This window comes from Hymenobacter aranciens (assembly GCF_030580865.1).
GTDB classification, from domain to species: domain Bacteria; phylum Bacteroidota; class Bacteroidia; order Cytophagales; family Hymenobacteraceae; genus Hymenobacter; species Hymenobacter aranciens.
The window spans coordinates 516,293-566,970 of sequence record NZ_JAUQSY010000002.1; the positions used below are offsets into that span (position 1 = coordinate 516,293).

Sequence of the window (50,678 nt, forward strand, 5' to 3'; positions counted from 1 at the left end):
CTCGACGGCACCAGCGTCGATATAACCCGGGAAGTATTCGAAAGCTGGGCCAATGCCAAGCCACTCCCAGAAGAAGAATAAACTCAAAGCCCCGCCCACTAGCGGGGCTTTTTTTACCCCCTCGCATAATAATTTCAAAACTTCTTCGTAAATATGCCGCCAAATCTCATCATTCAAACTCCTTACTACCATGGCTAAAGCCACCAACGCCCTCACCCAGGGCATCTCCGGCAAAGTGTCCGGCCTCGTGTTCCGCCAGAACGCCAACGGCAGCGTCACCGTCGGCGATGCGCCCCGCCCCTCCACCAAGGCCCCCTCGGCCGGTACCCTGGCCACCCGCCAGCGCTTCCAGCAAGCCGCCTTCTACGGGCGCGCCACCCAGCAAGACCCCGCCCAGAAAGCCGCCTACGCCACCGGCACCGATACCACCATCCAGTCCGGCTACGCCGTCGCCGTAGCCGATTTCCTCAACGCCCCCAATATCACCAGCGTCGACTTCACCGCCTACAGCGGCCAAATCGGCGACCGCATCACCATCCAGGCCACCGACGATTTCGCCATCTCTCACATCCACGTCCTCATCCAGAACCCCGACGGCTCCATCGTCGAACAAGGCGACGCCCTCGCCGACCCCGACGGCTACACCTTCCGCTACACCGCCACCGCCAAAAACGTCAGCCTCACCGGCGACAAAATCACCGTCACCGCCCACGACAACCCCGGCAACGTCACCACCGAGCAGCGCACCCTATAGCCTACTGCCCCGGTTTTATCCAATTTCGCCAAAGCCCTTCCCCGCACCGACATTGGACCTACATGGGAGCTCCCCGCCACCTTCCCAATCTGGAGCCCCGGAGAAATACAATTCCCCTCAACAAGCCCTCTCTCACCGGAGAGGGCTTTTTTTGTGCTTGCGAGGGCATCTCCCCCCCAGCCCCCTCTCCCGCGGAGCGGGGGAGCCTGACGCCAGCGCAAAACCGGTGCCCCCTCTTTTTTGGAGAGGGGGTCAGGGGGTGAGGTTTACCCCGGCAGATACACCGCAAACGTCGAGCCCTCGCCCACGGTGCTGCGCACCGTGATGCGCCCGCCAGCGTTTTCCACCAGGCGCTTCACCATATAGAGGCCCACGCCGGAGCCGGGCACGTGGCTGTGCAGGCGCTGAAACATGGCGAAGAGCTGGTTTTCGCGGCTCAGGTCGAGGCCCAGGCCGTTGTCCTGCACTTCGAGCACCACGTAGGCGCCCTCGGGGAGGGCGCGCAGCTGCACCACGGGTGAGCGGTCGGGGTGGCGGTATTTGAGGGCGTTGCTGAGCAGGTTGAAGACTACCGAGCGCAGGTTTTTCTCGGAGAACGTGACGGTGGGCACGGCCTGCACGTCCACCAGGAGGCGGCCGCCGGTGTCGCGCAGCAGCGGGGCCAGGTCGAGGCGCACGTCTTCCACGACGGCCGCCAGCGGCACGGGGTAGCTGGGCTCGTCGAAGGCCTTGTGCAGCTTGCTCACGTCGGTGAGGTGCTCGATGGTGCGGGCGAAGCGCTCCACCGAGTCCTGCATGAGGCTCAGGATGAAGGGCACTTCGCTGGCGGGGTCGAGGATGGGCAGCTCGGTGAGCAGGGTTTGCACCAGGCCCTCGATGTTGGTGATGGGAGCCTTGAGGTCGTGGCTGGCGGTGTAGATGAACGTGTCGAGGTCCACATTCACGCGAGTGAGCTGCTGGTTGGTGGCCGAAAGCTGCTCGGCCAGGGCCTGGGCCTGCCGGGCGCTGGCGGCCACCGCCTCGCGGGTGCGCACCTGCTCGGTAATGTCGTGGGCAAACACGCGCACGCCGTCGATGACGCCGTGCGCATCGCGGCGGGCCTGGTAAGTGAAGGTCCAGTAGATTTCCTCCAGCGGCTGGCCCTCGTGGCGGGCCATCATGAGCGTCATTTCCTGCATCACTACCGGCTCGCCGGTTTCGTACACCCGGCGGAAAAACCCCGGGATGGGCGTGTCGGCCAGCTCCGGCAGGGCCTCCAGTAAGGGCTTATTGAGCAGCTCGCGGCCCGGGAAAATGCGCTGGTAGGCCGGGTTCACCAGCTGAAACACCAGCTCGGGGCCGTCGAGAATGACGATAGGCGCGGGGGCCTGCATAAACAGCTGCTCCAGCTCCAGCCGCTCGCGCTCCTAGCGCTGGCGGGCCAGCACCGGCGCGGTCACGTCGAAGGCGAAGATGGAAACGCCCGCGATTTCGCCCGCCTCCCGGTAGGCTTGGTAAGTGAAGTTGAAGTAGTACGTGCGCGGCGGCTCGCCCTCGACGGGCGCCCAGCTAAAGGCCTGCTCGGCACCGTAGTACGTGTCGCCGGTCTGGTACACTTGGTCGAGCAGCGCCACGAAGCCCTGGGCGGCCAGCTCGGGTACGGCGTCGGCCGCATCGAGGCCCCGCAGCCGGCGGCCGGGAAACAGCGCCTGGTAGGCCGGGTTGACGTACTCGTAGCGGTGCCCCGGCTCCCGCAGCAGGGCAATGAGGGCGGGGGTTTGCTCGAATATCTGGTAGAAGGCTTCGCGCTCGTGTGCCTGGCGCTGGGCCGTGGCCACCAGCTCGGCGCTGCGCTCGGCCACACGGGCCTCCAGGTCCTGGTTGAGCTGCTCCACCTGCTGGCGGGCGCGCACCAGGTCGGTCACGTCGTAGGAGAAGTTCAGCACCCCGTTTATCTGCCCTTCCGCGTCGCGCAAGGCCAGGAAAAAGAAGTTGTAATACACCTGCTCCAGCCGACCGGTGCGGGTGAAGTCGGCCCGCACCGGCAGGGCATTGGCCACGAAGGGCTCGCCGGTTTCATATACGCGGTCGAGCACGTCGAGAATGCCCTGGTCGACCAGCTCGGGCCAGGCCTCCCGGATGGGCTGCCCCACCAGATTGCGCCCCGGGGCCAGGCGCTGGTAGTGCGGGTTGACGAGCGTAAACCGCTGCTCGGGCCCCTCGTGCAGCGCTACGTGGGCGGGCAGCTGCATCAGCACCTCGTAGAAGCGCTGGCGCTGGCCTTCGGCATCGGCGCGGGCGGCTTTTTCGGCGGCCTGGCTGGCGCGCAAAGCCAGCTCCACGGGCGAGCGGGGCTGGTCGGCGGTGTCGGTGAAGCTCACCAGCAGGGCATCGCCCACCCGGCGGGCAGCCAGGCAGTAGTAGTTGTCGTAGCCGTCGGCCTGGTAGTTGATGTTGTAAGCGCGGGGCTCGCCCGTCACGTAGGCATCGACGTGAAAGTCGAAGGTGCCGTGCTCGCGGCTGTGCGGCCACTGCCCGTGGTGGGTGAGCGTGGGCCGCTCCGGCATCCGCATCATGCGCTGGGCCGCCGGGTTGAGGTACTCAAATTTGAAGTCGATTATCTCCTCCCCCGCCGCGTCACACATCGGCGTGTAAAGAATCACGCCGGTGAGCGACACGGCCAGCAGCTCCCGAAACAGGTCGTCGATGGGAGCAAAAGCGGTGAAATCAACGGTAGCAGACATGGCAGCAGGATTCGGGAAGGAAGGGCTCGGTAAAGCTACGGAATCCGATGGGGAGGGGCGACGGTGACGCTGCCTCGTAGCGTGGGCCAAAGGCCGGTGTCAGCCAACGTTACGAAAAAGCCCCGCCGAATCAGGCGAGGCTTTTTGATTATATTCTGCCAGCAACTCAGTGCTGCTTCTGCAGCCAGGCCGAAGCTTCAGGCTCGTTATCAAACAAGTGGTAGGTGAGGGCGGAGGCCTGCGCATCCTGCATCAGCTGGCTGACGCTCAGGCGGGCAAACACGTCTTCGGCCAGCAGAATGGCCGAGTAGATGCCCTGCGGGCGCTGGTTGGCGGGGTCGAGCCAGTACTCCAGTATCCACTTGCTTTCTTCCTCCGTGAGGGGCGTCATGTGGCGCTGGTCGGCCAGGATGCGGGACCAGTTGCGGCGGTTCAGCAGTTGGGCCGTGTGGGTGAGCAGAGCCTGCAATTCGGTGAGCACCCGCTTGCCGGGCGCGTACACAAACACGGCGTAGCCATTAGGGTGCTCGAGCACGCGCCCGGCGGGGTTTTCAAAGTAAATGGGAAGCCCGGTAGCGAACGGCATTGGATAAAGACAGGAAGAAATAGTGTTCGCACCTACGCCAACGAGCCGGCCGGGGTTGTGGCAACCCGCCTACATTCCGGCAACTACCTGACCCGCCGACGTAGTTTCGAGTGTCCCCCTCGCCCCTACCCACCGATGCTGCCGCCGCCGCGCGACAGCGGCGCCCGGCGCTGCTGCTCGTTGCCGAAGCGGTAGTTGAAGCCCAGCCAGGCCACCCGCGTCTCGCGCTTCGAGTCGAAGTCGGCCTCGTAGCCCACGGCGTAGGAGCGGAACAGCAGGCGGTTGGTGTTGAACACGTCGGACACCCGGGCCGTGATGGTGCCGCGCTCGTGCAGCACGCGCAGGCTGGCCGCCACGTCGGTGAAGTAGATGGGGCGGATGCGGCCCTGCGGCGTCACGGCGGCCGAGTTGAAGGTGCTGGTGAGCTGGATGTCGAGCTTTTTGTGGGGGCTGAGGGTGGTGTTGAGGCGGGCCGTGTAGGCAAAGTTTTGCAGGTCGGCCTCGGTGCCGGTAGTGGCGCTCACGCGGTTGCGGTAGGCCGAAGCGTTGGCCAGCAGGCGCCACCACTTGGTGAGGGGCTGGCTGAGGTTCAGCTCCAGGCCGTAAGTTTCGTTGTGGCCGATGTTGACGAGCGTGTTGCGCGTGACGACGTAGCCGGTGCCCACCGAGGCCGAGTCGTCGATGGAGCGGTAGCGCTGAATCTGGTTCTGGATGAGGCGGTAGAAGGCCGTGCTGGTGAGCGAGGCCCGGCCCCAGCTGAGTTGGTAGGTCAGCTCCAGGGCATTCACGTTTTCGGGACGCAGACGCACGTTACCCACCCGGTAGTTGCGGGGGTCCGAGTAGTTGGCGAAGGGCAGCAGCAGCGGCACGTCGGGCCGGTTGATGCGCCGCGAGAAGCTCAGCTGCAATTCCTGGTCGTGGGGCAGCACTTGGCTGAGCGTGGCCGAGGGAAAGAAGTTGACGTAATCCTGCGGAAACTGCTCGCCGGTGGTGCGCAGCAGGCCGCGCAAGGTGGTGGTTTCCACCCGCAGCCCGGCCTGCACCGAGAGCTTGCGGGCCGTCTCGTTCTGGTACTGCACGTAGCCTGCCTGCACGTACTCATCAAACAGGTAGCTGTTCGAGCGGCTAGCATCGCGCACCGTCACGCCGTCCTCTTCGCGGGTGAAATCAAAGGTGCCATCGGTGTGGCGGTAGGTGCTTTTCAGGCCCGCGTCGAGGCGGCCCTTCTCCCCCAGCGGATAGACGTGGTCGAGCTGCGCCGCGCCCTGGTTGATGGTGAAATGGATATCCTGCTGCTGGAGCAGCTCCCGCGGCTGGCCCTCGTTTTGGCGTTGACGCAGCACCTGCTGGCCGGTCAGCGGCGAGTACACGGCCCCGAAGGTCAGCTCGCGGCGCGGCTTGTCGGCCCAGGTGCGGCGGTAGTCGAGGGTGTAGTCGATGGCCGGGTACTTCGAGGCCACCAGGTTGGTGGCCCGCAGCGGGGCGGCGCTCACCGAGTCGGCGCGGCCGGGCTCGCGGTAGGCGTAGGTAGTGGTGAGATTGGTGCGCAGGTCTTCGGGGTTGCGGTTCCGGTTGTAGCTGGGCTGCAGGGCCACGGTCAGGCTGTGCTGGTCCGAGAAAGCGTAGTCGAAGCCCAGGCGGCCGGCATGGGTGGTGTTGCCGTTGGAGCCGTCGGCCAGTTGGTCCGTCAGCGTACTGATGCGGGCGAAGCGCGGGCCAGTACTCTCGGCGCTGGTGGCCGTCTGGCGCACCAGGGTGCGGCGGTCATAGGTTTCCTCCAGCCAATCGTAGCTCAGAAAGACGTTGAGCTTGCCCTTGCGGCGGTTGAGGCTCAGGGAAGTGTTGTACTTGTCGCCGGTGCCGGCGTTGGCACTCACGCTGCCGTTCACGCCGTCGTCGCGCTGCTTTTTGAGCACGATGTTGATGATGCCCCCGCCGCCCTCGGCGTCGTACTTGGCCGAGGGGTTGGTCATCACCTCCACCGTTTCGATGCGCGAGGCCGGAATCTGGTCGAGGCGGGTGGCGCGGCCGCCGCCGGCCGCGCCGGTCGGCTTGCCGTCGATGTAAATGGTGACGTTGGAAGTGCCGCGCAAGCTCACCTGCCCGCCCTGGTCCACCGTCACGGAGGGGATGTTCTGGAGCACGTTCACCGCGGTGCCGCCCACGCTGGTGAGGTCCTTGGCCACGTTGATAACCTTCTTGTCCAGCCCGTTCACCACCGGGTCGCGCTGGCCCTGCACGGTTACTTCGGCCAGGTCGGTAGCGGCCGGGGCCAGCAGCAGCGGCCCCAGCGCGGCCGTTGGCGCGGCCGCCGTGAGCGTGAAAGGCCGCCGCAGCGGCGCGTGGCCCAGCGCCGAGGCCCGCAAGGTATAGGAGCCCAAGCCCAGCTTATCGAACGTGAAGGTGCCATTTTCCAGCGTCTGGCCGCCGGTGGCGAGGCTACTGTCGGTGGCCCCGGCATGGTAGAGGGCCACGGTGGCAAAGGGCAGCGGCTCGCGGGTTTTCCCGTCGAGCAAGGTGCCGCGCACGGCGCCGGTCTGGGCCACGCTGGCCGTGGGCAATAAGCAGCCGCCCAGCCCCCAGAGGGCCGGTAATAATAGTCCGAAGTGTTTCATTAGGTTGCAGAGAAAAAAGGCTGCCTGGCCGGTTGCGCACCCAGGCTGTTCGCAGCAGTTCGGGCCAACGACACGGCGCTGTGCTGACCGTTGCAAGGCCGGCGGCGGAGGCTAAAACGACTTCGCTCTCCAGACCGGCGGGCGCTCCGGCAACTGCCGCGCCGCCCGCCGCGTACTGCTCCCTCACTCCTTCCCCACCCTATGGCTTCCAAAACCCTGAAAGACATCGCCGCCAAAATGGCGAAGCTCGACCTGACCATGCTCACCACCCACACCAGCCGCGGCCAGCTCAGCACCCGCCCCATGAGCAACAACGGCGACGTGGAATACGACGGCAACTCCTATTATTTCACCTTCGAGGAATCGCGCACTGTGCGCGACATCAGCGAGAACCCGCACGTCAGCCTCAGCTTTCAGGGCGCGAAGCAACTCTTCCTATCCGTTAATGGTACGGCCACGCTCATCCGTCACAAGGCCACCCTGGCCCGGCACTGGCTGCCCGAGCTCAAGCAGTGGTTTCCGGACGGCATCAACACGCCGGGCATCGTGCTGGTACGGGTGCAGGCCCTGCGCATCAAGTACTGGCAGGGCGAGGACGAAGGCGAGTGGCACCAGGGCGAATAGCAGCACTACAGCGCACTTGAGCTTAGCTAAGCAGTAACAACAACGGCCCGCGACAATGTCGCGGGCCGTTGTTGTTACTGCTTAGCTGCTTCTTACGGCGCCACCACCAGCCGCAGGGTCTGGCGGTAGCCCCCGGCCTCCACGGTGCAGAGGTACACCCCGGCGGCCAGCGTCCGCAGGTCAAGCGTCTGCTCCTGCAGGCCAGCGGCCTGCCGCCGCTCGGCCGCCAGGCCGGGCACGGGGCGGCCCATCTGGTCGTGCACCGTGTAGCGCACGGCGGCGGCGCGGGGCAGCGAGTAGTGCAGCTGCACGAGGCCGTGGCTGGGCACCGGCGAGGCCTGCAGGCCCAGCACCGAGCTGGCAGCGCGGGTAGCCGTGGGAATAGCCGGCACGCTGGCCACGTAGCGGGCCAGGCGCATCACTCCGGTCAGCGTTGAGGGGTCGTTGGTTTCAAAGCCGCCCAGAGTCACTACCTTACCTGTCTGCAATACCAGGGAGCTGGCCACCCCAACGGCACTGGGCATGCCCTGCATGTATAGCTTATCTGCGGCGTTGGTAAAGGTGGAGTCGAGCCGGCCGGCAGCGGTGTAGCGGGCCAGCAGCAGCTGATGCTCGCGCGAAGGCCAGGCCTCTTTTCCGCCACCTACCACGATGGCGCCATCGGGCTGCACGGCCACCGCCCGCAAGCCGCCCACCACGGAAATGCTTTGCGCAGCGGCCGTGTTAAAAGCCGTATCGGGCGTGCCATCCGCATTCAGGCGTAGCAGCACGGGCTGGTCACCCCGGTTGTTCACCCACACCCGGCCGGCCAGCACAATCTTGCCATCAGCGGGCTGCACGGCCACACCGTAGCCTTCGGTGAAGCCTGGGCCCGTCACCCCCTGGAAGGTTTTGATACCGTTGATAACCGTATTGCCATTGGTGCCGAAGCTGGTATCGGGGTTGCCGGTAGCAGTATAGCGGCGCACGCTGATGCCGGGAGTGGCATTAGGCGTGGTGCCAAACGTGCAGCCGATAACGATAATCTGTCCGTCGGCCTGCACGGCGATATCATCCAGCCAGGCATCCGCTACCGATACCAGTTGGCCCACCGGCTGCCCCGTGGCGCTCAGCCGGAGCACCCGCGAACCGTAGCCCGAGCCCGTAGCCGGCACCCCAAAAGCCAGGTACTCGCCCGAGGCCAGCTGCACCACGCGGCGCAGCTCCACATACGGGCCATTGTTGGGGTCGGCCACTACGCCGGCCGTGCCAAACGTGGGGTCGAGCACGCCCGCAGCCGTGTAGCGCGCCAGGGCGCGGCTATTGTAAAACCCACCCGTGATGTACCCCACTACCAGCACCTTGCCATCGGCCTGCACCGTCAGGCCACTGGCCACAAATGGGACTGTAACCGTGCCATTGGTCCCGAAAGCGGCATCGGCCACCCCATCCAGCGAATACCGCTGCAGCTGACTGCCATTGCACACCCAGAGGTAGCCCTGGGCCTGCACCAGCTGCCCCATGCGGCTCCAATCATCATGCTGGGCGGTGCTCACATCCGAGAAGCGGCCACCCCGGCCCGATACGCCGGTATTGACGCTGCCATTGGTGCCAAAGCTGGCGTCGGGGCCCACGTAAACGGGCGTTTGAGTTTGGGCCTGAGTAAGCTGGCTGCTAAGTACCAGAGCGGCCACTGCCAGACCGTAGCGGCCACTGCGGCCAAGCGTAGAGGGTGAAAGCATACAAAATGGTAATGAGGTGAGAGAATATGGCTTAGACTGCAAATGTAGCAGCATTTTTCACACTACGAAATAACGTTCTGATTAGGCTAATGTCCCTGCCAACGGCAAGGTAAAATAGAACGTGCTGCCGCTACCCAGCTCACTTTCCACCCACAGCCGCCCGCCCTGCGTGCTGATAAACTCCCGCGCAATGCTCAGTCCCAGGCCCGAGCCGCCGCGGTAGCCGCTCTTGTCGGGCAATTGCGCAAAGCGCTGGAAGATGCGCTCGTGGTGCTCGGCGGCGATGCCGGGGCCGTGGTCGCGCACACTCACCTGCACGAAGCGGCCCGCCACGGCGGCCTGCACTTCCAGCGCCGCCCCCACCGGCGAGTAGCGGATGGCATTGGCCAGCAGGTTGATGAGCACCCAGGTGGTTTTCTCCACGTCGGCGCGGGCAGCGGGCAGGTTGGCGGGCACCTGGGTGCTGAGCTGCAATTGCTTGTCGGCCAGCTGGGGCTGCACGGTGGCCGTGGCGTAGCCAATAACCTCGGCCAGGCTGGTGGCCTGCAAATCAAGCTGAATGCCGGCCCCGGCGTCGAGGCGCGACACGTCGAGCAGCTCGGCCACCATGCGCTGCAGGCGTTGGGTTTCCTGGCGGATGTGGGCGGCCACGCGCTGGCGCTCGTCGGCAGGCAGCCGCTCATCCTGCAGCAATTTGGCATTGAGGCCGATGCTGGAGAGTGGCGTTTTCAACTCGTGCGACACGGTAGCCAGAAAATTGGATTTCAGCTGGTCGAGCTTCTTGAACTCCGACACGTTGCGCAAGGTCAGAATTTGCCCTACGAACTCCAGCTTGCCCAGCTCCTCATTAAAGGCCACCAGCTCCTGCACCGCCAGCCGGTAGAAGGCCTCCTCGCCCTGCTGGGCAATGCGCAGCAGCGGGGCCTCGGCCACGGCCTGCGCCCGGCGGCCGGGCTCGGCCTCCAGCGGCTGCAGCAGCTCGCGCAGCAGGTCGTTGGCCTCGGCCACAGCGGCGGCGGGCTGCCCGATGAGCTCCTCCGCCGGCTGGCTCAATAACGCGCAGGCCACCGGGTTGGCTAGGATGATGCGGCGGTTTTCGTCCAGCAGCAGCAGGCCCTCATCCAGCCCGTTCACAATGCTGGCGGTGCGGTTGCGCTCGGTGATGAGCCCGGCGAGCGTGGAGCTGCGAAACTCCCGCAACTGCCCCAGCATGCGGTTGAAAGCCCGGGCTACGCGACCAAACTCGCTGCCGCTCTCCACCGGGATGCTGGCCGTGAAGTTGCGGTCGGTGGCGTGCTCCAGGGCATTGGTGAGCTGCTGCAGGGGCTGCACGGCGGCTTCGGGCACGCTCATTACCAGCAGCGAAGCCAGCAGCACGGCCACCACCACGCACACCACGAGGTTGCGCTCGGCGGCGGCCGTGGTGCGGGCAATCTGGTCGTTTTTGCGCGTCAGGGCGGCCGTGTTCAGGCGAATCATGCGGTGCGTCTGGGCCCGCAGCTGGCTCAGCGTGGCCGGGGCGGGCTGGCGCTGGTAGGTGGCCAGGCCCCGCGTCAGGCTGTCGACCACCTGCTGCTCGCCGGGCTCGGTCACGTTGCCGGCCTCACGGCGCAGTGCGGCGCCGAAGCGGGTCAGGCCAGTGGTGGGCTGGTCGAGGCCCTGCAGCATTTGTTGGCCTAATTCCACGGAATAAAAGTTGGCCTGCAATACATTGCGGGCGCGGTGGTCAATCTGGCGGATGCTGTAGAAAGCGTAGCCGCCGATGGCCAGCAGCAGGGTCAGCAACCCCAAAAGGCCCAGGGTGATGGTGGTGCGTAAGCTCATGGATAATGAATGTAGCGCGGACTGTGTAGTCCGCGAGTGCGAACGTTCAGACTCGCGGACTGCAAAGTCCGCGCTACTGTGCGTTACTTAATAAGTTACCAGATACACGTCGGTTTCCGGCGCATCCCGCGCCACGGCCCGCAACAAATCATTCGTGACACCCCGCCGGAACAGCCGCGCCCACCAGCCCCTGGCGCGGGTGATGCCGCAGACTAGCAGCGTGGCGTTTTTCTCGGCCGCTACTTGCCTGATGGCTGCCACCACGTCGTCGTTTTTCACCCGCAGAATCTGCGCGCCCAGCTCCACGGCCAGCTGCAGGTTATTAAGCAAATGGCGCTGCGTAGCCAGCCCGATGCGCTCGGCAGTTTCGCGGCCCGTCTGCACGTAGAGCACGTACCAGGCGGCCGCGCCGAGCTGGTCGGCCAGGCGCGAGGCTTTGCGGATGATTTCGCGGGCGGCGGCCTCGTTGGTGTTGATGCAGGCCAGCAGCCGGTCGTCGTTGCGGCGCGGGGCGGGCGTGTCGTCGCTCACCTGGCGGTTGAGCAGTTGGGCCACCTCCCGCACAGCCAGCCGGCGCAGCTGCAGCAGGTTGTCGGCGCGGAAGAAGTTATTCAGCGCGGTGGGCACCTTGGCGGGGTCGTAGATTTTGCCTTCCTGGAGCCGGGCGCGCAGCTCGGCCACGGTCAGGTCCACGTTCACTACCTCGTCGGCCTGCCTGAGCAGTTGGTCGGGGATGCGCTCGGTTACGTCGGTGCCGGTTATTTTGAGCACCTGGTCGTGCAGGCTTTCGAGGTGCTGCACGTTCACGGCCGTAATCACGGCGATTCCTTGCTGCAACAAGTACTCTACGTCCTGCCAGCGCTTGTCGTGGCGCGAGCCGGGCACGTTGGAGTGGGCCAGCTCGTCGACAATTACCACCTGCGGGCGGCGCTGCACGATGCCGTCGAGGTCCATTTCCTCCAGCGCCCGGCCCTTGTAGAAGACGTGCTTGCGGGGCAGCAGCGGCAAATCCGGCAGCCCGGCCACGGTGCCGGGGCGGCCGTGGGTTTCGATGTAACCTAGCAGCACGTCCACGCCGTGGCGGCGCAGCTCGTGAGCTTCCTGCAGCAGGCGGTAGGTTTTGCCCACCCCGGCGGCCAGCCCCAGGTACACCTTGAGCGTGCCGCGCCGCCGCGCCTGCACCAAACGCAGGAATCGCTCGGCGGATTGGTCGCGGGAATCAGGCATTGGGAAGGTAAAATTGGTTGATTGAACTGGCGCGAGTTTAGGCGCAGCCGTAACTCGTGCCTACTATCATGGGAGGCTGTGCCTCCCCCGCCCGCGCCGATTGAACGTTCTGCTGCGAGGCGCAGCCTCGCCCGAATGGTCGGCACGAGTTACGGCTGCGCCTAAACTCGCGCCAGTGCTAAAACGAAAACGCCACGCTGCCCGTCACATTCCCGTAGCTGCGGTTGTCCACGTTATCGGCCCGCCCAAACACGCCGTTGATGCCGTCCAGATACCGCCCTTCCAGCCGCGCCAGCACCCGGGGCGTGGGCGCATAATCGAGGTTAAGCGAGCCGCCCGCCACCCGAAAATCAGCATCCGACGCCGCCGGCATACTACTGCTGATAATGACGCCGCGCTCGGCGTAGTAATACTCGCCCCGCACGGTGGCCGAGAGCTTGTCGGCCAGCTGCTGCTTCACGAACACCGCCCCGCTGTGCCAGGTATCGTGGCCGCGCCGGCCAGCGCTCTGCTGCTTGCCCACGTCGAACACCAGCGCCAGACTGGTGCGGGCGCTGGCCGCGTACGTGATGTAAAAATCATGGAAATAGCGCCGCCGAATGATGGAATCCTGCGGCTGTTCGTTGCCATAAAACGTGCTGCTATTGATGAGAATCTTACCCGTCGGCCTCCACTGCAGCTGCGTGCCCAGGGCCTTGGCCTGGTTGGTTTCACGGATGTTCTGCCAGCCGTTCAGCACCAGCCCGGTCAGGGTCAGCTTGGGGCTCACCTCATAAGTGAGGCGGGCACCAGACTCGTAGTACGGCGAGTTCTCGGCCATCAGCGAGCGGGTCAGCGTCCAGTTATCTTTAGAAATGGCCGACTCAAACCCGATGTGCGAGCCGAAAATCCCCACGTCGAGCCAGGCCTTCTGGAAGGGCCGAAAGCCCGCGTACGCCTCATACACGTGCCGCAACACGGGGTCTTCGGCGGCGTAGTTGGCGCTCACGTAGGTGCCGGCGTGCAAACCCAGCGCCCCGCGCACGCGGCCGTCGTCGTAGCGCAGCCCCACCACGCCCTGGTTGATGGCAAACTCGTTCTGGCGCCCGTGCGAGTACAGGAAATACTGCCGGTTGTTGCCGTTGGCATGGTCAAAATCGTAGCCGAAATAGGCATCCACGAAGCCGTAGTAGCTGAGTGGCGCGGTGACCGCGGCCGAGTCGGGCGCGGCCGAAGATTGGGCGGAAGCGGCCAGCGGCAGCGCCGTCAGCAGTCCGAAAACAAAGGATTTCATAAGCGGTAAGGGGAACAAAACTACTGACCGGCCAGCTCGTCGAGGGCCAGATTGAGCGATAAAACATCTACGACGTCGGGGCCGAAAAGCACGGCCGTGGTGTAGCGCGGAATCAGGTTGCGCACTTCCTGGGCACTCAGGCGGCGCACGCGGGCAATGCGCGCCACCTGCACCAGCGCGCCCTGCGGCGAGAGGTGCGGGTCGAGCCCCGAGCCGCTGGCGGTGAGCAGCTCAGCGGGCACGTCGGCCGCTTTCACCCCCGGGTTTTCAAGTAAAAAAGTATCCAGCCGGGCCTGCACCAGGGCCAGGTATTCCGGGTTCGACGGCCCCTTATTCGAGCCGCTGCTGGCGTCGGCGTGGTAGTCGGCCGCCGAGGGCCGGGAGTTGAAATACTCCGGCCGGTCGAATTTCTGCCCCACGCGGGCAAAGCCCACCACCCGCCCGTGGCGGCTGACGGTAACGCCCGCCCCCTGGCCGGGGGCCAGCTGGGCGGCGGCCCACACCAGGGCCGGGTATAGCCCGCAGCACAGCAGCATCATGGCTAGGGTGAGGCGCAGGGCGGGAAGGAGTTGGGTTTTCATGAGAAGTTGTTAAAAAGGAATGAAGAGGAGGGCGAAACTCCCCTCCTTGGAAAGGAGGGGATGTTGCGGCGCAGCCGCAACGGGGGTGGTTCGCCCGGTCGCGCCGTTCGCGCCGCTTAGAAAAAGGTAGTTGTACAGTCGGGTCGTTCAGGTATCGTTCTGACGGGCGAACCACCCCCGCTCGCTGCTCAGCGCAGCTCGCGTCCCCTCCTTTTCCAAGGAGGGGAGTTTTGTTCTGTTGCTCACCATACCTTGTCGTTCTATCACATACACCACCCCACCACCACGTCAATCAGCTTGATGCCCACGAACGGCACCGCCACCCCGCCCAGCCCGTAAATCAGCAGATTGCGCCGCAGCAGGGCCGAGGCCCCAATGGGCTTATAAGCCACCCCGTTCAAAGCCAGCGGCACCAGCGCCGGGATGATGATGGCATTGAATATCACGGCCGAGAGAATGGCCGACTGCGGCGACTGCAGCCCCATCACATTCAGCGCCCCCAGCGCCGGAATGCCCGCCATGAACAGCGCCGGCACGATGGCGAAGTACTTGGCCACGTCGTTGGCAATCGAAAACGTCGTCAAAGTCCCGCGCGTCATCAGCAACTGCTTGCCGATTTCCACCACTTCGATGAGCTTAGTGGGGTCGTTGTCGAGGTCCACCATGTTGCCGGCTTCCTTGGCCGCCGGCGTGCCCGAGTTCATGGCCACGCCCACGTCAGCCTGGGCCAGGGCGGGCGCGTCGTTGGTGCCGTCGCCCATCATGGCCACCAGGCGGCCCAGGCGCTGCTCGGCCCTTATGTACTGCATTTTATCCTCCGGCTTGGCTTCGGCGATGAAGTCGTCCACCCCGGCTTTCTCGGCGATGAATTTTGCCGTCAGCGGGTTGTCGCCGGTCACCATCACCGTTTTGATGCCCATGCTGCGCAGCCGCCCAAACCGCTCCCGGATGCCGGGCTTTATCACGTCCTGTAATTCCACCACGCCCAGTACCCGGTCGTTTTCGCTCAGCACCAGCGGGGTGCCGCCGTTGCCGGCCACCGTGGCCACCCGCTCAGCCACCTCGGCCGGGTAGGCCTGCCCGGCGCGCTCGGCCAGCTGCCGGATGGCATCGGCGGCGCCCTTGCGCAGGCGGCGGCCGTCGGCCAGCGTCACGCCCGAGCTACGGGTTTCGGCGGTGAACTTGATGAGCTCGGCCCCGGTCAGCTGGGGCTGCAGGGCCAGGGCTTCCACCTTGTGGTCGCGGGCCAGCTCCACGATGCTCTTGCCCTCGGGCGTTTCGTCGGTGAGCGAGCTGAGCGTGGCCTGCTCCACGAACCGCCCCATCGGCACGCCCGGCGCGGGCCAGAAGTGCGTGGCCCGGCGGTTGCCGATGGTGATGGTGCCGGTTTTATCCAGCAGCAGCACGTCCACGTCGCCGGCCGTTTCCACGGCCTTGCCGCTCTTGGTGATGACGTTGGCCCGCAGTGCCCGGTCCATGCCCGCAATGCCGATGGCCGACAGCAGCCCGCCAATCGTGGTCGGAATCAAGCACACAAACAGCGCGATAAACGCCGCCACCGAAATCGGCGTGCGGGCATAATCGGCAAACGGTGCCAGCGTCACGCACACAATCACGAACACCAGCGTGAAGCCCGCCAGCAGAATCGTGAGGGCAATTTCGTTCGGCGTTTTCTGCCGCGAGGCGCCCTCCACCAGCGCAATCATCTTGTCCAGAAACGACTCGCCCGGCTCGGTGCTCACCCGCGCCACGATGCGGTCGCTCAGCACTTTGGTGCCGCCCGTCACCGACGATTTATCGCCGCCCGCCTCGCGAATTACCGGCGCCGACTCGCCCGTAATGGCCGACTCGTCAATCGTGGCCAGGCCCTCGATAATCTCCCCGTCGGTCGGGATAACCTCGCCCGCTTCCACCACAAACACCTGCCCTTTGCGCAGCCCCGCCGAGCTCACTGCCTCCAGCGTGCCGTCGTCCAGGCGCAGCGTGGCAGGGGTATCCTGCCGCGTCTTCCGCAGCGAATCGGCTTGCGCCTTGCCCCGTGCCTCGGCAATGGCCTCGGCAAAATTGGCGAATAAGAGCGTGAGCAGCAGCACCACGAACACCGTGAAGTTGTAGCCGAAGCTGCCCTGCGCCGCGTCGGGCCGCGCCAGCAGCCCCAGCGTCACCACCAGCATCACCGCTGTGCCCAGCTCCACGGTGAACATCACCGGGTTGCGCACCAGCGTGCGCGGGTCGAGCTTCACAAAGGCCTGCCCGATGGCCTCGCGCACCAGCGCCGGTTGAAATAAAGAAGGAGATTGAGTTGCCATGTTAAAAAATAATCAAGAGAGAAAAAAGCCCGTCCATCCGTCGAGCAGCCCCGTGGCACCGTCCAGCATGTCCGAGGGGCAGTCCAGCATGCACTTTGCGTCGTCCAGCACCTTCGAGGGCCAGTCGAGCAAGCCCGAGACATCGTCCAGCACGTCCGAGGCATCGTCCAGCACACCCGAGATGCAGTCGAGCACACCCGAGATGCAGTCGAGCACACCCGAGATGCAGTCGAGCACACCCGAGATGCAGTCGAGCATACCCGAGATGCAGTCGAGCCCCGACTGGCGCGAGTTTAGCGCAGCGTAACTCGTGCCTTTCATTCGGGCGAGGCTGAGCCTCGCATCAGAACGATTTGCGTAGCTAGCCGCTATGACCACTAGACGGGGCAGTGCGGGGGAGGCACAGCCTCCCGTGATAGTCGGCACGAGTTACGCTGCGCTAAACTCGCGCCAGTAATAGCCCCGAGAGAATGTTAATACAGCGTAAAATGCTCGGCCAGCGGCCCCAGCGCCAGCGCCGGGAAGAAGGCCAGCGCCGCGATAATCCAAATCACGAACAGCACCAGCACCCCGAAGGTGGCCGTATCGGTGCGCAGCGTGCCCGCGCTTTCGGGCACCGGCTGCTTGCGCGCCAGCAGCCCCGCAATGGCCACCGGCCCGATAATCGGCAGGTAGCGCGCCAGCAGCATCACCACGCCGGTGCTGATGTTCCACCACGGCGTATTATCCCCCAGCCCCTCGAAGCCCGAGCCATTATTGGCCGCCGACGAGGTAAACTCATACAGCATCTCGGAGAAGCCGTGGTACCCCGGGTTGGCCAGCCAGCCCGCGTATTCGGTGGGGTTGCCGGTGTAGAGGTGCGCCGATAAAGCCGTGCCCACCAGGATGAGCAACGGGTGCAGCAAGGCCACCAGCACGGCAATTTTCATCTCCCGCGCCTCGATTTTGCGCCCCAGAAATTCCGGCGTGCGCCCCACCATCAGCCCGGCGATGAACACGGCAATAATCACGAAAACAAAGAAGTTGAGAAAGCCCACCCCCACCCCGCCGTAAAAGGCGTTGGTCATCATGCCCAGCAGCTCGGCCATGCCCGAGATGGGCATGTGCGAGTCGTGCATCGAATTCACCGAGCCGCAGGAAATCACCGTGTTGGTAATGCCCCAGTAGGCCGAAGCCGCCGCGCCGAAACGCATTTCCTTGCCCTCGAGCGCCCCCAGCTGCTGGTCCACCCCCATGCGGGCGATGGCCGGGTTGCCGTGCAGCTCATAGTACACCGTGGGCGCCAGCAGCAGCAGAAAGCCCACCGTCATCACCCCAAACACCATGTACGACAGCCGCGGCCGCCGCAAATAATAGCCCAGGGCAAACACCAGCGCAAAGGGAATCAGCACCAGCGCCACGTTCTCCACCGCATTCGTGAGGTACGTGGGGTTCTCCAGCGGGTGCGCCGAGTTGGCTCCGAAGAAGCCCCCCCCGTTGGTCCCCAGCTCCTTGATGGCAATCATGGCCGCCGCCGGCCCCCGGCTCACGCTGACGGAGTCGCCCTGCACGGTCACGATGCTGGCTTTGCCGGCCCAGTTCATGGGCGTGCCCTGCCCCACCAGCACCAGCGCCACCCCCAGCGCGATGGGCAGCAGCACCCGGGTAATGCTCTTGACGAAGTAGTTGTAGAAGTTGCCGAGCTTGTCCCCCGCCCCGTCGCGCAGGGCATTAAACACCACCACGCAGGCCGCCATGCCCGTGGCCGCCGTCACAAACTGCAGAAACGTGATGGCAAAGAGCTGCGAGAAATACGTGGCTCCGCTCTCGCCCGAGTAGTGCTGCAAGTTGCAGTTTACCAGAAACGAGATGGCCGTATTAAACGCCTGGTCGGGCGTCATCGAGGGGTTATGGTCGGGGTTGAGCGGCAGGCTGCCCTGGGTGCACAGCACCAGCATGGCCCAGCCAAACCACGCTACGTTGATAGTGAGCAGCGCCACCAGATGCTGCGGCCAGGTCATGTCTTTGGCGGGGTTCACGCCCCCGAAACGAAACAGCAGCCGCTCCAGCGGCGCCAGGAAATCGGACCAGCTTTTGTCGCCCCGATAAATTGTGGCCAGGTAGCGGCCCAGCGGCACCGCCAGCAGCAGCGTGCTGCCGAAAATGACGAGGATGCCGAGAAGTTCTTGGGTCATGTTCAAGTTGGAAATACTGTCATGCTTGGCTACACCGACCTTCGGTTCGCTGCGCTCAGCATGACGGGCGGTTAAAATTTCTCCGGTTTCAGCAGCACGTAGCACAGGTAGCCGAAGGTGGCCAGCGAGAGCAGCAGCAGGGCGAGCATCATAGCTTTGTGAGGATTGAAGCGGGAAAATCAGATGCGCTCGCAGAAATCGACGGCGCGGTAGAACAGCCAGAAGCCGGCTAGGCCAGAGGCCGTGAGCAGCGGGATGAACAGGGAGGGAGGCATAAGCAAGGGTTCGTTTTGGTTGCTCAAGGCCCATTGCCAAATGCGGCCCACAAGCGCAGCCCACCATTTATTTCCCGGCTGGCACAACTGATAATCAATGCGCAATTTTTATTCAGCTCGAATATTCGTTAGGCCTAAACGCAAAAAACCGGGTCATTCTGACCCGGTGCGTCGGTCAGAATAACCCGGTTTTGATGGTCCGGTAGCAGCTGGCAATAGCTACTTCAGATACTTCGCCAGCGTGGTGTTCAACTCCTCAAGTCGCGGCCAGCAGGGCTGGCTTTCAATTCGGGGCTTAGGGCTTCGTAGAGCGGGGCCACGGTGGCGTACTGCGGCGGGTCCCACATGCGCATACCGTGCAGGGCATCCAGGCTAACCCAGGAATGGGGATTGGCCCGCACGAAGGCGTAGTTTGCTTGCAGCATGTCCTTGTCAAGGGCCGCCAGCTGCGCCTGTATCCGCTGGCTGAAGGCAGGGTCGTTGCGCTGGGCCTCGGTGGCCTTCTGCGCTTGGGCAGTGGTGGCCACCATGCGGGCACCGATGGGGGCCACTGCGGCTTGCAGGCGCAGGTGGTCGGTCATCACCGGGCCGCCTTTGAAAGCAGCGTTTTCCAGCGAGTCGGGGCTGGTAACCAGCAGCGTGCCGGGTTCTACGAATATGCTGGCGCGGTTGGAAATACGGCCAAACATGCTGCCCAGCCGGCCCTGCCGCCGCACTACCAATTGGGCCGCTACGGGTGCTTCGGCAGTGCCTCGTATTGTAAACTCCCCGTTTTTCAGCGTCGCTGAATCCAGCGGCTGCAGGCCGCGTACCAGGTAGATTTTAGCTGGTGCGCTCAGCCGGCCCACCTTGCCTTTGATGGTGTAAGTGAAGGGAGTTTGCGCGGCGGCCAGCACCGGCAGGGCCAGCAAGGCGGCAAGTAGCTGCTTTTTCATAAGCGGAAGTAAAAAGAGGTGATACTGGCCTTAACGCAGGCCCGCGCGCCACAGTATGCAAACCAAGCAGATTACAACCTCCTACAGTCCGTACTCCTGAATCTTGCGGTACAAAGTCTTGGTGCCGATGCCCAGCTGGCGGGCGGCCTCCATCTTGTTGCCCCCCGTGTCGAGCAGTACCTGCCGAATCTGGCGCTTCTCCAGGGCGCGCAAACTGCGGTCATGGGCCTCATCGAGACTGGGGGCGGGCGGCAGGTGGTGGAATTCGGGCGGCAGGTCGTCGAGGGTCAGCAGGTCGCCGTCGGCCAGGATGGCGGCGCGCTCCAGCACATTCTTGAGCTCGCGCACATTGCCGCGCCAGTCGTGGGCCCGCAGTTGGGCCAGCACCTCCGGCTCGAAGCCGCGCAGGCGGCGGCGCAGCTGGCTGCTGAAGAGTTGCAGGAAGTGCTGGGCCAGCACGGGCACGTCGTCGCGGCGCTCATTGAGCCCCGGCACCGGCACCGTGAACACGGCTAGCCGGTAGTATAAATCGGGGCGGAAATGGCCCGCTTCGGCCTCCTGGCGCAGGTTGCGATTGGTGGCGGCCACGATGCGCACGTCGATGCTCGTCGGCTTGGTGTCGCCGAGCTTCACAAACTGCCGCGTTTCCAGCACCCGCAGGAATTTGGCCTGCACATTCAGCTCCAGCTCCCCTATCTCATCCAGAAACAGGGTGCCGCCATTAGCCTCTTCCAGCAGCCCTTTCTTGTCGGCCAGCGCCCCCGTGAAGGCCCCTTTTTTGTAGCCAAACAGCTCCGATTCCAGCAAATCCTTTGGGAAAGCCGAGCAATTGACGGCCACGAACGGCCGGCTGCGACGCAGACTGGCCTGATGAATGGCTTGGGCAAACAGCTCCTTGCCCGCGCCGGTGGGGCCTTCCAGTAGCACGGTGCTATCGGTGGGCGCGGCGCGCTGGGCCAGGCGCTTAGCCTGCTCCAGGGCCGGCGCGTGGCCAATCATCGAGTCGAAGCTGTGCTGAGTGCCCACTTGCCGCTCCAGCTCGGCCACGCGGCGCTGCAGGCGGGCCTTGTCGGCGGCGCGGTCCACGGTCACCACCAGCTGCTCGTCGGCGTCGCCCTTGGTGAGGTAGTCGAAAGCGCCTTCCTTCATGGCCCGCACGCCGTCGGCAATGGTGCCGTAGGCCGTCATCAGCACCACCTCGGCCAGGGGGGCCAAGGCTTTGTAGCGGGGCAGTAGGTCGAGGCCGCGGCCGTCGGGCAGCTTCACGTCGCTCAGCACCACCAGCACCTCGCTGGCGTGTTCGCGCAGGGCCTGCAGGCCGCGGTGGGCGTCGGGGGCCTGGTGCACGGTGTAGCCCTCCAGCTCCAGCGTGCGGGCGATGGCATGACGCAGCACGGCTTCGTCGTCGATGAGCAGAATGGTTCCGGTGGACATGGGGCGAAAGTACGGCCGGGGGAAGAGTTATGAGTTTTGAGTTATGAGTTATGAATTGAAAAAAGGCTGTCATGCTGAACGCAGTGAAGCATCTTGCCCATGGTAGTAAATCCAATCGAAAGGGGTTAGCAATGCAGGCGAGATGCTTCGCTGCGTTCAGCATGACAGCCTTTTTTCACACTGTAATTTTCAATCCCAAACCCGTAATTTATAACTCAAAACTCCCCCCTGTTTCGTATCTTCGCACGCATGAAACACCTTGTAGTTCTGACCGGCGCCGGCGTATCGGCCGAGTCCGGTATCCGCACTTTCCGCGACTCCAACGGGCTCTGGGAAGAGCACCGCATCGAAGACGTAGCCTCGCCCGAAGGCTTTGCCCGCAACCCCGCCCTGGTGCTCGATTTCTACAACCAGCGCCGCGCCCAGGCCCGCACCGTGCAGCCCAACGCCGCCCACCTGGCCCTGGCCGGCTTCGAGGAGCAGCTTGGCTGGAAGGTCAGTATCATTACCCAGAACGTGGATGATTTGCACGAGCGCGCCGGCTCCACCCACGTGCTGCACCTGCACGGCATGCTCAACGAAATGCGCTCCGTGGCCGACGAAGCCACCGTGTACTACTGCGACGGCGACATCAATGTGGGCGACTTCGCCCCCGACGGCTCGCAGCTGCGCCCGCACATCGTGTGGTTTGGCGAGATGGTGCCCGCCATCGAGGAAGCCGCCGAAATCGTGGCCGAAGCCGACGCGCTGCTCATCGTGGGCACCTCGCTGCAGGTGTACCCGGCGGCCGGGCTGCTGCACTACGCCCCCGCCACCTGCCCCGTGTTCGTCATCGACCCGCACCAGCCCGAGGCCGGCCGCCGCAGCGTGCGCTACGTGGTGGAGCCCGCCAGCGTGGGCGTGCCGCAGGTGCTGAAGGATTTAATTAATAATGAGTAATTAATTAAAAGCCTGACTCCAAGCGTGCATTGCTAATTATTCATTATTAATTGTTAATTGCCTTATGGCTTCCGTTTTTGGTCACGTTGCCGTTGGTTTCACCCTGGCGCGCCTGCACTTTCGCGAGCGCGAATACTGGCCCTACTGGCTACTGGCCAGTGCCCTGGCCTTTCTGCCCGACGCCGACGTAATTGGGTTCAAATTTCACGTGCCCTATGCCAGCCTGTGGGGGCATCGGGGGCTGACGCACTCGCTGCTGGCGGCGGCCGTAATTGCGTTGGCAGTAACAATATTGGTGCGCTTATTTACAAAGCCCGGCCCTTGGCGGCCGGGCTTCGGGCGACTGCTGTCGCTGCTGTTTCTGGCCACAGCCTCGCATGGTGTGCTTGATGCCATGACCAGCGGCGGGCTGGGCGTGGCGTTCCTGAGCCCCTGGGAGCAGGAGCGGTATTTCTTTGATTTCCGCCCGATTAAGGTTTCCCCAATTGGCGTGAAGAATTTTATTGGTGAGCGCGCCTGGCTGGTGTTGCGCAGTGAGCTCATCTGGGTGGGCGTGCCGTGTTTGCTGGTGCTGCTGCTGCGCACCATTTTCACCTACCCGGCTACGGCAACATTGCGACAGTCGTAGCGCTACATTTTAACTACTTTTTAACCGCCCGACCGTATGAGAGCAGACATTTTGCTCTTATGCGTTTACTCTACATTTGCCTGCTGGCGGCCAGCACGCTGACTTTCCAGCCGGTAGCCGCTCAATCGGCGCCACCGGCCCACACGGTTTTCCTGCTCGGCAATACGGCCCAGCACGAGGTTTCGCCTGCCCGCCTGCAGCAGCTGCGCCGCACCCTGGAGCAGCAAACCAGGCCTTTCACCGTCGTTCACCTGGGTGATATCGTGGCCAACGAAGGCTTAGCGAAGGGCGACACCGCCCTCGCCCAAACCGCCCGTAGCCGCGCCGATGCCCTCATTACGCTGGTCAAAGGCCTGCCGCAGGGCAAGATATACTTTCTGCCCGGCGATAAGGACTGGGCCAACTCTGGCCCCGGTGGCCTGAAAGCCGTGCGCCGCCTCGAAAAGTACATCGAGCAACAGCTACCCGGCCAGAATGCCTTCGTGCCCAGCAATGGCTGCCCCGGCCCCGAAGTGGTGGACGTGGCCCCTCTGGTGCGGCTGGTGGCTATCAACTCGCCCTGGTTTACCCACCCCTACGACCGCCCCGAAGCGCCCGACACCGACTGCAAAACACTGACCAAAGAGGAATTCCGTGAGCAGCTGCAGGACATCATGGACGACACGAAAGGCAAAAACCTGCTGCTGGCCGGCCACCACCCCGTGGTGAGCAACGGCGCGTATGGCGGGCACCAGCCGCTGTCGCGCCACCTGCTGCCGCCGGTGCTCGGCACCGTGTATGCCGCTTATCGTCAGAATGTAGGCTCGCCCCGCGACCTGGCCAATCCGCGCTACCAGGAGCTGAGTAAGGAGCTGCTGAATACGCTGTTTACGCACTCCGGCGTGGTGTATGCGGCGGCGCACGATTTCTCCTTGCAGCTGACGCCTTTGCAGGGCAATTACCATCTGGTGAGCGGCAGCTTTGCCGAAAGCCAGCACATGGGCGCCAAAGGCAAGTCGCTCTATAGCAAAAGCGAAGAAGGATATTCGACCCTCGAATACTTCGCCGACGGCACGGTGAAAACCCGATTTTTTACCTTTGAAAACGGCGACGCCCAGTCTGCGAAGGAAGCCTACGCGGGCACCCTGTTTCGCTCGCCCTGCGCGGGTGGCGATGACAAAGCTCCCGTTAACGTATTTATCACCGACTGCCCGGGTGCCGCTAAAACGCTTGCCGAAAGCAAGCCCGATGCACCCTTCCAAGCGACCAGCACCGTGGTGCCGGGGCCGGAATACAAACCAACCGGCAGCCGTAACTTCTTCATTGGCAAAATATACCGCTCGTCGTGGCTGGAGCCGGTGACGGTGCCCACCCTCGACTTGCGCACCGACAAGGGCGGGCTGCGCCCCACCGGCCGCGGCGGTGGACGCCAAACCACCTCGCTCAAGCTTATTGCCGCCGATAGCGCCGAGTACGTCTTCCGCTCCGTGGATAAGGACGTGACGACCATCCTGCCGCCGGAGCTGCGCAACTCGTTTGCGGCTGATATTCTGCGCGACATCACGGCCACGGCCAACCCCTACTCGGCGCTGCCCATCAGTTCGATGCTCGACCGGACGGATATTCTGCACGCCCGGCCCCGCCTCTACCGGCTGCCGGATAATCAGCAGCTTGGCCCCTACCGCGAGAAGTACGCCAACTTGCTCGGCACCCTCGAAGACTCGCCCAAAGACCCGAAGCCCAACCTGCCCGGCTTCGGTGGCTCGGATGAGGTGACGCGTAGCTTCGGCCTCTTCCGTAAGCTGTATAAGGACCACGACAACCGTGTGGATGCCCCGGCCCTGGCCCGCGCCCGTGCCTTCGACATGCTGGTGGCCGACTTCGGCAAGCACGAAGACAACTGGAAATGGGCCGGTTACAAACAGCCGAACGGCGGCACGCTCTACCGCCCCATCCCCCGCGACCGCGACCAGAGCTTCACCCTCTGGAACGGCCTGCTCACCTACCTCGCCAACCGCGAGTGGGCCGTGCCCAGCATCGAGAACTTCGATGATGAGTTTCACGATATGAAGAGCTTGAACTGGCCCGCGCGCCACCTCGACCGCTTCCTGCTGCAAAGCTTGAGCCGCAACGACTGGCAGGCCGCAGCCAGGTACCTCCAGGAAAAGCTGCCGCCCAGCGCCATCGACGAAGCCACGGCCACCTTCCCGCCCGAAATCCAAAAGAAGTCGGGGCTGGAAATCAACCGCAAGCTCAAAGCCCGGATTCAGGGATTACCGAATGCCATTGACGAATATTACCTGTTGCTGGCCAAGCGGGTAGATGTAGTGGGCTCCAACAAGGGCGAGGTTTTCCTGGTGGACCGCCAGGCCGACGGCAACGTGCGGGTGCAGATGTTTGACCGCGCTGGCGATACTGAAGACTCCAAGGGCCCGGCCCTGTTCGACCGAACCTTTAAGCCTAACGAAACCGACGAAGTGGGTCTCTACGGGCTCGATGGCAAGGACGTATTTCGCGTGACCGGTCAGGCGAAGAAAAGCGTGCTGGTGCGCATCATCGGCGGCGACGGCAAGGACCATATCGTGGACGAGTCGCACGTCGGCGGCCTGCGCGACCTCACCAAGGTGTATGACCTGCCCGATACCGATATGCAGCTCAGCGCGGAGGCCGACAACCACACCTCGACCCGCCCTACGGTGAATGAGTACGACCGCGAGCAGTTCGAATTCAACAGCTACCGCCCCGGCATCGGCCTGGGTTACAACCGCAACGATGGTTTCACGGCCAGCGCGGGCGTGACCTTCACGCGTCAGGGATTTCGCAAGCCGGGCTACAAAAACCAGTACAGCTTCCTACTCGAAGGCAGCACCGGCGGGCAGCGGCAGGTGACCGTGGGCACCCGCCACCGCTACGCCATCGGCAAGATTGACGCGGGCGCCTCGGTGAGCTACGGCAGCTACTTCCCGTTTTATAACTTCTTCGGCCTGGGCAACAATACCCAGCTCGACCAGGATGCCTACGACGACAAATTCTACCGCGCCCGCTACAAAGGCGTTATCCTGAATGCCTTCCTGGAACGCACTTTCTTCCAGCGCAGCGTTATCCGCGTTGGGCCTACCTACGAGAACTACACCACCGACTTCAGCACCAACAGCTACCTCGGCCAGCTGGGCAGCAGCGACATTCGCCCGAATACCAGTGACCAGAGTCTGGTGGGACTCAACGGCTTGTTCGACCTTGACCTGCGCGACCGGCAGGCCTTCGCCCGGCGCGGGGTGCGTATCCGGGTGCAGCACGACAGCTACTACCAGCTCAGCGACAACCCGGACAGCATCCAGACCAAAAAGAACCTTTTTGGCCTCACCCAGGCCTTTGCCGAGTACTACAGCACGGCCCGCCTGGGCATCCCCGTCACGCTGGTGCTGAAAGGCGGCGGCGGACAGAACTACGGCCCCAACTCCATCATTCCCTTCTATAAATTCACTAGCCTGGGGTTGCGTGAAAACCTGCGCGGCTACTACCGCAACCGTTTCACTGGCGACGCCAGCCTGTATTTCAACTCGGAGCTGCGCCTCGCCCTGGGACAAGTTCGTAACGGTTTTCTGCCCTTCTACTACGGTGTTTTCGGCTTCTACGACCAGGGCCGCGTGTACTACGACGGTGCCTCGCCCGGCGGCTGGCACCGCGGCTACGGCGGCGGTTTCTACATCGCGCCGGTGGTGGAAACGCTGGCTTTCAGCATTTCCTACCAGCAATCGGAGGAAAGCACGCTGCTGCAGTTCGGGCTGGGCTTCCGGATTGACAAGTAGTTACTGGCTGTCCGGATATTCCGGACTACTGCCGCAGTTGTCAAGTTTTACTTGACAACTGCGGCTTTTTTTGTAATTACTATGGTCAATATTGTCAACGGCGAAAATTAACCAACCAGCCGCAAGCGCCGCCGTACCTTTACGGGTATGAATTTTCCGCTCCGCAAGCTCGCCGCCATTGATATTGGCTCGAACGCCGTGCGCTGCCAGATTTCGGCCGTGCTGTTTTACGAAGGACGTTACCGCCTCAAGCGCGTCGAATATGTGCGCTACCCCATGCGGCTGGGCGAAGACGTGTTTGCCACCGGCCGCATTTCGGAGGCCAAGGCCGAGAAGTTTGTCAAGTTTCTGCACTCGCTGCGCCTGCTGATGGAGGTGCACGATGTAGCCCACTACCTCATCTGCGCCACCTCGGCCATGCGTTCGGCGGCCAACGGCGCGGCCCTGGCCAACCGCATCCGGGAGGAGCTGGGCATGTCTATCAAAATTATTGACGGGCAGGACGAAGCATTCTACATCAACCGCGTTATCGAGCATGTGCTGGAAGACAAGCGCCACTACCTGCACATCGACGTGGGCGGCGGCAGCACCGAGTTCAACATCTACCACGACCGCCGCAAGGTAGCCTCCGAGTCGTTCGAAATTGGCTCCATTCGCCGCATGCAGCAGGAAGAGGGCGGCGAGCCCAACACCATCGCCCAGGACGAGCTCTGGGCCCGCATGGAAGCCTGGGTGCGCCACAATGCCCGCCAATACCATGTGACGCGCGCCATCGGCACGGGCGGCAACATCAACAAAATCTACAGCCTCACCCCCGCCGCGCCCGACCGCCACGTCACGCGCCGCGCCATCGAGGGCGTGCTCACCCGCCTCTCGGGCCTCAGCATGAGCGAGCGGGTAAACGTGGCCATGCTCAACCCTGACCGCGCCGACGTGATTGTGCCCGCCGGGCACATCTACCTCTCGGCCATGGAATGGGCGGGCGTCAACCACATGGTAGTGCCCGATATCGGCCTCAAGGACGGCATGTTGCAGGCCTTGTTTGAGGAGTTTTTCGACGAGATGAACCCCGAGGCTGGCCACCCCGCCGTGCTACCCGTGCCCGACGTGCAGAATACGCCCAATAGTGTTGATTAAGTACTCCTCACAGACAAAAGCCCTTGGCTTCCATCCGGAGCCAAGGGCTTTTTCTGAGTGAGTAAGCCGCGCGAGGGTCGCAGCTTATCTACTGGAACTTCGATTTTACTACCTGCAGAATCTGGTGCGAGTCGGCATCGGACAAGAATACGATTACCGAGCAACTGCGCGCATTCCACTTACTGGGCGCCGCCGCCGTCGGGGCGTGGGCGGTGGTATCGGCCATCGAATAGCCGAGGTAAGTGGTGAACTGCTGCCCAGCCGTGGGTCCCATCACCTGCTGCGCGCCGTAGATGCCCGGTATGGCTGCCCGCAACACATTGTGATGCTTGTACTTTTCGGTAGTTTGGTCAGGGTTGAGGCTGCGGTTCAGACGATAATCTTTCTGCGCGCCAATTACGCTGTCTTCCACCACCATGATACCCATATTCACCTTCACGCCCGGCCGGGCCGCCAGGTATTTGGTGTTCACTTTCAGGCGCAACAGCCGCGAAACGGGGTCGAACAGCGGCGTGGCGCGCAGCTCAGCCGTGGGGCTGAGGGCCAACTGGTTGGCCACGGCATTAGGCCACAGGGAGAAAGTGGCTATCGGGCTATTGTTGGCTTCCGGAAAGGGAGCCCGGTTTACGGCGCCCTGAGGCAAGCCGCGGTTGTCAAGGTCGAGCCAAACCAGGTCGCGGGCCACGCCCTCGGCACGGAAGTCGATGGGAAAGTGCGCCCGTGGAGCAGCGAAGTAATCGGTGGCGTGTACTTCTACTCCGAACACGCGGCCGGGATACTTGCGCTCCATCGAGTCGGCCATGTGGGCGGCGCGGGGGCAGTTGCCGCAGTACTGGCCAGTGTAGTCGTCGATTAGCACATTTTGCACTACCGGCCCAGCAGGAAGCAGGGCTTCAGCCGAGTCGAGCGCCAGCGTATCGCGCCGCCCGGCCGATAGGGTCACTTTCTCCGGTTGCGGGTTGTCGATTACGTCGCAAGCCGGCAGCGCAGCCAGTCCGCCCAGTGTCAGCAGCACCGCCGGCGCCACCCAGGCAAAGGAAATCTTTTTCATAACGTCGCCCTGACGGGAATAGATTACTTAAGTTGAAGTACAACAGCTTGCCGGCTGCAATTTGTTCGGTTTGTGAGGCTGCTAGCTTAAAAGGAGCTGGTAATGGTGAGCGTCGCGCCATTGGAGGCTGGCACGTAGCGGCACACGCCGCCCACGCACACAATACCCGCGCGCTGGCGGCCGTAGCCCATCGCAATGCGCGTAGTGCCACCAATATAACCCACCTGGCCCACCAGGTAATGAATCTGCTTTTCCGGGTCGGGGTTGCCGTAATTATACTGGTCGTAAACGGTGGCGAAGAAGTGCGGCGAGTAGGAATATTCTAGCAGCGCGGCCATCCAGGAGCCCTGGTCGCGCTTGGTTTGCAGAGTTTGCAGCTCGCCGCGCAGGCTGTGGCGGGGGGTGATTTTATAGGCTACGTCGAGCACGCCCACGTGCGATTCGACGATACCGAAACCGGCCACGCCTTCCACCACGTCTTTGTTGTAGACGAAGCGGGCGTACATGGCATTCATTTTCAGCTTTGCCGTGAAACGGCGGTGGATTTCGACGTTGAAATCGCGGAAATAGCGGGCGCTGCCTACCGTAAAAAAGCCCGAAGTATAGCCTTGGCGCGCACCGTTCTCATCATGCAGCGAGTCGGTTTTCAGGCCATTTACTCCCGAGTAGTTCAGCGAGATATCTGTACCGTAGCGGCCACCAAAGCCGCCTTTGGGCACATGGTAAGTGACTTCGAGCTGGCCGCTCACTTCGCCCAGTGGCTGAGTGGCATAGGGGTAAATGCTGGCGGCCAGCAGGTAAGTATGCTGCTTGGTGAGGGCGGGCAGGAAGTTGAGCCGGGCCAAGTTGGCCGTGGCGTTACGGTCGGTACGGAAATCGAAGTTATCGACGCGCTTCAGGCCGCCCACGATGCCAAAGCCGTTGCGGGCGTAGCTGGTGGTGATGAGCAGCGACTCGCCGGCCCGGTAAATGAAGTCGTTGGCTACCGAAGGGTCGTTGGCCCGGCGGGCGTATTCAGCGTTGAAGTTGAAGCCGCCGTTGCTGATGTTGAAGCGGCCGGCACCGGCGCCCACGTTCTCCGGCAGCAGGTACTGCGAGGTGGTGGCTTCCTGATACTTGCTCACAAACGAGCCGCCCACCGTGATGCGCGTGGCCGCCGAATCGAGGCCCGGCAGCAGGTCGTTGAGGCTGACTTCGGCATCGACGCCGCGTACCGTAGCCGGGGCTTTGTCGAAGAAGTAGCGCTGCTTGCCGATGAGGCCCGTGAGCCGTACGCCGCGCACCGGCTGGATGCGCACCCGCAGCCCGTCAATGGACGTGTCGATACCCAGGTTGCGCTCCTCATAGGCCCGAAACACCAGCCCCGAGCCGAACTGCTCGTAGAAGTTGCCCACCGTGACGGCCAGACGGCCCGCATCGTACGTAGCAAACCGGTACGGAATACCCTGGCCCTTGTAGCGCTGGTCGAAGCCCTGCAACGGCGGCAGGTAAGCTTCGTAACGCACCCCGGCCGAGAACTTGCCCGCCGTCAGGATAAGGTTGGCGAAGGTGTTGTTGCGGATACGCTCCGGCACTTCGGGCGCCCCGATGGCGGGGTCGGCCTTGTAGCTCTGGATGTCGGTCTGAAAGTCGCCGTGCAACTGGGCTCCTTCGAGCAGATTATTGCCGCTTTGGGCGTGGACGGCTAGCGGCAGGGCCAGCAGAACAAAAGCGGTGGAAAGCCTGCGGTAGGCGTTTTTCATCGAAACAGGAAATAGAAAACCCAGCCGAAAGATAACGCTTTCGGCTGGGTTTTCCCGGTTAAATCTTATTAGCCGGCAGTAATCGTTTACTACCGCCACAGTTGCTTACTGGCTTATCTTCTCGCCTTTAGCCACTTTGCGCACTAGCTCCAGCAGGTAATTTTCGTCGCCTTCATTATACGCATTGTGCTGCCACACAATGTTGCCGGCCCCATCGAGCAGAAAGGTATGCGGCACGTTGTTCACGTTCAGGGCGCGCTTCAGGTCCTGGTTCTGGTCAATGTATACGGGGTACTCCCAGCCGCGGCCCTTAGCCAGCGGGCCCACTTTGGCGGCGTTGCGGGCGTCGTCGATGCTCATGGCAATGAGGGTGGCACCGGTTTCCTTCTGCAGGTCGGGAAACAGCTCGTGGATGTTGCTGAGCTCGGCAATGCAGGGCTTGCACCACGTGGCCCAGAAGCTGATGATGACGGGCTTACCTTGCCCTATCCCCGGCAGCGCACTAGTGCTGATGGGCTTGCCGTCGAGGGTGCGCACCGTCACGGCGGGCAGCTTACGGGTTTTCAGGTCGGCGTCATTTGGGGTGGCGCCCTGGGCCGGGGCCGAGGAGCCCGACTGGGCGTGGGCCGCAGGGGTGGCGCCCAACGCCAGCAGCGCTACAACAGCTGCGAGAAACGTAGATTTTTTCATGAAAAATAGAGAGCCTGAGAAAGAAGAAATCCGGCACGCCGCGATAAACAGTGGCCGGGCTTCTAAAAGTACTACGCAAACACTATTCCAAGTGCTTTGGCCGGCGTATCCCTGCTTGGCAACAGCCTTGCCTGTACCTGGCTGTCACTTCATGTTTGACAAATACTTTGCTAGTAGTGCTGGCACTCGCTTGTGTTATCCGCATTGGGCACATCAGGCGCAGGCATCAAGGCAACCGACAGGTTGCCAGATTGCTCCACCATATTTATTGCACAACGGCTATTGCCGAGGGTAGTGTTTTGTAGTGCGATGAATAGAATGTTTGCAGTAAAATAAATAGTTCACCTGCAAGCCTAAAGCGTCTTATCTAATTAGTAGGTAACCAATCTTTTCTCAATACGTTTCTTCTGCCACCATCTACCTAAAAAAAGCACATTATCAATAAAATCAGACTTTTGCAGTTCAAAAACAATAAGCAGCGTTAAAAGTTACGCGGTAGTTGACTGCTTCGCGTACGAAGCCTTTACAGCGGCGCTATCGCTACGCTTTCCAATCTGCATCTAACTGACAAGACACTTATTACCGACCGTCGATAACTGTATTGGGAAACCCGTCTTATTTGCTTATCTTTGGACACACAACATTCACCCCTTCACCCAACCATTCTCATTTTTTTCCTCGATGAAAAAAACACTACTTACCGCACTTGTGCTGGCTGCCAGTAGCGGCACTATGTACGCGCAACAGGCTCGCCTGTCCATTTTTGAAGAGTTTTCGGGCGAAAACTGCGGCCCCTGCGCCGCTTACAACCCCGCCCTCTGGTCACTCATCAGCGCCAACCCCAGCAATGTTATCCTGGTAAAGTACCAGAGCCCGATTCCATCGGCAGGCCCTATCTATAATGCCTACCGTACCGTTACCAACGCCCGCCTGTCGTACTACAGCGTTCCGTTTGCCCCCTATGGCCGCCTCAACGGCGTACAGGTAGGCGACGGCAACATCACCCGCCTTACTCAGTCTAACCTCACGCAGGCTGCCGCCGTAGCCGCGCCCTTCGCCATCACGGCCAGCCACCAGTGGATTGCCAACGGCGACTCGGTAAGTGTGACGGTGAACCTGTCGGCCCAGAGCGGCTACGCCCCTGCCGGCGCCAACCTGCGCCTGCGCGCAGCCCTTATTGAGCACCTTGAGTATGCCACCGCCCCCGGCACCAATGGCGAGCGCGAGTTTCACAACGTGGTACGCGAAATGTACCCCAACGCTGCCGGCACACAACTGGCTAACGCCTGGACTACCGGCCAGACGCAAACCCTGGTGCTGAAAGGCCGGGTGCCCTCCTACGTGAACAAGGCCGCCAGCGGCGATACCCGCGTGGTGGTGTGGGTGCAAAACGAGACGGACAAAGCAGTGCCCCAAACCGCCGTGTCGGCCTACGTAGCCCCGAGCGTCGACGCAGCCGCTTCGCTGCGCCTGCCTTCTTCGCTGGTGTGCACCACCACGCGCGCTACCATTAACCCGATAGTTGCGCTCGAAAACACGGGCACTTCGCCCCTCACTTCGGCCACTATTTATTACAAACGCGCCGGCAGCGCCTGGCAAACCTACAACTGGACTGGCACGCTGGCCGCCGCTGGCACCACCAATGTGGCGCTGCCCGCCATGACCGTAGCCCCCGGCGTGACGACGCTCATCGACTCGGTGGCCCAGCCCAACGGGATGCGCGACATGAACACGGCCAACGACCGTAACAGCTTCGTCGTAACCGCCTACGATGCCACTCCGCAGGCGCTGCCCATCATCACGGGCTTCGAAACGGGGGGCACGATGCCGCCCTTCTGGTCGCTCTATGACGCAAACGGCAACCTGCGCAGCTGGACTATCTCGGGCAATGCCACCTCCACGCAGGCTCACAATCGTAGCCGCTACATGCTACTGCACAACAACTTCGATTTTCCGGCCGGCGAAACCAACTACATTCTGCTGCCGACCGACAACGCCCCTTCCGGCCCGAAATTCCTGAATTTTTACGTGGCCCACGCCCAATATCAAACGTCGAACGATGCTCTGGACGTGGTGTATTCCACCGACTGCGGCACCACTTGGACACCGGTGTGGCAGCGCGCCGGCGCCACGCTGGCCACCGGTGTTTGGGGCACCACGGCTTTCCGCCCTACCCAAAATCAGTGGCAAGGCCACAGTGTGAGTTTGGCTGCCGTACCTGTGGGTGCAATGCTGGCCTTCCGCGCCATTAGCGACTACGGCAACAACGTGTATATAGACGATGTGGAGGTAGCTACAGCCCCATTAGCTGCCCGCACGCCAGACGACGTGAAAACGCTGACTCTGACGCCTAACCCAGCCAACATGCAGGCCGCGCTCACCTTCGAATTGCTGCGCAGCCAGGCTGTGGCCGTCAGCGTGGTGGATGAGTTGGGCCGCACGGTGCTGACGCCCCCGGCCGGGCAGTTTGGCGTGGGCAGCCAGCAGGTGACCATCAACACGGCTTCCCTGGCCCCGGGCCTCTATACTGTGCTGCTACGTACGGCCGACGGTAGCTTAGCCAAACGTCTGTCGGTGATTCGCTAGGGCCGATGTTCCCGGCAGTTCCATAACAACCATAAAGCCGCTATAAGCTTCTGCTTCTACTCAGTGGCTCCGTGACAACCGCGAAGCCCCGCTCAGAGAACATCTGACGGGGCTTCCTTGTATAACACCCGCAACAAGCGGCCTCTTGTTTTCGTCACTTTTCCCTTTTACTTTATATCCCTCGCTTTTCCCATGAAACAACGCTTCTTCGCCATCGCCATATTGGCCCTGATTTCCCTCACCAGTTACGCGGGTCAGCTGCAAGGCCTCAGCATTAGCGGTGCCCCACAGCTAACGGTTACCGGCAACTATAACCAAACCTTCGATTTGGAAGCCGATGTCGTTCTCACCAACAGCAGCGGGCGTCAGTTGCAACTGGGTATTCAACGGCAGGTACTGTCAGAAGTGCCTGGTTCCGAAAACTATTTTTGCACCAGCATTATTTGCTATACCCCATTCGTAAGCACTTCACCGGCGTCCCAGCCTGTGGTGTTGGCTAACGGAGCTTCAAACAGCGACACCCACTTCTACTACGCTCCCAACGGCAACGTGGGCATCACAACCATTCGCTACGCCGTATTCGAAATCGGCGGGCAGGATTCGGCCTACGTCACGGTGCGCTTCGATGCCCGTACGGCTCTTGCCACTGCCCCCAACCGCGCCGCCGAGTCGGTGCTAAGTCAGCCCTGGCCCAACCCGGCGGCCGCTGGCGCGGCCGCCGAACTGCGCTATCAGCTACCGGCTGGTAACACCGGGGCTCACCTCATCCTCGTATCCCTGGCCGACGGCCGCCGCGTCCGCGACATCGTCCTCCCCATCGCCCTCGCCGAAGGCAGCATCCGCCTCCGCACAGATGACATCGCGGCTGGCCTCTATAGCTGCCTGCTCGTCAGTGGCGTCGATGGCCGCGGCCAGCTCTTGGCGACGCGTCGCCTGCACATCAAGTAGGGCCAGTAAGCCTTCCGGCGTGGCGGCGGCCAATTGCGCCTCATCACGCCGGAAGAAGTCCCGATGAACGTTCACGACCGGCTCTCCTGGGGCCGGTCGTTGTCGTATATAGGCCCCATCTTCGCGCATCTGATAGCTGTTCTGATTGTCCTGCAGGTTGAGCATGAGAATATTGATGGCCTCGCGCCGAATCTGCGGGTTCACAATCAGGAACAGCGCCTCAATGCGCCGGTCGAAGGAGCGCACCATCACGTCGGCCGAGCCCGCGAAGAGCTTGGCATCGCCGCCATTATGGAAGTAGAACAGACGGGCGTGCTCCAGGTATTCACCCACGATGCTACGCACTTCAATGTTTTCGCTCAGGCCGGCCCGGCCCGGCCGCAGGCAGCAGATGCCCCGCACGATGAAGCGAATGGGCACGCCCGCCTTCGAGGCCTTGTAGAATTCATCAATCATCTCCTTGTCTTCCAAGGAGTTCATCTTCATTATGATACCACTGGGCAGCCCCTTTTTGGCATTCTTTATTTCCTCCCGAATGAGGTGAATAAGCTGCTGCCGCATGTCCTTCGGCGCCGTGATGAGGTATTCATAGTCATCAGGCTGCGAATGGCCGGTAATTACGTTGAAGAATTCCGACACATCGTGCCCGTAGGTGTCGTTGGTCGTCAGCAAACTCATGTCGGTGTAGAGGCGCGAAGTCTGCTCGTTATAGTTGCCCGAGCCAATATGCACGTAGCGCGTCACCTTTTCCCCTTCCTTGCGGATAATCATCAGCAGCTTAGTGTGCGTTTTATATTTACCCACACCATAAATTACGAAGCAGCCCGCCTTTTCCAGCCGCGCCCCTTCCCGAATGTTGCGTTCCTCATCAAAGCGCGCCTTCACCTCGAACAGCACCGAGACGTGCTTGCCATTCTCGGCCGCCTTCAGCAGCGCCGCTGATACCCGCGACTCATCCGCCAGGCGGTAAATCGTTTGCTTAATCCCCAGTACGTGCGGGTCTTCGGCAGCCTGCTCCAACAGCCGCACCATCGGCTCGATGCTATTGTAGGGGTGGTGTAGCAGCACGTCGTGGTGCTTGAGGTACTCAAACAGATTGTCCTCCGCCCCTTCCGGCAAGCTTAGCGGCTGCACTGGTGCCGGCGACTTCGTGCCCTTGCCCCGGAAATTGGGGTGGCGCACAATCTGCATCAGCCCCTTCATGTCAATCAACGAGTTGATGACAAATATGTTGCCGTTGTCGATATTCCAACGCTCACGCAGCACTTCCATCATCATCGCCGAGGCATTGGGTTCTACCTCCACGCGCACCACGCGGCCGCGCTTACGGGTTTTCAGGCCCACCTGAATTTCCTTGATGAAGTCGTTGTCAATATCTTCCGACTCTTCCAGCGTAAAATCACCGTTACGCGTGATGCGAAATAAGTTAGCCGACACAATCTCCACGTTGCGGAACAGGCGCGGCAGAAACTCGCGCACGACTTCCTCAATCGGCACAAACATCACCTTATCCTTGCGCGTGAGCTCAAAAAACCGGGTTAGATTCTGCGGAATCTGCACGAAGGTGAGCCGCTCATGCCCTTTCTCCTGGTCCGAGTCGAAACCAGTGGCTGAGGTACCCGTACGCGTCACTACGCCGAAGATAAGCATTTGATTCATCATCAGCGGGAAGCCGTGATACGAGTCGTACACCATCGGCGTGAGCAGCGGGAATACGGTATTCTTAAAAAACCCTTCCGTTTTCTTCACCTCCACCTCAGTCAAATCCTCCATTTTGAGAATGTTGAAGCCATTTTTTTCGAACTGCGGCTTCAGTTCGTTCAGGTAAGTCAGCGACTGGTCATTGACAAAGCGGTGCGCAAAATCGAGCAGTTTCCGCCGAAACGGCAGCTCGCGCAGCCCCGAATAATCGACCCGCTCCTTACCGTAGTCAAGGTAATTATAGAGCGAGCCCACGCGAATCATGAAAAACTCGTCGAGGTTAGAGCTGGTGATTCCCAGGAATTTCAGCCGGTCGAATAAGCTGCGGCTACCATCCTGCGCCTGGTCGAGCACCCGGTAGTTGAAGCGCAGCCAGCTTAGGTCGCGGCTGATATACTTGCTTTTACGGATGAGGTCGGCCGACTTGAAGAGTTTCATATAATCACGGATTTTAGCGGGTGGAGCAACTTGCCCGGCAGCGGACGGAAGCTTGTATAGGCCAGCTGCTGCTGGCACTTGGCGCAACGTTGCAACAAAATAACGAAGCTCCTGCCTTGCCAGACGGACTTCGGCAAAAGTTTTTTTTGGGTTAATTCGAAAATGGCAATAAGTGCCGCATAATCAACTTAAAATAAAAGCGCCGCCCAACCCGGGCGGCGCTTGCCATTATTACTTAAAAACAACCGTCAACAAACGCCAGCCCGCGCAGCGGGCATATCCGTTCAATCAGTTGAATCCGTTTGCATCTGCGGTCTAGACGTCGAGCTTCGCGTACTTCGCATTGCGCTCGATAAAGTCGCGGCGCGGCGCTACCTCATCGCCCATCAGCATGGAAAACAGGTGGTCAGCCTCGGCGGCCGATTCCACCGTTACCTGCTTCAGAGTGCGGGTCAGGGGCTGCATGGTGGTAGTCCAGAGCTGCTCGGCGTTCATCTCTCCCAGCCCTTTATAGCGCTGCACGCCCACGGTTTCGGGTTTGCCGCGGCCGAGGTCTTCCTGAGCCTGAGCGCGTTCTTCCTCAGTCCAGCAGTAGCGCTCCTCCTTGCCGCGCTTCACGAGGTAAAGCGGCGGCAGGGCGATGTAGATGTAGCCGCGGTCCACCAGCTCGCGCATATAGCGGAAGAAGAAGGTCAGAATCAGCGTACGGATGTGCGAGCCGTCGATGTCGGCATCGGTCATGATGATGACCTTGTGGTAGCGCAGCTTGTCGAAGTTCAGCGGGCCGGTTTCGTTGCCCTCTTCGTCAGTACCGAAAGCCAGCGACTTGCGCTCGTTGAACGTGACGCCCAGCGCGGTAATCATGTTCTTGATTTCCTCGTTTTCCAGGATTTTGTGCTCCTGGGCCTTCTCTACGTTCAGGATTTTACCGCGCAATGGCAGGATGGCCTGAAACGCCCGGTTGCGTCCCTGCTTGGCGGTGCCGCCAGCCGAGTCACCTTCCACCAGATATAGCTCGCAGATTTCGGGGTCCGAGTCGGAGCAGTCGGCCAGCTTGCCGGGCAGAGAATTCGAGCCCAGCACGTTCTTGCGCTGCACCATGTCCTTGGCCTTGCGGGCGGCGATGCGGGCCTTGGCCGCCAATATCACCTTGTCCATGATGCGGTTGGCCTGGTTAGGGTTTTCCTCCAGGTACTCGGTCAGGATTTCACCCACTACCGAGTTCACCGCACCGCTCACTTCCGAGTTTCCCAGTTTGGTTTTGGTCTGGCCCTCGAACTGCGGCTCCTGCACCTTTACCGAGATAACGGCCGTCAGACCTTCGCGGAAGTCGTCGCCGGTGATTTCCACCTTGGCTTTCTCAAACAGCTTGTGCTTGTCGCCGTAGTTTTTCAGCACTCGCGTCACGGCCGAGCGGAAGCCCGCCACGTGCGTACCACCCTCATGGGTGTTGATGTTGTTGACGTAGGAGTACACGTTTTCCTGGTAGGAAGTATTGTACTGCATAGCCACTTCCACCGGCGTGCCGCCCTTCTCGCTTTCCACATAAATGGGCTCCGAGAGCAGCGAAGGCCGCTCCTTGCCATCGAGGTAGAGCACGAAGTCGCGCAGACCGCCGGTCGAGTAAAACTCCTCATAGCGGAAGCTGCCGTCCTCCAGCTTGTCGCGGCGGTCGGTGAGGGTGATACGGATGCCCTTGTTGAGGAAGGCCAAATCGCGCAGGCGGCCGGCAATGGTATCGTAGCGGTACTCCGACTCGGTGAAAATCGACGAGTCGGGCAGAAACTGTACCTCGGTGCCGTGCTCCTCGGTATCGCCGATTTCCTTCACGTCATACTGCGGGAAGCCGATTTTGTACTCTTGCTCGTACACGTGGCCGTTGCGGCGCACGGTCACCTTCAAATCCTGGCTGAGCGCGTTCACGCAGCTCACGCCCACGCCGTGCAGGCCACCGGATACTTTGTAGGAGCCCTTGTCGAACTTGCCGCCAGCGTGCAGCACGGTCAATACCACTTCGAGGGCCGAACGGCCTTCTTTGGCGTGAAAATCGACCGGGATACCGCGCCCGTTGTCGCGCACGGTGATAGAGTTGTTTTCGTTGATGGTGACGTTAATCAGGTCGCAGTGGCCAGCAAGAGCTTCGTCAATGGAATTATCCACTACTTCCCACACCAGATGGTGCAGGCCTTTGATGCCAATATCGCCAATGTACATGGCTGGCCGCTTGCGCACGGCCTCCAGTCCTTCCAGTACCTGGATGCTATCCGCTGAATAGTCGGACTGGGCTTTTCTTTCGGTTGCTTCGCTCATCAGAACGGGGTTAAATCTAGCTTATTACAGCCACATTGGCTGCCTTTTACTGAACACTCAAAAGTACCAATTTAATCCCACTTTGCCTAGCTTTTTTTCGGCTTTTTTCCCCTGAAATACACCTTCTCCCGCGCTGTTTTTATCCCACTGCTCCGCCTCATTTGGCATCCTTCCCATTACCCCCGATTATACAAAAAAAGCCCTTCCGACTGGAAGGGCTTTTTTACTTGCAAGCAACTGAGGGCTCGTTATTCAATCACCAGCTTCTGCTGGGCGGTGCCTTCAGCCGTGCGTACTTCCAGCGTATAGAGACCTGCTTTCTGTGCGCTCAGGTCCAGCATCACAGCACTGGTATTCACTGAGGAAGCGCTGTTCAGAGTACGGTTGTACACCGTACGGCCCAGTGCGTCGGTTACCCGCACAGCCGTGTTGGCTTTCAGGCCACTATTCAGCTGCACCGTAAAGATGCCCGAGTTGCTGGGGTTCGGATACACCGAGAGGGCTTTCTGCACTGCTGCAGAATTATTGCGGGTACCAGTTACAACGCCATCCAATGCACCACCAGGAAGGAGGGTTTTGAATACACCGCCATCACCATCAGTGTTGGTGGTGAACATGCCGCCATAGCCCTGGGCATTGGCATCGAGCACGTCCATCGAAATGAACTGGCACTGGGTCTGTACATCAATCCAGTTGATGCCGTCGGTGCTGTAGGAGTAGCCACGGTCGGCCAACAAGTTCGTGGTGCCGTTCAGGAAGCGGCCAAAGCTGATAAACTTGCCTTGGGCAGCATCGAGGCCGAAGTAATAAAGACGACCAGTGGGGGTTACCGAGGTCCAGGTCAGGCCACCGTCCGTCGTCCGGGCCAGGTTTACCCGGGTTATGTTGGTGCCATTGCTCTCCGTGTTCATGCAGAGACCTTCCGAATCGCTTTTGAACGTGATGTCAACCGGCGGACCCGCAAAAGGCACGGTAGCCGTCTGCCAGGTTAAGCCAAAGTCGGTGGAGCGGAACATGCGGCTGTTGCCGCCGGGGCCACCCGTGGGGGGAGCCTGCTGGCCAGCGCCAATCCAGATAGTGTTACCGCGGCCATGGAAGGAGCGCGTCAGGCCGTATTCGCCGGGGTCAGCAATCGTTGCCAGCCCAGAGTTCGTGTTGCGAGTCCAGGTCAGGCCGCCGTCGCTGGTCAACAGCACTTCGTAGGGCGAACCTATGCCTGTGTTAGGGTTAGCATCGCCGAAAGATACGCCATGCAGGCCGTCGGGAAACATGTGCACGAGGTTGTTGAAGCCATCGGGAGCAGCAAAATTCGCGGCCGTGGTAACCCGAGCCCAGTTGGCACCGCCATCGACGGTACGCAATATCTCACCACCGGGCCCAGAAGGGGCAAACGTCGAAGCAAGTGCCACCTGCTCGCTCAGACCAAAAATATTAGAGGTCTGGAAACCAGGGTCGCTGCGGCGGGCAACCGGGCCGTAAACCAAATTCACGCCAGCTGGAGCGACGGCAGAATTGGTACGTATATACGAGTCGGTAGGGCCAGCCGTCGTGCCGCTGCCATCATAGGCAGTGGCCCACATAGTGGTGGGCGTCATCGTGTGGATGCTGGCGACGCCGGTACCGGGAGGGGTTTCGCTGGTCGTCAGCGGGTTGATAGTCTCCCAACGGGGAAGATACTGGGCCTGGCCAGACAATGCCAGCCCTAGCAGGCCCAGCGAAAGTAGGGTTTTCTTCATTAGTGAAAAAGAAAAGGGGAAATGAGATTAAAGAGACATTAAACGCGTCAAAAATGCTTCAACCGGCTTGACCGCAGCTTAGCATTTCAAGGCACAAGGTACTTATTTTGGAACAAATACTCAAACCGAATGGCGGCGCTGATGTTAATTTTTAGTTGCTAACTAATGGTTTTCAGCAAAACACCCCAAAAAATAATTAACATGCCGCTGCAGGTTCAACGGTCAAAACGAAGCCAGGGTTATCCTCTGCCGTGCTGAAGATATGCCGCTATACGTAGCAGCAGGGCCGTTTTTATCAGATAGCGGTGCGCCCGGGCAGGCTGGGGCGCTACTCTTTGTAATTAGTGGTACCCCGTAAGGGGCCACAAAACTGCCGTAACCCACAGTCAGTTGAGTAGCTCGTGTCAAACACGTGTTAAACATCTAGCCCCAGCAGCGCCAAGTAGCGGGGTTTCAGCAGCTCGCGACTGCCTGGCATTTCTTGCACATAAAACTCGCCATCATTAGCACTGCGCAGGTGAGCCCAGCAGCGAGAGTCAAAGCAATCCTGCATTGAAATCGGCTGAGCATCCTCATTGACAAAATACAAGTGGCCGGCGGCGATGGCCTGCTGGAGCAATTCCAGCGTGGCCTCAGATTTCTGTTCCATATTTCAATCGGTAGCGGTCGAGGAGTTCCATTGCGCTAATCAGCTTGCCTTGGCATTCCAAGAGCTTCTTCATAGCAACTGATTCATCCTCGGGTTGGGAACTAGGCTTATTCACTAGCTCCTTGAAGTGCATCGAGAAGTCATAACCCAGCACTTGGCCGATAGCCAAGATGCGGTCAAATGACATTTCCGGATTGCTGAAATCCAGATACAACTGGTTGCGGGATATGTGGATTTTCTCAGCAATCCTAGTGATTGACAACCCACTGTCCTTTATAACCTTGCGGACTATTTCACCTCGTGATTCCATTACGACACAAAGTTGTGTAGTCGTTTGTCCTAAACGGATTTCATTTTTCCACATCTTTAAGTTGTGTTTGTCATTTATAAATTACACTTTTGCCTATCGAAAGCGTATAACGGAGGTCCGAAAAACAAATTGTAGGCCACAAAACCCCGCTCAACCAGATGGACGCAAAAAATAAACTAAGTAAAGTCCTCTTGGAAATGGGAATCAAGCACATGGTTCCCAGCCAGGAGTTACTCGAAAAGCACCTAAGCGGCATGACGCTCCGCCGCTTCAACAAGCTGTTCAGTAATACCACTAAAAAGGAGCTGACCGCAACGGAGGTCACTCTGCTAACCAACTGGCTGAGCCGCATCAGTAATAAGCCAGCGGCCGAGATTCAACTGCTGGAGGTCGGGAAGGAGGTGGCACCATGCTAGGCAAAAGCATCCTCATCCTTTACTCTGACAGCCCGGACGACCCGCAGATGCGCACGGTACTGGCCCAACTGGAGCAAGTAACCAAGCTCCCCGTCACCATCCTGCCTTTATACCAGTTGGGCGGTAAACAGCGCAAAGCCAATGTACAGTCTGTGCTGCCCACCCTAGCCTCTATCCTGCCCAACTGATGAAAACGGGCACATTCATCCGGAGCCAGCAGGTCAGCGAACTGAATGAAGGATAGTTATGCCCATCAACTATGCTGACTACCCCAGCGACTGGCTGACAGTAATCCGCCCCCGAATCCTGGAGCGCGACGGGCACAGGTGTAAATTCTGCGGCTTGGCCAACCACCTGCTCGGGTGGCGCATCCCCCGCACGGACAGATTCTACACGCCCGAGCAATTTGCTGGTAGTCATATTCCTGCCGATGATGTGGACGTTCTGGTGAAAGTGATGGAGAAACGCCCGAAACCGTGGCGTATCGTGCTCACCATCGCTCATTTGGACCACGGATTGATTAACCACAGCGACAGCAACCTGGCCGCATTGTGCCAGCGCTGCCACCTAAATCATGACCGCAAAACCGTGAAGACCAAACGCGAACAACGCCGTCGCTACAGCCGGCGCAAAAAACAACTACCCCTCCCCTTCTTAATCCTCGCCTAGCACCAGCTCTTTTTATGCTTCTTTCGGACTCTACCATTGACCAGGTACGCCAGCTCGACATCGTCGCCGTGGTGCAGCACTATGTCCCGCTCAAGTCGCGCGGCCACAAGCACGAGGCGTGCTGCCCCTTCCATAACGAAAAGTCACCCAGCTTTCACGTTAACGCTGGCAAGCAGATTTTTAAGTGCTTCGGTTGCGGTGCCGCCGGCGACGGCATCGGCTTCGTGATGAAGTACGCCAAGCTCGATTTTATCCAGGCCGTTAAGGAAATAGCCGGTAACCACAGCATCCAGCTCGACTACCAGAACCTGAGCCCGGAAGCGGCGGCGAAGGCTGAAGCGGAGCAGCGCGACCGCGAGGCCGTACGCATCGTGCTCAGCTACGCCCAGGGCTACTTCGCCGGCACCAAGCTCCCCGACCGCTGGGGCGAAACCCGCAAGTTGAAGCAGCCCGTGCGCGACGCTTTCGGGCTGGGCTACGCCGAGAAACGGTCCGACGCCTTCTATCAGGACGCCATCCGGAACGGCTACTCGGCCGACGTGCTGGTGCGGGCCGGCCTGGTGCGGAAGGTGGAGCACGATGACCAGGAGCCGAAGTACTACGACGCCTTCCAAGACCGCGTAATGTTCCCCATCCGCGACGCCCGGGGCCGCGTCATTGCCTTCACCGGGCGCCTGGTCACGGAGCCCGAGCCCGATGCCGCGTTTAAGCCCGGCAAATACCTCAACAGCCCCGACACCACCTGGGTGAAGGGCGACCACCTCTACGGCATCGACCTGGCCGCTGACGCCATACGGACACGGAAGTTTGCCTACCTGATGGAGGGCAATATCGACGTGATGCAGTTCCACCAGTGGTCGATGCCTAATACCGTGGCGCCCTGTGGCACTGCACTCACCGACAACCAGATAAAGCTGCTGAAGCGCTACACCGACCACATCGTGCTGGTGCCCGACAACGACGCGGCGGGCGTCAAGGCCCTGCACAAGAATGCCCAGCTGCTCACCGCTGCCGGCTTCCGCGTCGACGTGCTAGTGCCAGAAACAGGCCTCGACCCGGACGACATGCTGCGGCGCAAGATTCACAGCGAGGCCGAGTTGGAGGCGTGGCTGCGACACCAGGCGCCGTACATCACCGGTGCCCTGCTTGAGACATGTGAGTTGGATGCAGCCTTGGGTGGCCACGATAAGGCTGCAGCCATCCGGCGCATGGGCGAGGTGCTGGAGCTAATCGAGGACGACACCCTGCGCCAGGTGTACTACGGCGATGTGTGCGACGCCTGGCCCGACTTTAAGAAGGGCTACAAGCTGGTGAAGCGGGGCCAGGACGGGCTGGATAAGAAGGCCCTGGAGCAGTTGGGCGACAACCGGGCCGCATACTTCGACTTTGGCTTTTTCGAGAAGGACGGCTGCTTTTATTGCTACGCCAAGAAGGCCGAGGTTCGCATCTGCAACTTCACCTTCGACATCCAATACTTCGTGCTGAGCGCCAACGAGCCGAAGTATGTGTGCCGCTTCGTTAATATGTTCGGCACGTCGCGCACCATAGCCATCACCACCGATGACTTCACCAGCGTGGCCACGTTCAAAAAGAGCGTCGCGCGCCTGGGTAACTTCATCTTCGAGGGCAACGACGAGCAGCTAAACCTGCTCAAGATTAAATTATTCCACGGCGTGCCAGAGGCCGTGCAGCCGCGCACGATGCTTTACAACCCGAGCGGCGACTTCACCACCTTTGCCAACGGCCTGTTGTTCCAGGACAGGTTTTTTCCGGCGAACAAACACGGCATGGTGCGGCTAGAGCGGCCCGTGGCCACGCTCGAGGAGCTGGACGAGCTGCGGGGCGAGGCGCACCTGGGCATCGGTGACGAGGTGCATGTGCTGCAGTCGATGGAGAAGCTGGCCGCAAAGCTGGGTGGCCAGCAGAAGCTGGAGGAGTTGTTGGAGGCCGGCGACGTGGTGCACCACTCCCACTACTTTCTCCCCTTTGCCTCACAATTGAAGCTCACCGATGACGACGACGACAACTGGGAAAACGAGCGGCGCTTCCGTATGCCCACGAAAATCGAGGGCCTGCGCTTCGAAGCCTGGTCGGCGCTGATGCAGCGCGCCTATGGCTCCAATAGCATGGTGATGATAGCTTTTTACCTCTCGGCCATCTACCGCGACATCATCTACAAAGCCAACGGCAACTACTTCCCGCTGCTGCACTGCTACGGCCTGCGCGGCTCGGGCAAGTCGAAAGCAGCCGAGGCGCTGATATCGTGCTTCGGGCAATTTTCGGAGGAGACGGCCGTGCGCCTGGCCGGCGGCGCCACGGCCACCGGCATCCAGCGCTACATGAGCACGGCCCGCAACTCGCTCATGATGCTCGACGAGTACAAGAACTACCTGCCGATGCCCACCATCGAGCTGCTGAAGGGCATCGCCAACGGCACCGGCAAGCTGATGGGGCGCGCCACCGGCGGCAACGAAACCAAAAGCCTGCGCCCCCTGAGCAGCGCCGTGGTGTGCGGCCAGGACTTGCCCACGCGCGACCCGGCCCTGCTCAGCCGGTGTGTGGTGCTGGAATTCTCGGAAGAGATGAAACGGCAAAACGACCGCGACGCCTACGAGGAGCTGCGCGGCCTGCAGGAGAGCGGTGCCACCGTGCACGTAACTCGGGAGCTGCTCCAGTATCGCCCGGAGATGACCAGCTACCGCCGGCGGGAGCCCGACGTGACCCGGCGCATCCGGCAGCACTGTCAGGACGTGTTGGGCATCGTTGACCCGGAAGACCGCACTGTACAGAATGCCAGCACGCTCTACACTACGGCCGAAATCCTGCACGAAGCGGGCCTGAAGCTGCCTTTCACGATGGAGGCACTATTCGACAAGCTGATGGAGCGCGTGCAGGAAGTGGTGCAGATTCAGCACACCAGCGACGACGTGGAGCAATACTTCATGGTGCTGGGCAGCATGGTCGGCCGCGACATCCACGAGGGCAAGGACTTCAAGATTGTCAAGGAAGACGATGGCATCACCAAGCTGTTCCTGCGCGTGCGCAAGGTGCATCCGCTCTACCTGCAGACGGCCGCCCGGCAGGGTATCGAGGCGCTGGACGCCTCAACCATCCGCGGCTACCTCGGCAAGAGCCGCTTCTTCCTGGAAGACCGCACGAAGGGCGTCAAATTCAAGGACGAGCCCAATGCGACATCTGCGTTTGTGTTCAACTACGACCGTATGCGCGACGAGGGCGTCGAACTCTCGACCGCTGAAGACCTTGACACACTGGAAGCCCAGGACGACGCCAGCCGGCGCCTAGTGCTTAAGACAACCATCAAGGATAACGCGGAGCAACTGGTGTACGCCTGGCTCGATGCGCAGCCGGCCGATACCACGCTGGCTGTATCCGCCGGTCTGCGGCTATTTAACCAGGACAAGCTGCCGGAGCTATCGGAACTCGCTTTCCGGCAGCACCTGATTAGCTACCTCGGAGGGAAGCATGAACACGACCTCACCTTCAGCAGCGACATGAGCAAGTTCAAGTTGAGCATCCCTTTTTAAGCAGGGAAGGAAGGAAATATCTATTTCTAAAAAAGAGGGGCCTAGCGCCCCTTTTTTTGTGCCCGGCGCGCGGGGTCTGTTTCAGCCAGGGAAGGAATAAAATAAAATTCTTTCCTTTTTCCCCTAATGCAATTTATCCTATTTCTAAAGCCCTGTTGATAATTTTTTTAGAAACAAGCGCATCGGGAAAGTACCAGGGAAAACTCGGGAAAAGAAGGGAAAACTCGGGAAAAGACCTAAAATCGAAAAAAAAATAAGAGGGGAAAAGGCTGGGAAAGTCCCTCCTTTTCCCCTTTTTTCCCTGCTTCCCGAGGCAAAAAATCACTTAATTAATTAACATTCAAAATAATGGAAAACGGGGAGAGGAAACCGTCGCACGAGGGGGTGCGGCTTTTTTGAAAACAGGTACTGACCACTCCCGAAAACAGGCCTCAAATCTGGCGCATGTTTTCGACGACCCTACCAGGTGCGCTTAGCGGCTCCCCAGTTCCCGAGTTCAATGAATTCTAACACAATTGTTGAATTTATCTGGCGCTTTTGTCATTCCGCGTCATTAGATTCCTTATATTGCTTGGGCATTAGCCTAGTACGGCTGACGCAGGCTTACCCCTCACCCTTCTGCTCGTGCTTACCCCTTCCGCGTCCTTTGCCCCCGCTACCCCGGTGGGTAGGTTTGCTTCGTCCAAACCCGCCCCTGCCGTGAAACGAATCGACTTCCCCGTCAAGCCCCACATTTTAAAGTATCTGCTGGTGCATCTCAAGCTCCAGCGCATCGAAGGCCAGGAGTTGGTCGTCGATGATTTCGTGCTCAGCACCACCAACCGCTTCGGCTTTGCTCTGAACGCGCTGCTGCGCAAACCAGCCAAGTCGGCCCGCCACGAAGCCAGCATAGAGGATTGTACCGGGCTGCTGGGCGTGAATCTACGCAATTTCAACGGGGCCCACTACGAGCTGATGCAGGGCAACCTGTCAGCGTACTCCGTTTTTCAGTTCAACGACTTTGTCGACGACAACTTCCGCGCGGAGCTATTCTGGTGGGTGAAGAAGGCCGTGGCCCTGCGTTCGACCATCAAGGATGCCATCTACTCCTTCATGGCCTTCTACGACATCCGGGAGGAGGACATTGCCTTCGAAACCCTGCGCAAGGACGTGCAGCGGAATGCTGACCTGGCACCCCGGAAAAAAAATCAGCCGAAAGGCAAGAATTTTTCGGTGAATTTGTCCCGAAAAACAGGCGATTTGTCCCGAAAAACGGGCGATTTGTCCCGAAAAACAGGCGTTTTGTCCCACAAGGACACTTTTATCGCTGTTCGTGAGCAGCTTATGAAACTGCCTTTACCCCTCTTCGAGACCCAATTCTTCTATGCTGGCGCCTGAGTACGACCTGCGCAATCTGGTACAGGTGCCGGCCGACAACCACGGCGGCGTGGAGACCTGCGTGTGGTACACCCTGGCCGCAAACCTGGTCGACTTCCCAGCCACCGGTGAGCTGGTCATCCGCGACTCGCTGCAGCTGCAGCCGGGCACGACCTGGTACCAGGCCTTGAGCGTGCGCCGCACGGTGCGCTATAAGCAAACGCCCAAAGCCCAGGGCCGGCACGGCGACCTCTGGCAGCAGCGGCTCACCGGCACGCTGGCCCGGCACACGCCCGAGCTGGCGCTGGGCCTGGAGGCGCTCGAAGGCCAGGAGCTGGTGGTGCTCTACCGCGACCTCAACGGGCACGTGCAGCTGCTGGGTACGCCCGAGCAGCCGGTGAGCTGGACAGACACCTACGACTCGGGCACGGCTGACTTCACCAACCGCAACAACTACGACTGGACGCTGGCGGCTGACACGGTGCGCCGGGCGCGCCCCTACCTGGGCACCTGGCAGGTGGCAGAGGGCGGGCTGCAGTCGGGCATCGAACTGGGCGCCGGCGCCGGTGGCACCGTCACCATCCGCAACCGCGCGGGCCAGGTGGTGGCCACCGTGCAGGCCGGCCAAACCGTGGTGCTGCGCTCGGGCTTCCGCGTGGCCTTCTCCATTTTCTAAGTTATGTCGGGTCACAACCTCCCCATCACCCCCGCCCCCACGCTCACGCCGCTGGCGTTCATGCAGAAGTGGCTGCAAAAGCTCGCCGATAACGAGTTCGAGAACATCGTCGAGGAAACCCTGCGCGAACTGGTGCTCGACCTGTTCGGCACCTTTCCCACATTCAACGGCCTGACGGTAAAAAATGTGAAGGGCGCCACTTACCCGGTGCCGTTTACGGACTCGCTGCACACCATCCCGGCCAACTACCGCATCCTGGGCATGCAGGCGATGGCCCGCAATGGCGTCGACTCGGCCACGGGCGGGGCCGGCGTGGTGAAGGAGCCCGTGTACTTCCAGCTCCTGCAGGACTCGCAGGGCCTGGTCAACGCCCTCATCGACGAGGAGCTGAACACCATCACGACCGTACGCGCCAGTTGGGTGAAGGTCAGCGGCCCGCCGGAAGATATCCTGGCCTCCTTCGCGGAGCTGGAGCTGGAAGACCAGGACTACAAGGCTGGCGACGTGCGGCGCTACACCTTCCCGGATGGGCAGACGCGCCTGGTGCAGTGGAAAGCCAACAGCGTGGGCTTCACGCACCCGGCGCCGACCGGTCTCGATACCGACCCGATTTACCGCAACTTCGCGCCGCTGACAGTGGCCGGCGGCGGCGGCAGCAGCACCTTCGCCGGGCTGACGGACAACCCGCTGGCCAATGCCCTGCTCGCCGGCCTGCTCGGGGCGAAGGCGCCGCTGGCCTCGCCGGCTTTCACCGGCACCCCCACCGCCCCCACGCAAGCCGTGGGCAACAGCTCGACCCGCCTGGCCACCACGGCTTTCGTGATGAATGCCCTGGGCGCGACGCTGGCCAAGCCCTGGTCGGCACGCAGCTATGGGCCGTATGAGCTGGCCACCGCCGGCGGCGGCCTGTTCGTGGCCAAGCTGGCGCACGCCAGCGCCACGAGCCCGCTGCTCGATGCTACTTGGTCGGATAAGTGGGAGGTGCTGAGCTGGCCTACCACCGTGCGCCTCCTCGATAATCCTACCGCTGCCACCGCCGATATTTTGTCGTCGGCGACCTGGAACGGCCTGCAGGAAGCCTCCTGGCTGCTGCGCAATGGGGGCCAGCGCACCCTCGTGCTGCCGGCCGACTTCGTCGAGGGCGTCACGCGGGAATTGCACGTGGAAACGGACACTATCCCAGGTAACGACCTGCTATTTAGTTTACCCGATAATACGTACAAGCTTTACGTGCTGGCCGGCCGTTCGACCAGCCCCTCCCCGGACAAGGACGGCCGGACGGGCTATACCATTCGGCGCCAAGGCAAAGCGTTCCTGGTGGGTGTGGGCCATAATTACCAGCTCAAAGTATGAGTGCGGCTGCCGTCACCGCCCTCTACGGCCTGAACACCGGGGGGCCATTCAGTAACTACGGGTTCATCTTCGGGCCGGGCAAGTATGCCAGCTACGCGACGGCGATTGCCGGCAACGCCAGCCGCACCATTATGGTGTGGGTCAAGCCCACCAAAACGCTGGGCTACGCCTGGGGCACGAGCGTCATCCCGATTTTCTGCTCCGGCACCACGGTGGCCAACCAGGACTTCAGCCTGCGCTACTACGGCAGCATCACGGAGGGGAATTGCTACCTCGCGTTCAACGGCTGGAGCAACGACTTTAACTGCTTTCGAAGCCTGCCAGCTGATGTCTGGTCGTGCCTCGTGATTACCTACGACGGCACGAGAATCAGGCTTTTCGTCAATGGCGTAATGCCGGTGCTGAACGGCGAGCGCGCAACGACGGCTATCAATACCGCCCCCGGCCCCATCCGCTTCGGTACCGACCACAATGGGAATTCCAACGGGGCCGCCTTCGCCGGCTTCCGGCTCGAATCCGTGGCCCTGAACGCGACGCAGATACAGAATGAAATGAGCCGCCTGGTCGCGCCGCGTCCGACTTTGTATGCACAGTGGCCACTCACCGAGGGGAACGGCGCCACCGCCGACGACAACTCGGGCAACAACCGCACCCTGACGCTGGTCGGCAGTCCGCCCTGGGTGGTTCAGTAGGGACGTTTTCTGTCCTTTTTATCGGGGGTAGCCGGGAGGAGCTTTGGTTCCTCTTAGCTACCCCCGATGCTTGCACTCGTCTCCCAACTGGCCGCTTCGCCCTGGCTTATCAGCCTCGAACACGCCCACTCGTATATGCCCCTGCTGGCCGGCCTGCTGCTGGGCCAGCAGCAGAGCATGGCGCCCGGCCAGAACCTGGCCGAGCTGCGGGCCGCCGCTGCCCCGCGCGATTATGCCGTGACCGCTACCAGCAACGTGGTGAG

40 protein-coding genes (1 of these 40 cut by a window edge) are annotated in these 50,678 nt (G+C 61.3%); 17 read left to right on the top strand and 23 right to left on the bottom strand.

The window, feature by feature from the left end; genetic code table 11:
• Positions 1 to 81: the final stretch of an HD domain-containing protein gene (locus tag Q5H93_RS04340; RefSeq protein WP_305005266.1), read on the top strand. It extends 3,147 nt beyond the left edge of the window; only the last 81 of its 3,228 coding nucleotides appear in the window; the start codon falls outside the window, past its left edge; the stop codon is at positions 79 to 81.
• Positions 82 to 190: 109 nt separating this feature from the next.
• A complete protein-coding gene (locus tag Q5H93_RS04345) occupies positions 191 to 754 on the top strand; it encodes a hypothetical protein (protein WP_305005267.1) in 564 nt (187 codons plus the stop codon).
• 266 nt (positions 755 to 1,020) lie between these two features.
• Here Q5H93_RS04345 and Q5H93_RS04350 read toward each other — a convergent pair whose 3' ends face one another.
• From Q5H93_RS04350 to Q5H93_RS04365, 4 genes are all read right to left on the bottom strand, one after another.
• Positions 1,021 to 2,148 carry a sensor histidine kinase gene (locus Q5H93_RS04350; protein ID WP_369810982.1) on the bottom strand — a complete coding sequence of 376 codons (1,128 nt, stop codon included), beginning with the start codon at positions 2,146 to 2,148 and terminating at the stop codon, positions 1,021 to 1,023.
• Positions 2,149 to 2,160: 12 nt separating this feature from the next.
• A complete protein-coding gene (locus Q5H93_RS04355) occupies positions 2,161 to 3,477 on the bottom strand; it encodes a PAS domain-containing protein (RefSeq protein ID WP_305005268.1) in 1,317 nt (438 codons plus the stop codon).
• Positions 3,478 to 3,643: 166 nt separating this feature from the next.
• Entirely contained in the window at positions 3,644 to 4,063 is a 420-nt protein-coding gene (locus tag Q5H93_RS04360; protein ID WP_305005269.1) for a hypothetical protein, read from the bottom strand.
• Positions 4,064 to 4,188: 125 nt separating this feature from the next.
• The gene (locus tag Q5H93_RS04365) at positions 4,189 to 6,678 is read right to left on the bottom strand and encodes a TonB-dependent receptor (RefSeq protein ID WP_305005270.1); all 2,490 of its coding nucleotides are present in this window, start codon (positions 6,676 to 6,678) and stop codon (positions 4,189 to 4,191) included.
• Between the two features lie 201 nt (positions 6,679 to 6,879).
• On the opposite strand from Q5H93_RS04365, the gene Q5H93_RS04370 reads away from it, so the two are divergent.
• On the top strand, positions 6,880 to 7,302 hold the full coding sequence (locus tag Q5H93_RS04370; protein WP_305005271.1) for a pyridoxamine 5'-phosphate oxidase family protein: 423 nt from the start codon (positions 6,880 to 6,882) through the stop codon (positions 7,300 to 7,302).
• Between the two features lie 92 nt (positions 7,303 to 7,394).
• On the opposite strand, the gene Q5H93_RS04375 is transcribed toward Q5H93_RS04370, so the two are convergent.
• From Q5H93_RS04375 to Q5H93_RS04420, 11 genes are all read right to left on the bottom strand, one after another.
• Complete coding sequence (locus Q5H93_RS04375; RefSeq protein ID WP_305005272.1) at positions 7,395 to 9,023, bottom strand: T9SS type A sorting domain-containing protein; 1,629 nt, start codon at positions 9,021 to 9,023, stop codon at positions 7,395 to 7,397.
• Between the two features lie 81 nt (positions 9,024 to 9,104).
• Positions 9,105 to 10,847 carry a HAMP domain-containing sensor histidine kinase gene (locus Q5H93_RS04380; RefSeq protein WP_305005273.1) on the bottom strand — a complete coding sequence of 581 codons (1,743 nt, stop codon included), beginning with the start codon at positions 10,845 to 10,847 and terminating at the stop codon, positions 9,105 to 9,107.
• 87 nt (positions 10,848 to 10,934) lie between these two features.
• Positions 10,935 to 12,074, bottom strand: coding sequence for a sensor protein KdpD (locus Q5H93_RS04385; RefSeq protein ID WP_305005274.1), 1,140 nt, complete (start codon positions 12,072 to 12,074; stop codon positions 10,935 to 10,937).
• Between the two features lie 178 nt (positions 12,075 to 12,252).
• A complete protein-coding gene (locus Q5H93_RS04390; RefSeq protein WP_305005275.1) occupies positions 12,253 to 13,347 on the bottom strand; it encodes a porin in 1,095 nt (364 codons plus the stop codon).
• A gap of 20 nt (positions 13,348 to 13,367) precedes the next feature.
• Positions 13,368 to 13,928: a potassium-transporting ATPase subunit KdpC gene (gene kdpC, locus Q5H93_RS04395; RefSeq protein WP_305005276.1), complete on the bottom strand. Its 561-nt coding sequence runs from the start codon at positions 13,926 to 13,928 to the stop codon at positions 13,368 to 13,370.
• A 263-nt stretch (positions 13,929 to 14,191) separates the two neighbouring features.
• The gene (gene kdpB / locus Q5H93_RS04400; RefSeq protein WP_305005277.1) at positions 14,192 to 16,237 is read right to left on the bottom strand and encodes a potassium-transporting ATPase subunit KdpB; all 2,046 of its coding nucleotides are present in this window, start codon (positions 16,235 to 16,237) and stop codon (positions 14,192 to 14,194) included.
• 12 nt (positions 16,238 to 16,249) lie between these two features.
• The gene (locus Q5H93_RS04405) at positions 16,250 to 16,558 is read right to left on the bottom strand and encodes a hypothetical protein (protein ID WP_305005278.1); all 309 of its coding nucleotides are present in this window, start codon (positions 16,556 to 16,558) and stop codon (positions 16,250 to 16,252) included.
• 152 nt (positions 16,559 to 16,710) lie between these two features.
• The gene (kdpA, locus tag Q5H93_RS04410; protein WP_305005279.1) at positions 16,711 to 18,411 is read right to left on the bottom strand and encodes a potassium-transporting ATPase subunit KdpA; all 1,701 of its coding nucleotides are present in this window, start codon (positions 18,409 to 18,411) and stop codon (positions 16,711 to 16,713) included.
• Positions 18,412 to 18,482: 71 nt separating this feature from the next.
• Positions 18,483 to 18,563: a K(+)-transporting ATPase subunit F gene (gene kdpF, locus Q5H93_RS24130; protein ID WP_068333317.1), complete on the bottom strand. Its 81-nt coding sequence runs from the start codon at positions 18,561 to 18,563 to the stop codon at positions 18,483 to 18,485.
• A 371-nt stretch (positions 18,564 to 18,934) separates the two neighbouring features.
• Positions 18,935 to 19,621: a DUF4369 domain-containing protein gene (locus Q5H93_RS04415; RefSeq protein ID WP_305005280.1), complete on the bottom strand. Its 687-nt coding sequence runs from the start codon at positions 19,619 to 19,621 to the stop codon at positions 18,935 to 18,937.
• Positions 19,622 to 19,702: 81 nt separating this feature from the next.
• Positions 19,703 to 21,055 (bottom strand): sigma-54-dependent transcriptional regulator, encoded by a 1,353-nt coding sequence (locus tag Q5H93_RS04420; protein ID WP_305005281.1) that lies wholly within the window; start codon positions 21,053 to 21,055, stop codon positions 19,703 to 19,705.
• 249 nt (positions 21,056 to 21,304) lie between these two features.
• On the opposite strand from Q5H93_RS04420, the gene Q5H93_RS04425 reads away from it, so the two are divergent.
• The 4 genes from Q5H93_RS04425 (at position 21,305) to Q5H93_RS04440 (ending at position 27,547) form a co-directional block, all read left to right on the top strand.
• Complete coding sequence (locus tag Q5H93_RS04425; RefSeq protein ID WP_305005282.1) at positions 21,305 to 21,994, top strand: Sir2 family NAD-dependent protein deacetylase; 690 nt, start codon at positions 21,305 to 21,307, stop codon at positions 21,992 to 21,994.
• 64 nt (positions 21,995 to 22,058) lie between these two features.
• Entirely contained in the window at positions 22,059 to 22,622 is a 564-nt protein-coding gene (locus Q5H93_RS04430) for a metal-dependent hydrolase (RefSeq protein ID WP_305005283.1), read from the top strand.
• Between the two features lie 59 nt (positions 22,623 to 22,681).
• Positions 22,682 to 26,410, top strand: a complete 3,729-nt coding sequence (locus Q5H93_RS04435; RefSeq protein WP_305005284.1) for a BamA/TamA family outer membrane protein — start codon at positions 22,682 to 22,684, stop codon at positions 26,408 to 26,410.
• A 147-nt stretch (positions 26,411 to 26,557) separates the two neighbouring features.
• Positions 26,558 to 27,547, top strand: coding sequence for a Ppx/GppA phosphatase family protein (locus tag Q5H93_RS04440; protein WP_305005285.1), 990 nt, complete (start codon positions 26,558 to 26,560; stop codon positions 27,545 to 27,547).
• Positions 27,548 to 27,635: 88 nt separating this feature from the next.
• Here Q5H93_RS04440 and Q5H93_RS04445 read toward each other — a convergent pair whose 3' ends face one another.
• The 3 genes from Q5H93_RS04445 to Q5H93_RS04455 all read right to left on the bottom strand — a co-directional run bounded on the left by Q5H93_RS04445 (position 27,636) and on the right by Q5H93_RS04455 (position 31,030).
• Positions 27,636 to 28,598, bottom strand: coding sequence for an Omp28-related outer membrane protein (locus Q5H93_RS04445; protein WP_305005286.1), 963 nt, complete (start codon positions 28,596 to 28,598; stop codon positions 27,636 to 27,638).
• 86 nt (positions 28,599 to 28,684) lie between these two features.
• On the bottom strand, positions 28,685 to 30,340 hold the full coding sequence (locus tag Q5H93_RS04450; RefSeq protein WP_305005287.1) for a DUF6029 family protein: 1,656 nt from the start codon (positions 30,338 to 30,340) through the stop codon (positions 28,685 to 28,687).
• A 105-nt stretch (positions 30,341 to 30,445) separates the two neighbouring features.
• Positions 30,446 to 31,030, bottom strand: a complete 585-nt coding sequence (locus Q5H93_RS04455) for a TlpA family protein disulfide reductase (RefSeq protein ID WP_305005288.1) — start codon at positions 31,028 to 31,030, stop codon at positions 30,446 to 30,448.
• 681 nt (positions 31,031 to 31,711) lie between these two features.
• On the opposite strand from Q5H93_RS04455, the gene Q5H93_RS04460 reads away from it, so the two are divergent.
• Positions 31,712 to 33,616: a T9SS-dependent choice-of-anchor J family protein gene (locus Q5H93_RS04460; protein ID WP_305005289.1), complete on the top strand. Its 1,905-nt coding sequence runs from the start codon at positions 31,712 to 31,714 to the stop codon at positions 33,614 to 33,616.
• A gap of 735 nt (positions 33,617 to 34,351) precedes the next feature.
• Here Q5H93_RS04460 and ppk1 read toward each other — a convergent pair.
• The 5 genes from ppk1 to Q5H93_RS04485 form a co-directional block, all read right to left on the bottom strand.
• Positions 34,352 to 36,703, bottom strand: a complete 2,352-nt coding sequence (gene ppk1 / locus Q5H93_RS04465) for a polyphosphate kinase 1 (RefSeq protein ID WP_305005290.1) — start codon at positions 36,701 to 36,703, stop codon at positions 34,352 to 34,354.
• Positions 36,704 to 37,018: 315 nt separating this feature from the next.
• Positions 37,019 to 39,013, bottom strand: coding sequence for a DNA topoisomerase (ATP-hydrolyzing) subunit B (gene gyrB / locus Q5H93_RS04470; RefSeq protein WP_305005291.1), 1,995 nt, complete (start codon positions 39,011 to 39,013; stop codon positions 37,019 to 37,021).
• Between the two features lie 248 nt (positions 39,014 to 39,261).
• On the bottom strand, positions 39,262 to 40,749 hold the full coding sequence (locus Q5H93_RS04475; protein WP_305005292.1) for a T9SS type A sorting domain-containing protein: 1,488 nt from the start codon (positions 40,747 to 40,749) through the stop codon (positions 39,262 to 39,264).
• 415 nt (positions 40,750 to 41,164) lie between these two features.
• A complete protein-coding gene (locus Q5H93_RS04480; RefSeq protein ID WP_305005293.1) occupies positions 41,165 to 41,398 on the bottom strand; it encodes a hypothetical protein in 234 nt (77 codons plus the stop codon).
• Positions 41,382 to 41,708, bottom strand: a complete 327-nt coding sequence (locus Q5H93_RS04485; RefSeq protein ID WP_305005294.1) for a helix-turn-helix domain-containing protein — start codon at positions 41,706 to 41,708, stop codon at positions 41,382 to 41,384. The genes Q5H93_RS04480 and Q5H93_RS04485 overlap by 17 nt, the downstream gene beginning before the upstream one ends.
• A 197-nt stretch (positions 41,709 to 41,905) precedes the next feature.
• On the opposite strand from Q5H93_RS04485, the gene Q5H93_RS04490 reads away from it, so the two are divergent.
• The 9 genes from Q5H93_RS04490 to Q5H93_RS04530 form a co-directional block, all read left to right on the top strand.
• Positions 41,906 to 42,124 carry a hypothetical protein gene (locus Q5H93_RS04490; protein ID WP_305005295.1) on the top strand — a complete coding sequence of 73 codons (219 nt, stop codon included), beginning with the start codon at positions 41,906 to 41,908 and terminating at the stop codon, positions 42,122 to 42,124.
• Complete coding sequence (locus tag Q5H93_RS04495) at positions 42,118 to 42,312, top strand: hypothetical protein (RefSeq protein WP_305005296.1); 195 nt, start codon at positions 42,118 to 42,120, stop codon at positions 42,310 to 42,312. The genes Q5H93_RS04490 and Q5H93_RS04495 overlap by 7 nt, the downstream gene beginning before the upstream one ends.
• A 154-nt stretch (positions 42,313 to 42,466) precedes the next feature.
• Positions 42,467 to 42,793, top strand: a complete 327-nt coding sequence (locus Q5H93_RS04500; RefSeq protein WP_305005297.1) for a hypothetical protein — start codon at positions 42,467 to 42,469, stop codon at positions 42,791 to 42,793.
• A gap of 14 nt (positions 42,794 to 42,807) precedes the next feature.
• Positions 42,808 to 46,338, top strand: a complete 3,531-nt coding sequence (gene dnaG / locus Q5H93_RS04505; RefSeq protein ID WP_305005298.1) for a DNA primase — start codon at positions 42,808 to 42,810, stop codon at positions 46,336 to 46,338.
• A 699-nt stretch (positions 46,339 to 47,037) separates the two neighbouring features.
• Positions 47,038 to 47,715 (top strand): hypothetical protein, encoded by a 678-nt coding sequence (locus tag Q5H93_RS04510; protein WP_305005299.1) that lies wholly within the window; start codon positions 47,038 to 47,040, stop codon positions 47,713 to 47,715.
• The gene (locus Q5H93_RS04515) at positions 47,702 to 48,370 is read left to right on the top strand and encodes a hypothetical protein (protein WP_305005300.1); all 669 of its coding nucleotides are present in this window, start codon (positions 47,702 to 47,704) and stop codon (positions 48,368 to 48,370) included. Before Q5H93_RS04510 ends, Q5H93_RS04515 begins: the two co-directional genes overlap by 14 nt.
• 3 nt (positions 48,371 to 48,373) lie before the next feature.
• A complete protein-coding gene (locus Q5H93_RS04520) occupies positions 48,374 to 49,723 on the top strand; it encodes a hypothetical protein (RefSeq protein WP_305005301.1) in 1,350 nt (449 codons plus the stop codon).
• On the top strand, positions 49,720 to 50,415 hold the full coding sequence (locus tag Q5H93_RS04525; RefSeq protein ID WP_305005302.1) for a LamG-like jellyroll fold domain-containing protein: 696 nt from the start codon (positions 49,720 to 49,722) through the stop codon (positions 50,413 to 50,415). Before Q5H93_RS04520 ends, Q5H93_RS04525 begins: the two co-directional genes overlap by 4 nt.
• 66 nt (positions 50,416 to 50,481) lie before the next feature.
• Positions 50,482 to 50,678: hypothetical protein (locus tag Q5H93_RS04530; RefSeq protein WP_305005303.1), on the top strand; the 197-nt coding region annotated here is incomplete at its 3' end.

Excerpts from the sequence above, each read along its gene's own strand:
- Q5H93_RS04420 (WP_305005281.1), bottom strand. The coding sequence starts at position 21,055 with ATGTCCACCGGAACCATTCTGCTCATCGACGACGAAGCCGTGCTGCGT.
- kdpA (WP_305005279.1), bottom strand. The coding sequence starts at position 18,411 with ATGACCCAAGAACTTCTCGGCATCCTCGTCATTTTCGGCAGCACGCTG.
- Q5H93_RS04460 (WP_305005289.1), top strand. The coding sequence starts at position 31,712 with ATGAAAAAAACACTACTTACCGCACTTGTGCTGGCTGCCAGTAGCGGC.
- Q5H93_RS04430 (WP_305005283.1), top strand. The coding sequence starts at position 22,059 with ATGGCTTCCGTTTTTGGTCACGTTGCCGTTGGTTTCACCCTGGCGCGC.
- Q5H93_RS04480 (WP_305005293.1), bottom strand. The coding sequence starts at position 41,398 with ATGGAACAGAAATCTGAGGCCACGCTGGAATTGCTCCAGCAGGCCATC.
- Q5H93_RS04450 (WP_305005287.1), bottom strand. The coding sequence starts at position 30,340 with ATGAAAAACGCCTACCGCAGGCTTTCCACCGCTTTTGTTCTGCTGGCC.
- gyrB (WP_305005291.1), bottom strand. The coding sequence starts at position 39,013 with ATGAGCGAAGCAACCGAAAGAAAAGCCCAGTCCGACTATTCAGCGGAT.
- Q5H93_RS04445 (WP_305005286.1), bottom strand. The coding sequence starts at position 28,598 with ATGAAAAAGATTTCCTTTGCCTGGGTGGCGCCGGCGGTGCTGCTGACA.
- kdpB (WP_305005277.1), bottom strand. The coding sequence starts at position 16,237 with ATGGCAACTCAATCTCCTTCTTTATTTCAACCGGCGCTGGTGCGCGAG.
- Q5H93_RS04435 (WP_305005284.1), top strand. The coding sequence starts at position 22,682 with ATGCGTTTACTCTACATTTGCCTGCTGGCGGCCAGCACGCTGACTTTC.
- Q5H93_RS04440 (WP_305005285.1), top strand. The coding sequence starts at position 26,558 with ATGAATTTTCCGCTCCGCAAGCTCGCCGCCATTGATATTGGCTCGAAC.
- Q5H93_RS04365 (WP_305005270.1), bottom strand. The coding sequence starts at position 6,678 with ATGAAACACTTCGGACTATTATTACCGGCCCTCTGGGGGCTGGGCGGC.
- Q5H93_RS04385 (WP_305005274.1), bottom strand. The coding sequence starts at position 12,074 with ATGCCTGATTCCCGCGACCAATCCGCCGAGCGATTCCTGCGTTTGGTG.
- Q5H93_RS04485 (WP_305005294.1), bottom strand. The coding sequence starts at position 41,708 with ATGGAATCACGAGGTGAAATAGTCCGCAAGGTTATAAAGGACAGTGGG.
- Q5H93_RS04495 (WP_305005296.1), top strand. The coding sequence starts at position 42,118 with ATGCTAGGCAAAAGCATCCTCATCCTTTACTCTGACAGCCCGGACGAC.
- Q5H93_RS04405 (WP_305005278.1), bottom strand. The coding sequence starts at position 16,558 with ATGAAAGGCACGAGTTACGCTGCGCTAAACTCGCGCCAGTCGGGGCTC.
- kdpC (WP_305005276.1), bottom strand. The coding sequence starts at position 13,928 with ATGAAAACCCAACTCCTTCCCGCCCTGCGCCTCACCCTAGCCATGATG.
- Q5H93_RS04345 (WP_305005267.1), top strand. The coding sequence starts at position 191 with ATGGCTAAAGCCACCAACGCCCTCACCCAGGGCATCTCCGGCAAAGTG.
- Q5H93_RS04515 (WP_305005300.1), top strand. The coding sequence starts at position 47,702 with ATGCTGGCGCCTGAGTACGACCTGCGCAATCTGGTACAGGTGCCGGCC.
- Q5H93_RS04415 (WP_305005280.1), bottom strand. The coding sequence starts at position 19,621 with ATGAAAAAGCAGCTACTTGCCGCCTTGCTGGCCCTGCCGGTGCTGGCC.
- Q5H93_RS04375 (WP_305005272.1), bottom strand. The coding sequence starts at position 9,023 with ATGCTTTCACCCTCTACGCTTGGCCGCAGTGGCCGCTACGGTCTGGCA.
- Q5H93_RS04520 (WP_305005301.1), top strand. The coding sequence starts at position 48,374 with ATGTCGGGTCACAACCTCCCCATCACCCCCGCCCCCACGCTCACGCCG.
- dnaG (WP_305005298.1), top strand. The coding sequence starts at position 42,808 with ATGCTTCTTTCGGACTCTACCATTGACCAGGTACGCCAGCTCGACATC.
- Q5H93_RS04355 (WP_305005268.1), bottom strand. The coding sequence starts at position 3,477 with ATGTCTGCTACCGTTGATTTCACCGCTTTTGCTCCCATCGACGACCTG.
- Q5H93_RS04370 (WP_305005271.1), top strand. The coding sequence starts at position 6,880 with ATGGCTTCCAAAACCCTGAAAGACATCGCCGCCAAAATGGCGAAGCTC.
- Q5H93_RS04425 (WP_305005282.1), top strand. The coding sequence starts at position 21,305 with ATGAAACACCTTGTAGTTCTGACCGGCGCCGGCGTATCGGCCGAGTCC.
- kdpF (WP_068333317.1), bottom strand. The coding sequence starts at position 18,563 with ATGATGCTCGCCCTGCTGCTGCTCTCGCTGGCCACCTTCGGCTACCTG.
- Q5H93_RS04390 (WP_305005275.1), bottom strand. The coding sequence starts at position 13,347 with ATGAAATCCTTTGTTTTCGGACTGCTGACGGCGCTGCCGCTGGCCGCT.
- ppk1 (WP_305005290.1), bottom strand. The coding sequence starts at position 36,703 with ATGAAACTCTTCAAGTCGGCCGACCTCATCCGTAAAAGCAAGTATATC.
- Q5H93_RS04525 (WP_305005302.1), top strand. The coding sequence starts at position 49,720 with ATGAGTGCGGCTGCCGTCACCGCCCTCTACGGCCTGAACACCGGGGGG.
- Q5H93_RS04490 (WP_305005295.1), top strand. The coding sequence starts at position 41,906 with ATGGGAATCAAGCACATGGTTCCCAGCCAGGAGTTACTCGAAAAGCAC.
- Q5H93_RS04360 (WP_305005269.1), bottom strand. The coding sequence starts at position 4,063 with ATGCCGTTCGCTACCGGGCTTCCCATTTACTTTGAAAACCCCGCCGGG.
- Q5H93_RS04455 (WP_305005288.1), bottom strand. The coding sequence starts at position 31,030 with ATGAAAAAATCTACGTTTCTCGCAGCTGTTGTAGCGCTGCTGGCGTTG.
- Q5H93_RS04475 (WP_305005292.1), bottom strand. The coding sequence starts at position 40,749 with ATGAAGAAAACCCTACTTTCGCTGGGCCTGCTAGGGCTGGCATTGTCT.
- Q5H93_RS04380 (WP_305005273.1), bottom strand. The coding sequence starts at position 10,847 with ATGAGCTTACGCACCACCATCACCCTGGGCCTTTTGGGGTTGCTGACC.